Consider the following 57,671-nt stretch of genomic DNA (forward strand, 5'->3'; position numbering starts at 1 on the left):
ATCAGGAACTTGTTCGCACCTTCCCTAGGAGTGATCCACCCCCACATGCCACCCGGACAATCTCTGGAAGGTTTCGAGCGAACAACAATAAACCATCCCATTGAATCCACTTCCGTCGCTGTACACAGTTTTCTGACCTGTCGGTGGGCATCACACCAGAATATATTCCCACTCTTATTATTCACTGCCGCAGGCAGGAACCCGCTATAAGGACGTGCTGCAAGAGCATTACCTGCGATAAGTAAGGGGAACAACATGACTGGTAGTAAAGACAATAAGTTCAATTTTTTCATTGCATTAACCTTACATTTAATTATGGAGACCATCTCTAATCACTTTGTCCGGATTGCCCCCGACTTTCTGATGGAGAAAATGAATTCAGCGACTGTTGAATAAAACGGAAATGAGGTAAGGCTAAGATAAAATGTTTGTCCTCCGACAGCTGATGGAGAAGCTCACTGCGAATAAATGTTTCCCGGGATGGCCTTACCAGATGAATCTCATCCAGCCGGAAGACACGTAATTGCCTGTTATGTTCAGCGACCAGATACCAGTAACCATCCAGGGCGATTAGCCGGTAAGGTGCAACGGCCTCATGACGCTCCTCTTCAGTCAGAATGGTGATGCGCTGACATCCCGAAATAGCTCTGACCAGCCTGTAGAAGCAGAGCTTTCCTGCCGGGGGATGAGGTCTGTCCTGATGCCATACCAGACAAGGTCGCTCATCACAGTCCAGCAGGCTGCTGACCAGTCGCCGGTCAAAGCCCGGGAAAACCCCGGCCAACCCCGTGCGGTGAGCAAAGGTCAGAATATCTATTTCCTGCCGCGTACTGTGAATATCTGAGCGCAGACTGCACTGCCCCTGGTAATAATCCAGGTCGAGATACATCAGACGTTCCCGAAAGTCACGACGTAACGTGCGCTCTGACACCCCGAATTCAGTTGCCAGTTTGCGAATAAACAGAGTTTCACCGGATACCAGACGGCTGATAATCAACGACAACCTGACGGCAAGCCGGTCATGTCGCCGCTCCTGAAGCGTCATGAAAGATTTCTCCTGAGAAGTTAACTCTATGAATTAATAATGATTACTTTAAAGGAAGGAGTGGACAGGGTATGGACAACATCGGAACTATTTTTTATGAGCAGTCCAGCCTTGTGGGCGCTCGTCTGACAGATAATGATGCTTCGCCTGATTTAATTGATGATAAAACGCAGTGGAAAGGACGTGTCCACAATCAACACATCATTAACAACCAGTTCATCATTCGCAGAGAAAATTGCGATATCAGAAGAATATCCAGTACCAGACGGCCCGTGCGACCGACACCACCGCATCACGCACGGTACGAATCACCGTTTTCAATGGCGCAGGCAGCAATGACGATGACTCAGCCGTATCGAAAACACGGCCCACAGCGTCACCGAAACTGTCACGGGCCTGCGACTTTACCGGCTCTGTGCAGAGTCTCCCGTGCAGTTGTGTTACCACCGGGCTGGTGGCGCGGTCAGGCAGACAGCGCATCATGGTTGCCACCATATCCTCAATGCCCCATCCAGTGCAGGCGGACACCGCACAGACTGGATGATGCGGTTTAAACATCGCCATAATCGCAGCCTGCTTCGCTTTAAGATTTCCCTGTTGGTGTGTTGAAGGTTTGCTGGTGAGGGTATCCCATTCATAACAGGGTTCGATTTTGTCGGCCTGGTTAATCACAAACAGTACCTTTTGCCTGTAAGGTTGCATCACACCGAGCCAGAACTGCTCGTCCACGGTCAGTGCCCGATCATCGGCCTTAATGACCCACAGCACCAGGTCCAGCTCCGGCAGCATTCGACGGTACAGGGCCCGGTACTCATGATCCCGTCGCCCGTTTTCACCTACACCCGGTAAATCGACAATCACCAGACTGTGACGACCGCTGCGCAACCGGAAGCGCAGTACGTCGCGAGTACAGGCGTTCACATCACTCACCGGGGACACCTCGCCCTGGAAAAGTTCGTTGCAGAGAGAGGATTTACCTGTACCACTTTTGCCCATGATCCCAATCACCGGCTCGTAATGGGTCAGGTTCTGGATACGTTCAAGAAAAAGCTGGCGAAGTGTGCACGGAAGCGACGCAAGCGGTTGTTCAAAGGCCTGAAGGCCGTCAGGTTTATTCATACAGTAGTCTCAGCGTGAAAAATTAAAAAAACCCGCGATCCAGTCAGGAAAGCGGGGATTCACGTAGATAATATCTGTCTGAAATTATTTGGAACGTACTTTACTTACTATTCTTACTATTATATAACCTAAGGATAGCACTCTCTATAATTGCGTTATTTGACATCGAGTCTTTCATAGACATATCTCTTAGCATATCATGAGCTTGCTGAGAGATACTTACACTCATTGTCACAAGTTTTTTCTCTTCTTTATTTTTATTCCTATTCTTCTGTGTAGACCAGGCGCTCTTAAACTTTCTAATGAACAACTCGACAGAATCTGGAGAATGCAGGTTGTTTTTTCTCCAGATAAAGTAACTTGCATAGCACCACGACATTATTTCCTCGGAAGAATTACCACAAATACGTTTCAGACCTATTGATGTATTCCCCCTTAAGTAATCTCTTAGCCAAGAACAGACATCGACCTTAATGGATCTAACACTTCTGAATAAATCATGTTGATCAAGTAACTCAGCCCACTCAATACTTTTATCCTTAATGAATTCAGCCGGTGTTGTAAAATACATAGGCCATTCATCCATACAATGACGTATCGCTTCAATTCTCACGTTATGATCAGGTTGTAATGCTTCTGGAGATAGAAAATCAATATTGTACTTAGGAGTTTCTTCCTTTAATTTCTCATATAACTCACAAGACAACCATAAGCTTGCTCTTGGATCATTACGATACCAATCAAGTTCACTCTCGGATGGAAAACCTCTTGTATAGCTATTATCCACCTCAGCAAAGAAAGAATTAATGTTCTGCTCAGAAACATTCTGTGAAACAAGGTAATTGAAAACCCTTAACTGATATGCCCGGTAATCTTTATCAATCCCACCAGAATAGAAGTGATAACCATTCTCAATTAATTTATTTTCAAGATATTTAATCTTACTACTGTCATTCCCCACTAGCTTAACCATACCGGCACCTTCCTTGATATCACTAGGTGATTTACAGTGAATTAATGACTTTTAGCATAACTCCATACTGTATATCAATAACATTCATGTATAAGAACTAAGGGAAAAATGGCAGTTATGTGATGTAGTTTACATAGGTAAATGAGAATGATGATCACCTTTCTCTCTTCAGCGCTATATAGAAATTATTACCATTCTAGTTAATACACACTCTTCTTACATTTTTTGATTAATAGTGGCAACCGCTTCCAATATAGACAGCAACTAGTTGCCATACAATTTCCCATCTAAGGAAGGTGCGAATAAGTCACCAAACGCAAAAAAACGCCTATGTAAGTGATTGAATTTAATTGACTAAAAGTTTCATTTTCGTTGCGGAGGGTACTTATTCGCACCCTCCTTTTACCAGGATCATACCGCTAAGTATTTCCTGCAGGATCACCAGCAGCTCGAATGGGATATCCGAAAGCTGATGAACCGTATGATGCAACTCGAAGCGGTGGTCGGTTTCTTCTGGGTTATCGAATGGACTGAGGATCACCACTACCACGCTCACGTTGTCTTCTGGCTGGATGGCAGTAAAACCCAGAACACATATCCCTGGGCTCAACAAGCAGGTTTGCACTGGAGTGATATCACTGAGCGGGAAGGCTGGTATCACCGATGTGAGTTTAAAGAGCATTACACGGCCAATATCAATATTCCGGTGCGTTACAGCGATCCGGGCAGTATCGCCAATATCCGGCAGGTGCTGGCGTATATGGCCAAAGTTCAACAAAAGCAGGGGCTGCTGTTGTTTGGTTGCAACGAAGTTCCACCTCATCCACCGACAGGTCGTCCACGACGCTGTCTATGAGAGTTTTTTACGTCACAACGCCTTAGTGTGACAACCACCGGACAGTAACGACTGCTAACGCAGACTTACTCCCCTTCTGATACTTCTTAACTGACCCGCCATTCACATCCTGACCATGCTGCCCGTACCGGGACAACTGACGCCTGTGTGTTGTCTGGCGGTAAGGAACAATACATTGTACGCAAAATCCTTTATCGCTCTCGATGGTAATGGTCGTCTGACCGGTGCCCGTACTGCACAGACCATCTCTTACGACCACTATACCTGTTACCTGTGTGGAAGCATCCTGCAATATCATCCCGAATACGGCACTAAACGTCCGTGGTTTGGACATTTGACTAACTTGCTAACGAAGAACGGTCAGCGGCACTGCCCGTGTGTAAATCTTGAGACAAAGGAAATAAGACAAATTCGTAAGTTGCGCCGTTACGTGGCAGATGCTCAACCCGTGGTATTCAGAGGGGACTGGCACTGTAGAGCCTGCAACAACGATTACCATGGAGAGCGCTATTGCCTGACATGCAGTACTGGCAACTTTAGCCATATGCTGGATGGGGTAACACTGTGAGAAGACGACTTATCGATGGGACCACAACACCAGTAATTATCTTCTTGATTAGTGGATATCGCTCATAGCCCCATTCAACCTGCCGGTGATTATCAACAAGCACAAACTCGTCAACATCCTCCTAACTTTACAGCGATGACCTAACAGATAAACCCATCGCTATGCCCGCGCAGGGCAGCTGGGGCATACGTCTGGCGATGGCTCGTGAGTGGCGTGACGTGACGTGGTGAACAAGCATGGCTAGGATGTGATACTGCCTGATGTGAGAATCAAAGTTAAGCCAGTAGCCTCAAATACAAGTAGTTGGCGGAGCAGCTCGGCGTATGCAGCGGCCAGCCCGTGACTGTGTCGGCTTCTCATCACTGAATGATTAATGCTGTCTGGCGGGAAAGCACTTTCACCAAAAAGTTTGAACACAGGGCCGGTAAACTCCGCTCTTTCTAAATGGCTCATTTGCTCCAACGCTTAGTGTAATGTAAAAATCTCCTTCGAAAACAATCATCCTCTCAGAGTAGAGGCCGATAAATCGCTATGGACATAGGTAAACAGCGGTCAGAAATATGCCAGCTCCGGCGTGTGGATAAATATACTTGCGGAGCCGCGCTAAATACTGAGGAGAGGAAGCAGGAAGTGAAACTTTATGAGAACGTGGTTATTGGTAATTTCCTGTACGGACTGGGCATCTCTGTAGGGGCCCAGCTTCGCGGGCATGTATTGCCAGCATCTGTCAATCTGCTCCAGCAGACGCCTGAGGACAAGGCGCTGGCTGATGTCCTGCTTTCCTTTCCCGGCACCCTACGGCTGATTGAGTTCAAATCTGCGGATAACCGCTCTGGTAAAGAGGCAGCCCGCTTCAGAAAGCTCTCTCACGCGCTAGAAAGTGATATGAGGCTGAGGCCGCTTTCTCACCGAATCCACTGGTATGTTGAAAGCACGCCTGACGTTCAGGTGGGTGTGAAAACCTACTTTTCGAGCTATCTCATCGCCCTCTCTCAGTCCACCCGTAAGGCTGAGCCTCTGAACCTTGAGAACTTTATTGCACAGACAACCCGTAGCATCTTTTCGACTCAGGTTAATGCCGAAGATCCGGTTGCCGTCAGTGACTACCTGAAACTGGTCAGGTGGTGCCAGGGCGTGGACGCAGAGAGCAACGCGGGTGCGCTTATCGTCGTTTGTGACGGCAACGGTAATCTGAGGTATGTAGAGCTGAAGAATATGATGGAGCTTTCGATGACACATGAGAAATGGCTCCTCTACAGGCATGAAGTAGATCGCCAGACAGAGCTGAAGAAAGAGCAATCATTAGACCACGACAGAGGGATTGAGCAGAGCCTATGAAAAACACAAATTCCGTCAGTGAACACGACATACGCCTCTTTTTTGAGGCCGCAGACAGGCTCCTTCAGGCCGCACAGCAGCAGGGAAAAACAGCAGACAGAGCAACGTCAGCACTGATTCATTCCGCCACATCTCATGAAAAACAGATGAGAGAAGTCAGAGATGATGTTATCAGTGCCGTTACAGCAATGGCCGACTCAACGGCGCAGAGGTCTGCACGACTTCTGGCGGACCATTTCCGCGAAGCCGATCGAGCCGCAGACGGGGCAACTAACCGCTATGAACGAGCCTGCAGGTCTCTTGGTTGGCGAAGCTGGCTCTGGTTTCTGGCTGCACAGGGAGTTCTGTGCAGTGTGGTCATTGTGCTTATCCTGACGCTTGTTCCCTCACTGGATGAGATACACGAGCGACGCTCAACGCTGAGGCAGCTACATAAGGAGACTGAGGGCTTCCCGTTATACTGGGGAAATTGCAACGTTGACGGCAAAGTCACCCGGTGTTTCCGGACGGATGATAAAGCAGGAAATTTTACGTCTGAAGATGGCAGCACCTGGCACGTTCCATGGCAGAAGCCTTAGGCTAGGCAGGGCTAGGGATAAACGCGTCAGTACCCTGCCTGCAAAAGGCGCCAGGCCCGACAAAATTTTTCAGCGCCTTCGCCTGAATTTTCGAAGATGGGAATGCGACGTCAAAAAAAGAGAAAAAGCCCCCACAGGTTTCCCTATGGGGGCTTCACTCAGGTGCGGCTGCTGTGAGCGAGGAGCGGACATAACAAGCTCAACTTTTCAACTTAACTGCATCATCCAACGATGAATATGAATCAATTGATTAAACTTATTTCGGATTGCATCATCAATATTATCGTTAATTATTAATGGAGACCATATTGTTAAATGAGGAGAAACTGGCATGGTACGAACAAGAACACTACCATTTTTGTTTACCATCGTAATATCCTGCATATTTCTCCCTTTATAATCACGTTCTTTATCCAAGCAATTTAAAGCTTCATTTAAAATACGTTCCCATTCCCCATGAGTCAGCTCATTGAGGTTAAATTCCTTGCCGCCTATATATTTCTCTCTAATTTCAGGTCTAGAAACCACCTGCCAGGCATCCCGATAAAAAGTCATGTTAATTTCGTCTTCAGAATCTAATTTTTGTATTACACTTAGCAACCCAGGGACTGCCAACTCTGATTTAATAAGCTTAGCTATAGGCCAATCTTTGTATTTTATACCTTCAAGATTAACACCCATACGGATATTATTACTTTGCGTACAGACAGAAATATTCCATTGGACGCCTTCATTTCCATCGCTCATACCAAAAAATGGTTTATTGAGCTGGCCAAAAGCCCTTCCTTTCACACCCAGAACTTCGCAAAAAGACTGTAATATCTCTGCATACTCATCAGAACCATGTTTGGAGAGATATCTGTTATTCTTTTTAACTTTATGGTCCGGGTTAATTATTGATATGGATTTCGACTCCAACTCAATCATCATTTTTATCTCATCCTGAGATTCAAAAATTGACATTACTGCTTTGTATGCATCATCTGCGCGTAAATTAAAAAACTCTCTTCTTTTTTGCCGCAAGGGACTTAACTTATCGTGAATTAATCGTTCTAGTTTTTTACAATCACTAACAAAAATAGAGTGAGAAACAGCCCAAATAAAATCACCTGTTGAGCTCTTATTTATCTCATCACATCGGGAGGTTGGATCTCTGGTCGTCATTCCAATTTTACATACAGGTAAGTCAATATCAGAAACCTCTAAGGAAGGTGCGAATAAGTCACCAAACGCAAAAAAACGCCTATGTAAGTGATTGAATTTAATTGACTAAAAGTTTCATTTTCGTTGCGGAGGGTACTTATTCGCACCCTCCTTAGAGAAATCTAATTATGAAGCACTCCTGAGAGCAACCCTTCCAACTTTATCAATATAATCCGCATACCACTGCATCATCTCTCTCCTGCCTTCCAAATACAGCGCATGGTTGTACGTCCCGCGAATCGCATTCTTATCGACATGCGCAAGCTGGGTTTCAATCCATGCGGTATTGAACCCTTCCTCATGCAAAATCGTACTCATCGTGTGACGGAAACCATGCCCCGTTACCTTCCCCGTGTATCCAATCCGCTTGAACACCTGATTTATACTCGCTTCGCTCATCGTCTTGCGGGGCTCATTACGCCCTGGGAACACCAGTGGATATTGCCCAGACATCACTTTGAGTTGCTGTACGATTTCCAGCGCTTGGGTAGAGAGGGGCACCAGATGAGGCCGTTTCATCTTCATACGCTCTGCAGGTATTTCCCACACCCCTTTTTCAAGATCAAACTCACTCCAGAAAGCACCTCGAAGCTCGCCGGTGCGAACTCCCGTAAGGATCAGCAGCCGAGCGGCAAGAACAACTAGCGGGCTTCCTGTATAGCTGGATAGGGCTTTAAAGAAGTCTGGTAACTCCTCAACAGTAAGAAAGGGATAATGCTTCGATTCATGCCCTGACATCGCGCTGGTTAGATCCGCTGCAGGATTGTATTCCGCACGACCGGTAACTATGGCGTAGCGAAAGACTTCACTGCAGCGCTGGCGAACCTTCTTAGCCTTCTCTGTCGCGCCACGGCTTTCCATACGACGCAGCACATTCAGCAGAACCAGTGGTTTGATTTCATTCACCGGCAGTTGGCCGATATAGGGGAAAATATCTTTATTGAAGGCTTCGATGATGTCGGAGGCATAGCCTTCTGACCATCTGCTCACCTTCGTACCGTGCCACTCAAGCGCCACAGACTGGAACGTGTTATTGAGCTGCACATCGCGAACCAGCTTTTCTTCTTTCTTGGCAAACGATGGATCGATACACTCAGCCAGTTTTTTCTTGGCTTCATCACGCAGTGCTCTCGCTTGTGCAAGGGACACTGCCGGATAGACCCCAAAAGCCATACGCTTCTCTTTTCCATTGAAGCGATATTTCATCCGCCAGTATCGGGAACCTGAGGGAACGATTTCAAGATACAAGCCAGCACCATCTGCCAGCTTGTAGGCCTTCTCTCTGGGTTTAGCGGCGTCTACCTGCCGTGCATTTAGCTTCATTGGGGGCATCTCCCTGGACCGAACACAGAATGCCCCCACTTATGCCCCCAACTGTAACTTGATTCCGGTTGAGTCCAGTTGATAACAGGAGATAAGATACGGGCTAGAAACCGCAGTATACGGGCTTTAAGTTGATTTCGGTAGACTTGAGAAGAGTTTGAAATGGTGCCGATAATAGGAGTCGAACCTACGACCTTCGCATTACGAATGCGAAGTTTTTATATTTTAACTGCTTGAACAACCATCAGAAATCACAAATTTATCATTTTAAATCATAATATTAAAACAAAAAACCTGTTGATGTAAATTGATGAGTGTTGATGTTTATCCTTTCAATTTACTTACACCAGCCGTTACATTACTGTAAACCGTAATCCCCAACAGGAACCCTAAAAATGGCGCTTTCAAGACAAAAACTAACCTTCGAACGAATTCGAAGATTTACTTTACCTGAAGGGAAAAACCAAGTTTTCCTTTGGGATACGGACGTAACAAGCTTGGCATGTCGAGCAACTCGTGGAGCAAAAGCCTTTGTATTCCAAAGCCTGTATGCGGGAAAAACCCTTCGCATGACCATTGGCAACATTAACGATTGGAGGATTGATGATGCGAGGGCCGAAGCCAGGCGACTGCAAACATTAATCGATACTGGGATAGATCCGCGTATAGCTAAGGCGGAAAAAATTGCTGAAGCGGAATCACAGCAGGCTGAATCTCGTAAAACGAAGGCAACCTTTTCAAGCGCTTGGGAAGATTATCTTGATGAATTGAGAACCGGAATCAGCGCAAAAACTAAACGCCCCTACTCTGCACGCTACATTGCCGATCACGTTAACTTGTCCAGTCGTGGAGGCGAAAGTAAAAAAAGAGGCCGGGGCCCAACCTCACCTGGGCCACTGGCTAGCCTGCTCGACCGACCATTATCAGAACTAACACCAGAGAACATTGCCGAATGGCTAAGTACAGAGAGACAAAATCGGCCTACCGTCACTGCTCATGCCTACCGTCTGTTGCGTGCATTCATCAAATGGGCTAATTACCAGAAAAAATATCAGGGAATAATCGATGGCGATCTTGCACAAGATCATAACGTGAGAAAAATGGTTCCAATATCAGCGAGCAAAGCGGGAGATTGCTTACAAAAAGAACAGCTCAAAAGCTGGTTCAGTGCCGTGCGTAGCCTCAATAATCCCATTGCATCAGCCTATCTCCAAGTGCTTTTGCTCACCGGTGCACGGCGTGAAGAAATTTCCTCACTTCGCTGGTCTGACATAGATTTCAAATGGTCAAGCATGAGAATTAAAGACAAGATCGAAGGCGAGCGAATTATCCCCCTCACTCCCTATGTTTCTGACTTGTTACGCTCACTGATGGAGATCCCCAATCGTGGTACAAACGAGGAGAATTGGGTTTTCAGAAGTAACAGCAAAAGTGGCAAAATTATTGAACCGCGTTCAGCACATAATAGAGCATTAACTCGCGCGGAGTTACCACATATCAGCTTGCACGGATTGCGCCGTAGTTTTGGGACCCTCGCTGAATGGGTCGAAGTACCAACAGGTATTGTTGCGCAGATTATGGGCCATAAGCCTAGCGCTCTTGCTGAAAAGCACTATCGCCGCCGTCCATTAGGGAAGGTGCGAATAAGTCACCAAACGCAAAAAAACGCCTATGTAAGTGATTGAATTTAATTGACTAAAAGTTTCATTTTCGTTGCGGAGGGTACTTATTCGCACCCTCCTTAGATTTGCTAAGAAAATGGCATGAAAAAGTTGAATTATGGATCTTAGAAGAAGCAAAAATAAAAAACAACGTTGATAAGCGTTGATTTTATCAAATATCAACAACTTACATAAAATCACATGTGTTGACAGAAATTTTTTTTCAGTTATCTTTTATTACTGCTAACTACATTCACTCACTAAGCAGGAGATTAACTACAGTGACTAACCCAATAACTGTATCAAGAGAAGACCGAAGTGCGGAAATCAGAGCGAGATGGGGTTTACATCCGACTAAAAACAAAAGTTCTAATTTTTGGGAAACAACAATTCAGCGTTTTAATAATAGTAGTACTGACCGAATACTACCTCTTTGGCACCGTGTTTCAAAACTTTTAGTTGCTATTAGGAATGTAGTCAATACTATAACATGCCCTTTTCCACCAAAGGGGAATACTTCCCGCTCACGCCGAAGTTCAACAACGTCATCAAAAAACTCATCATCATCTTCATCGGATGGTAGTAGTAGCGACCCCGATCCCGATAGAGACCCCATATTCACCCCTTTTCATTTCATTCTTTCATCTCTGTTAAAAACAATGATCGTCTTATTTGCCCACATATCAAATGTTGGGGTGATGAAATGAGCGATATCAAACATCAAAAACCCTCTCAGTCACAACTAATTTCTACCCGCGAGTTAGCTAATATTATTGGCTATGAAGTACAAACTATTCGAGCTTGGCTTTGCAAAGACAAACTGCCTAATGGTTTACCGCGACCGAAGAAAATTAAAAACCGACACTATTGGTCACGTAAAGACATTGATAGATACCTATTAACCTTCTCAGTATATAGTAACTAATAGAGGCCTCCCCCGGCTATTCTAAAGAATAGCCGGGTTAGTTAATACAAACCTTCCATTAACAATGGGGGGAGATTAATACTATTTATCACATCTCACATTAACAAAATTCAAGGTCACATATGAAAAAACGCATCACTTTCAGCGTAAACAATAGTTCTACTATTGATGCAATTGACGACTATAGCAATGCAAAAGGATACTCCAGGTCAGAGGTGATATCATTTTTATTAAACGCCACAGTCCCAGCATTGAATAAAATAACATCGCAATATCATATAGCTCAAACTTTGGAGTCAACATTAGGCTGTATTTTTGAAGAGAAGGCCCCGTCAATAGCACGGGGGGAGCCAAAATTAACTTACGAAGAGTTTTTTCATTCCGTCTGGAACACTCACATTCGACACCGGAACGAGGTTATCGACCAGAATTTTTATGCACACAAAATATCTCATGATAAGATGGGGAAGAGTGAAAAAAAATTAATTCATGAAAAGCTCACATACATTATAAAAAGCTTCAATGTAAAAAAAGCAATTTTTATTTACACAGATCGGCGCGTGAACCACAAACATCTAATTGCAGGAGGGTTGTCAAATATCATACTGATAAAGGAAACAGTTTACGATGGTTGTTTTTTTGATTTGAGCAGCATTGTGATTATGCCAATCTTTGAACTTATTACATTTGGAATTGAAGAGGTATTGAAAAGAAATAAAATCCACCATAAACAATCATGCTATTGCTGGATACCAATTTATTACACAAATGATCTAGCGGTAATGGTCCCGGTGATTGCCGAAGGCGATACACCTCAAAAGGCGATGAAAGGAGGAGATGCCATCATTATTAACCCCTTTAACGGTGAAGTAAACCATACTTTCTGATACCAATGTTAAGCATAACCACTTAGTTGCATACATCTCGACAGTATGGAGTTAGTACCTAATAGCTTGATGAGGGTAAAAGATGCCTACTAACAAAGCAAAATCAAAGAAAATTCTAGGAAGGCCTGAAGGAAGTAAATATTACCATTTAATTCAGAGTGAGAAGGCTAAGCATTACTCTCAATCCAAGGTGGCAAAGATCTTAGGAATAAGTATTTCCACGGTAAAAAGACACTGGGATAATGGCATCTTTGGGTGATTATAATTGCAGAGTTGCTTTTTAAGTATTTTACTGCATGGGTAATGGGTTGATAACAAGTTTTATTGTTGGAAAGGTATTATACAACAGTCATTACTATTAATAGTTAATTAATATAACTAACCACAGACATTCAGCTATGTCTGATCATTTTACTGTATACGGCTATCATAAGCCGTAGGGCTAACAACAGGATCGAAGCATGGAATTATATCATGGTTCCCATGGTGAGCATGTGCTCGCCTATAAAAAACATATTGAACGAGTCGTCAATGATGCTATCAGTGAATTCCCCAGAACAATGGCGTTACGTGTTGATGTTCATTATCCACCCATTTTAGACAGAGGTGACACTGTTTGCTGTTTTCCTAATCTAGAGCCTGGTGCTATATCCCGTTTCCGTAATGCGTTAAATGCAATGCTGGAGGCCAATGAGAAAGCCAGAGCAGCTAACGGTAAACGAATTTATCCAAATCGTGTTCGTCATGTTTGGGTAAGGGAGTTTTCCGAAGAGGGGAAATGTCATTTTCATATTGGTCTTTTTTTTAACAAAGATGCTTATTACCATTTAGGTGATTATGAGGCCGAAAGCAATTTAAGGATGATGATTGTAAGAGCATGGTATAGCGCACTGGGATTGGAACTGGATGATTATCCGGGATTGGTTCACTACCCTGAAAATTGTCGTTATATATTAGACGTCAATGATTTTAACTTTGAAGGAGAATACAATAAATTACTGAATCGTCTTGACTACCTGGCTAAACTTGATACAAAAGTATACGGAGATGGCGACCGTAGCTTCGGCTGCAGTCGCGGGTAATTTATTTTTTTACAGAAATGGCCTTTCTTATGGATGGAAAGGCCAAACCCATCAGTTAAAGATGGTTGTTTTACTATAATCCAACGACCTCATCCCCGATATTAGTCAAAATCATTAATTCTTTAATCTCTCGTTGTGCCAACTGTAATTCAAACTGCTCTTGAATTAACATCCACTTCGACCAACTTCCACCGACTACATGCGATAACCGGAGTGCCATAGCTTTCGTCAGTGAAACTGAACCGTTCAACAATTCAACTATCTCTTGCTCGCGACATCCCATGTAAACCGAAAATTTATTCAGTCCTATATTTGATACCGCTAGTATTTCGGCCAGTTTAATGCCGGGATGATCAGGAAGTAAGGTCATGCCGTATTCATCCTGATAAATTCCATAAATAGAACAGCCAGTTTCTCTCAGTTCTCGTAAATTCTTCCCTGCAAACTTCAGCTCGTGTGAAAGCCCGAGAAACTCACCAGTAAATTCATATTCTGCTTCAGGCCTATGGTGGCATTTGATCAATGCAAATGCCGCCCCTACTTTTTCAACTGTTACAGTAACCGACATTGAACCACCTCCGTCAAGATAATCGATGAACGTTTTAGACTGTCCAGCTGTTCGACACCACTTCTGCCTGCTTCAAAATCAGTTCCACGGCGCCCGGCGTTTTGTCCGGCGGATACTTATACTTACGCAGCGTCTGGCGCACCAGAATACGCAATCGGGCACGCACGCTTTCACGCACCTGCCAGTCCACGGTGGTGGACTGCCGCAATTTCAATGTCACTTCGATGGCCAGCTTTCTCAGCGTATCATCGCCCAGTTCACGCACTGCACTTTCATTTTCAGCCAGCGCATCATAGAAGGCGATTTCATCCGGGGTCAGCCCTAACGCATCATCACGCGCCATCGCCTCCTGGAACGCTTTCGCCATCTGGATCAGCTCTTCAATCACCTGCGCGGTCTCAATGGCGCGGTTATTGTATTTGAGCAGCACCGCTTTCAGTCGGTCGGAGTATTTCTTCTGCTGCACCACGTTATTGCCCGAACGGGCATGAATGCCGTCATTGAGCAGTTTTTCCAGCAGTTCCACTGCCAGATTACGCTGCGGCATTTCCCGCACTTCTTCCAAAAACTCATCGGACAGCAAACCTATGTTCGGTTTATCCAGCCCGGCGAGTGCGAAGACATCCTCAACCCCGGTCGCGACAACCGCGTTATCGAGGATCTTGCTCAGAAGAGAGTTTTTTTCTGACTGGCTAAACTTTGCCTTCGGATCGAGCTTGATAAGCCCCACCCTGACCGCCGAAAGAAACGCGAACTCCTCCTGTAAGGGTTTCGCCTCATCCAGCGTATTACACAGTGACCAGGCTTTACTCATCGCCAGCGAAACATCGAGGTAGCGTTTTTTACCGTCATCCAGTCCCAGAATGTAGTTCACGGCATCACGCAAGAAGGCCAGCGGATCGCGGGAGAAGCCCGTGTAATCAAATCCCGGCTTACCCGCCGAACGGGCAAACATCCCATGAATGACATCCATTTTTTCCAGCAGAATCGCAAAGGCTTCCCTGGCATCGACCGTTGTCTGTCCTTTGCCTTTTGAATCGGTATAGGTTTTCAGCGCCTGCTTCAGCTCGTTGGCAATGCCGATATAATCCACCACCAGCCCGCCGGGTTTATCCCGGAACACACGGTTAACGCGGGCAATCGCCTGCATCAAATTATGGCCGCGCATCGGTTTGTCGATATACATGGTGTGACAGCATGGGGCATCAAACCCGGTCAGCCACATATCCCGCACAATCACCAGTTTCAGCGGATCGTTCAGATCTTTAAAGCGGGCTTCCAGGCGTTTTTTGGTCTGTTTGTTGTAAATATGCGATTGCAGGTGATCTTTATCTGACGCCGATCCGGTCATGATGACTTTGATCGCCCCTTGTTCAACGTCTTCACTGTGCCATTCAGGGCGTATCGCCACGATGGCATCGTACAGTTTCACGCAGATCTCGCGGCTCATGGCGACAACCATCGCCTTGCCGTTCATGGCAGTGTTACGTGTTTCAAAATGCTGAACCAGATCGGCGGCGACCTGCTGAATACGTGGCTCTGAACCGACCAGCTTTTCCAGACGGCTCCAGTCACCTTTGGTTTTTTCTTGCTGGCCCGTTTCTTCGTCTTCTACCAGTTCATCGACCTGATCAGAGAGCGTTTCCAGCTCGTCATGGTTCAGATCGAGTTTTGCCAGCCGGGATTCGTAGTAAATCGGCACCGTCGCGCCATCATCAACCGCATCCTGAATATCGTAGATAGAGACATAATCACCGAACACGGCACGGGTATCTTTATCTTCCGAGGCAATCGGCGTACCAGTGAAGCCCATAAACGACGCATTCGGTAGCGCATCGCGCATATGCTTGGCGTAGCCGTATTTATAGGCCCCGGTTTGCCGGTCCAGCGTGGCGCTCAGGCCATATTGGCTGCGGTGCGCTTCATCGGAAATCACCACGATGTTGCTGCGGACGTTAAGTGCCGGATGGCTCTGTTCACTGTCCAGCGGCGCAAACTTCTGCACGGTGGTAAAGATAATGCCGCCGGATTCACGGGCGTTGAGCAGCTCGCGCAGTTCGTCGCGGTCGTTGGCCTGTAACGGCGTTTGCTTGAGTAAATCATGCGCCTGGCAAAACGTGGCGTAGAGCTGCCCGTCAAGATCGTTACGGTCGGTCACCACGACGATGGTCGGATTATTCATCTCTGTTTGTTGCAGCAGCTTTCCGGCGTAACAGCACATGGAGATACTTTTGCCGGAGCCCTGGGTATGCCACACCACGCCCGCTTTTTTACTGCCGGGGGTAATGTTGCTGCGCAGCGGAAGATGTTTACCGGTAGAGGCCACAATCGTTGCCGCAACCGCTTCACGCACCGCGTGGAACTGATGGTAAGCGGCAATCTTTTTGATAAGCCGTTTGCCATCGTTTTCAAACAGCACAAAGAAACGAATGTAATCGAGCAGCAGTTCGCTATTAAAGAAGCCCTGCACTACCGTTTTAAGCTGCCAGTGAAACTGCGGTTTATCATCTTCGTTCGCCACCGTTTTCCACGGCAGAAAACGCTCTTCATCAGCGGTCAGAGAGCCGATACGCGCATTTTGCCCGTCGCTCACTACCAGCGCTTCGTTACAGATAAACAGGTCGCTGAGTTCGTTTTTATAGGTCTGCAGCTGGTTAAACGCAGCCCAGATATCGGCATTGGCATCAATCGGGCTTTTCAGCTCAATCACCGCCACCGGCAGGCCGTTGATATAGCAGATAATATCCGGACGACGAACCTGTTTTATCCCCTGAATAGCCACCTGATTTACGACCATAAAGCGGTTATTGCCGGGATGGTTGAAATCCATCAGCAGGGCTTTATCGTGAACCGTTTTGTCTTCACGCTTGTACTCAACGGGTACGCCGTCGAGCAACAGGTGATGGAATGCTTTGTTGCTGACGACCAGATCCGGGCTTTCGGGGCGGGTAATACGGAGTATCACCTCTTCCAGCACGGAAACAGGGAGATGGGGGTTGATGGTTTGCAGCTGCTCCAGCATCACCGGGCGCAGAAACACATCATGAAATGAAGCACGCAGCGGGTTGTCGCCATCCGGCGCGATATCTGGCCCGTGCAGCACTTCCCAGTCCTGTTCAGCAAACCATTTCAGGCATTGCTGCTCTAAATCGTCTTCGCTCAGCATTACTCTTCCTCTCCCTCGGTGATCATACCGGTCTGTTTCAGCTCAATCGCCAGTTCCAGCAGGCTCGGGCGGATCGCTTTTTCCAGACGGTTCATGCTATCCATCATCCAGTCGATAATGACAGGCCAGATCTCTTTATTGCCGCCGTCAAACGTCTTTGAACAGACGATCTGGCAGCTTTTTCGCTCTGGCAGCAACCGCCAGTCGAGCGGCTCGCCAAACAGCGATTCAATGTGCGTTTTACGTTCCTGAAGGCGTTCAAATAACCAGGTGTTTTCCAGCGCATCTCCGCGCGAAATATTGAGCTGCACGCGAGCGTCTTTCTGGGAAAAGATAAGCTCAAACGGCACGCCGCTAACGCCCGACCCGGCAGCCAGCCAGTGATCGGTTGAGGGAGCGCGGTTGTTAAACAGTGAACAGGGGCTGGTGCGGAATTTTTCCAGCGCCATCGTCCAGAACTCGCGGCGCAGATAGTGACGCTGCTGCAGTTCGCTACTGCTGGAGGTGGACTGCTCTTCCGCCTCTTTTTGCGCCATGCCAATCATGTACGACTCCGCTTCCGGGGTTGGGATAACCTGGCGGATATCGACAAACACGTCTTCACCAAAACGGTAGGGGGTCACTTTGAAGCACTGGGCGCGGATACCAAACTGCATCAACCACAGCGCGGTATTGGTGACCTCTTTGCGGAAATTGGCCGCAACCATGATGACGCGCTGGGTGCCTTTGCGGTTGAGCACCCCTTCTTTCAGGCTTTCCCAGCCCATAAATTCGGCGATGACCTCTGCCGCCTGGCGGTTCTCGTTGGGCTCATACTGATCCAGATAAAGCTGGAAGATCTCCACCACGCTCTCCTGACGCAGGTTGGCGCAGTAGCCGGCATATTTCAGCGCCTGCCAGACGACGTCGCGCCCGGAATCATCAAGCTTATTTTCGATGATGACCAGGTTGCCTTTTTTATCGAGCGCCAGCAGATCGAGACGTTCTTTGGTGTCGTCAAAACCGGCGAACTCTTTCTGGATAATCAGCAACTCATCGTCGTTGTCGCGGGTTAACGCCTGGGGATTCTTTGCCAGCCACTCCTGCAGGTGATCGCGCTCGCGAAAGCCGAGGCTGCTGAACGACACCTCTTGCAGAGAATGCAGACTATTGGTCGGCGTATCGACTTTATACATTTTCCGCCTCACTTACCGCCTGCTCGGCTTCCGGTAGGGTGATTTCACCCGAGAGGAGTTTGGGGAGAAGGGTGTCGCGGAGTAATGCCAAAGATTGAGAGTGTTTTAAATTTACATGTGCACGCTGATGCAAAAGCAAGGCTGATGATTCAAACAAATTTACTAATGCCATAGGGGGGAGTGGATAGCTCAAACTATGTATATGATTACGGTTCAAAGAAGGAACAGCTGAACCTGCATTAAACGCTTTCATATCTAATAGTCGCAGCAACTCATAAGCGTAACAGGGTGTTGCACGTTTGAATTCCTTTACCCAAAGGGTTGTATTCAATGGCCAATAATCTTCAAGCGTTAAATAAACTTTACCAAGCACACCAGAACGACCAGTTATAACGCCCGGAGCTTTAGCCATTGCCACATTATGAGTACCGTTGGGGCCACTGGCGGCAATCAGAGGAAACTCACCATCTTTTCGTGCCGATGAAGGGAGATCAAAACCTCTCTGTAATACCAACAAATCTTGAAGCTTCCCTAACTCCCATGTCACAGGGATATTTCCCAACTCACTATCCTGCATCGCAGACGGAAACAGTTCTGCCGTGGCTTTTAGCTCGGCATACTGCTCAGGGTGTTCACGCTCAAAAACCTCCAGCGCATCAGTATCTTTCCCGGAAATAACCGTCATGGCGGCGAGCGTCGCGTCTTCCTGCGAACCACCCGCTTCCAGCACTGCCATTTTGGCTTTTACCGGTTCAAAATCGACAAACCAGCTTTTGAACAGGGCTTGCGCCATTTGTTCGAGAGTATGGTTGATTTCGGTATTTACTTCTATTTTTGTATCCAAGGAGTCAAGTATTAAAGCGATTTTATTTTGCACGGGTTTAACGGGTAATGAAACCTTAAATTGGCTAAAGTGCCCCTTATTCAAAATTGGGGTTGCACTTCCTCCAGCAATTGCTTTGAAATCATCCTGCAGAGTTGAAAGATAATAATAGACATACTTGTAATCAAAATGTTCTGAATCTACAACGATGGCATTTATCTGCTGATTAGTAATGCTTTCACCGGGTAATAAAACCGTTTTCCCCATATCTGAACCAATACAAGATACCGCAATACTATTTTGAGGCAGTAAGCAATTCCGCACCGCTTCGACACCCTGGGAAGACAAATACCTTTCGGTTTTATCTATAAGTCTACGACCGTCCATATCTTTTGGCGTTACAAAAGGAATACCTTGTGCGCTAAAAGCATCACTAATTTTGGAAGGCGGTGTTTTACCAGTGATAACTTTACCTAGATCCTCAATTTTGTATTCATATAACTCAAAACTCATAACCCAATCCCCCCAGATTCGCCTTAATCTGCTTCTCCAGCTCAGCGCTCTCTTCCAGTTGCTCTTTCAACTGCTCGGTCAGTCGCGCCATCTTCTCGGCAAAGGGTTCATCGTCTTCTTCCTGCTCGACAGCACCGACATAACGGCCTGGGGTTAGCACAAAGTCGTTTTTCTGGATATCTTCCAGCGTTGCGGAGAAGCAGAACCCGGCTTCGTCTTCGTAGTTTTTATCCGCCTGCCAGTTCTGGAAGGTGTCGGCAATTTTGGCGATATCCTCACGGGTAAAATCGCGCAATACGCGGTCTTTCATATAGCCAATCTGGCGGGCGTCGATAAACAGCACCTGGCCTTTGCGGTGGACTTTACCGTTGCCGCCGGATTTGTCTTTGGTCAGGAACCAGATGCAGGCCGGGATTTGGGTGTTGGTAAACAGCTGTCCCGGCAGCGCCACCATACACTCCACCAGATCGGCTTCGATCAGATTGCGGCGGATCTCGCCTTCGTTGTTGGTGTTGGAACTCATCGAGCCGTTGGCCAGCAGCAGCGCCATCGAGCCTTTCGGCGCCAGGTGGTGGATCATGTGCTGCATCCATGCGAAGTTGGCGTTGCCCTGCGGCGGCGTGCCGTATTTCCAACGCACGTCGTTTTCCAGCTTCGCGCTCCACCACTCTTTCATGTTGAACGGTGGGTTAGCCATAACGAAGTCGGCGCGCAGATCCGGATGCTGGTCGTCCAGCAGGGTATCGGCATTTTTCGTACCAAAATTAAAGTCGATGCCACGGATTGCCATGTTCATCGCCGCCAGCTTCCAGGTGGTCGGGTTGGATTCCTGACCGTAAACGGAGATTTTCTGCTTCTGCTCAGCGGCGTTGTACTGCTTCTCGCCCGCGTGCTCTTCAATAAAACGGTCACTGGACACGAAGAACCCGCCGGAACCCATCGCCGGGTCATACACACGGCCGTTATACGGCTGTAGGCATTCAACAATCAGGGTCACGATGCTTTTTGGCGTGTAATACTGGCCGCCCTGCTTACCTTCCGCCAGCGCGAACTGGCCGAGGAAATATTCGTACACGTGACCGAGAATATCTTTGCTCTTTAAGTTGAGCTTCTTGCCGTTATATTCCGGGTTGCTGAAGTTGGCGTCAGAGAAAGTATTAATCAGCCCGGTCAACACTTCGTTGCCCAATTGATACTGGCTGATACGGTTCAGAATACCTTTCAGCTTCGGGTTGGTTTTTTCGATTTCATCGAGCGCGTTATCCACCAGCCAGGACACAGAGCGCAGCGTCACATCCTTGCCGGTGGTTTCATCCACCCACAGCACGGTGCCGGTCGGCAACATGGCTTTGTTTTTCAGCGTGTCCCAGCGCGCGGCTTTCGGCACCCAGAAGATGTTCTTTTCGGTGTAGTAATCTTCCACCTCCAGTTCATCCACAATCGCCTGTGCGTACTCTTCATCAGAGTCGTAACCGTCGCGCGACATGGCATAGATGTTGTCCGGGTTGCCGACATCGCGGAACAAGGTGATTAGCTCCTGCTGACGCGCCTCGAAGGCATCGGACACATACTTGAGGAAGATAAGCCCCAGCACCACGTGCTTGTAGTTGGCGGCATCCATGTTGGCGCGTAGCTTGTCGGCGGCTTTCCAGAATTTGTTATCCAGCTCGTTCAGGAACTGTTGTTCGGCGTTGTTCATGAAAATCCTCAGGGGCGATCGCAGCGATAGTGCAAACATGCCTATCTTAAATTTGGTTTTGGAATGCTAATCGCAAAATGATACCCGGAATGACTAGGTTCATAAACGAGATAGCGCAAAGAAGTGGAAGATGGGCTATGGCTAAGTTGACATTAAGTTCCGGGTAATGGTGCCAACTTACTGATTTAGTGTATGATGGTGTTTTTGAGGTGCTCCCGTGGCTTCCATCTCCATCAGTTGTCCCTCCTGCTCAGCTACTGAAGGCGTGGTGCGTAACGGTAAAAGTACTGCCGGACATCAGCGCTATCTCTGCTCTCACTGCCGTAAAACATGGCAACTGCAGTTCACTTACACCGCTTCTCAACCCGGTACGCACCAGAAAATCATTGATATGGCCATGAATGGCGTTGGATGCCGGGCAACCGCCCGCATTATGGGCGTTGGCCTCAACACGATTTTACGTCACTTAAAAAACTCAGGCCGCAGTCGGTAACCTCGCGCATACAGCCGGGCAGTGATGTGATTGTCTGCGCTGAAATGGACGAACAGTGGGGCTACGTCGGTGCTAAATCACGTCAGCGCTGGCTGTTTTACGCGTATGACAGGATACGGAGGACGGTTGTGGCGCACGTCTTCGGTGAACGCACTCTGGCCACACTGGAGCGTCTTCTGAGCCTGCTGTCGGCCTTTGAGGTCGTGGTATGGATGACGGATGGCTGGCCGCTGTATGAATCCCGCCTGAAGGGAAAGCTGCACGTAATCAGCAAGCGTTACACTCAGCGCATTGAGCGACATAACCTGAATCTGAGACAACATCTGGCAAGGCTGGGACGGAAGTCACTGTCGTTCTCAAAATCGGTGGAGCTGCATGACAAAGTCATCGGGCATTATCTGAACATAAAACGCCATCAGTAAGTTGGAGTCATTACCTAAATACTACTAATATTGAGAGGCCAAGCAGATTTTGCTCTTTTTTTTGCGCAATTTATAAAAATCATAATTCACTAATGCGGTAACGGTAATTAATAAAATAATAACCTGAATTTTTCATAAAGTTAGTATTTAATTCTAATGCGCCGAACTTTTGCTTTACCTTTTCGGTTTTCAGCGTTGCTTAATTGTTACTAAAAGCGAGTTGTTTTAAAAGTATTCAAATGCTAAGTTAATGAAATTAATTATAAAATTTTGCTTACGGTTAAGCCTTTCGTCGTATTGGTTTTTTCAGGGCTGGCGGGGCGCTGTCTTGTTTGTCCTTTAAGATTTAGTTATTCTTCGCGCGCTAAGCGTCCATTCGATAATTTCGATGAATATATCCCCTGCTTGCCCTCCTCTGGCCTGGCGACATGGTGTACGCTCCTGGCAACGCTGAACTCAGAATATTTATCCAGTCACTCTATTTTTTAAGAGCAGTAAACCTATGACTACAATAAAGAACCGTCGTTTACGTCCGCGTGCGCATCGCTTTGCTCTTGAGTCTCGCCAGCTTTTTGATGGAGCCGCTCTGGCTGAAACCGCCATCCATGAGGCATCGGCAAGCGATCTGGTGCACCATGAAAGCGCCACCGAACCCGCGAAGGCGCTGGATATTCCCCACGCCGCCACAGCCGACGCCGCAAGCGAAAAACCGGGCAGCGCCGCCAGCGAAGTCTATGTAATAGACCAGCATATCTCCGGCTGGCAGTCGCTGGTGGACCAGGTGCCGCAGGGCAGCCAGGTGGTGATTATCGATGAAAACAGCTCGGGTCTGAGCCAGCTTGCCGACGCGCTGAAAGGCGAAACCAATATTTCCGCCATTCATATTCTGAGCCACGGCGCGTCCGACACCATTACGCTTGGCACCGATGTGCTGACGGCGGACAACCTCTCGGCGTGGTCTTCACAGCTCAGCGCTATCGGCGCAAGCCTTAGCGACAGCGGCGACATCCTGCTTTACGGCTGCGACGTCTCCGCCCAGGATAACGCCTTTATCACCCGCTTCGCCGAAGTGACTCAGGCGGACGTGGCGGCCTCCAGCGACATGACCGGCAGCGCGGCGCTTTCCGGCGACTGGGTGCTGGAAAACCATACCGGCAGCATTGAAGCGAAAACCTTCGCCTTTGATTACGACGGTCTGCTGGCCGGGCCGGAAGTCACCGCGCCGGAAAAAGGCATCACCGTCGCCGAGCCGAGCAGCCTTAACGCCGCAGGCGCCGATACCGCCACGCTCAGCGGCTGGCAGGTCAGCACCACGGACGCCAGCGAAACCGTCACCGTCACGGTGAGCCTGAGCAACAGCGCCATCGGCAAACTCAGCGACAGCCAGACCAGCAACGCTTCGCTGACCATGACCGGCACTGCCAGCGAAGCGCAGGCCTGGCTTAACAGCATCACCTTTACCTCCGCTGACGTCGAGCTTGGCAACACCGCCGCCAGCGGCAAGCTGGACGTCACGGTGCGCGACAGCGCGGGCGTCAGCACCAGCAAATCCATCGATGTGACCGTGACCCCGTCGAACGACCCGGTAAGCGTGGCCGACGCCACCCAGAACGTGCCGGAGATCGAATCGGGCGGCAGCGTCATCACCACCGTGACCCTTAACGCCATCGATGCGGAAGTAACGGCGGGCACCCAGCAGCCCGTGCAGATTGTCTATGGTCTGACCGACCTGCCGCAGTATGGCTATCTGACGCTGAACGGCGACCGGATGGGCGTCGGCTCTATCTTTACCCAGCAGGATTTGATCGACGGCAAGGTGAAGTATGTCCACACCGCCACGGGCGCAGACCAGAACGCCGCCGACGGCTTTACGGCGGTCATCAACGACGGCGCGACGCCGAAGGCGCAGTCCGATACCGTCCACGTCACGCTGAACATTACCCCGCAGAACCAGGCGCCGACCCTTAGCGGCAGCGGCGTGGTCTTTGAAGGCCAGCCCAACAATGCGGTCAACACCGGCAACGTCGGCCAGTATATAGAGGCGGACGGCGGCGGCGATCCGGGCGACACAACGCTGACTCTCACCATTACCGCCCTGCCGACCCACGGCACGCTCTGGTTTAACGGCGTCGCCGTCACCGTCGGCCAGACCTTTGACTATGCCGATCGCAATCTGCTGACCTATGCTAACGACGGCAGTGAAAACCAGGGCACCGACAGCTTTGGCGTACGCGTCACCGACCAGGGCGGCGGCACCGGCGTGCCGGCCAGCACCGACGGCACCATTACCCTGACCGTGCGCCCGGTGGATGACGACCCGACTCTGGACAACGTAACGCTGCACGCGCAGGTGGACGATCTGGCGAATGCCGTCACCCTTACGTCTGCGATGATCGGCGCAAGCGACGTGGATTCCACCGATAACCACCTCAGCTTTATCGTTGACGACAGCAAGCTCACCCACGGTTACCTGACGCTGGACGGCTACCGCCTGCAAAACGGCGGCACCTTCACCATGCAGGATATCGTCGACGGCAAAGTGCAGTACGTGCAGTACGCCAGCGCCAGCGCGTCGGGTGACACCGACAGCTTCAACTTTGTGGTGGTGGACAACACCGCTGCGCTGCGCTGGAACGCCGACGGCACGACCTACAGCCGCATCGGCGGGGTGTACACGCCGGGCACCGAAACGCTGACCAGCTTTACCTTTACCATCGGCCTTGCGGTGGTCACGGGCGGCGGTCCCGGCACGATCCCGGATCGCGTCACCACCATCACCAACCGCGACTCCACCTGGGCGGGCGTGGACTTCACCTCCGGCAACGCCCGCGGCGAAGTAGAAGAAGGCGGCACCCTCGTGCTGAACGGCACCAGCGGCGACTTCTCAAGCGTGCCGGGCCTGAGCTACACCGCCACGGGCGTGGACGCCTCGCAGGTGGTCTATACCTTCCTCGGTTTCTCGAACGGCGCAAGAGGCGGCGAGCTGCAAAAAAATGTCGGCGGCAGCTGGGTGACGCTCGGCGAATATGCCACCTTTACGCAGGCCGACCTCGACAGCGGCAATATTCGCTTCCAGCACGACGGCGGAGAGACCTTTGTCTACGCCGCGGCGTTCTCTGTCTCGGCGGGTCTGACCACGCTCGATGCCAACGGCAACCCGGTGACCGATATCTGGACGCCGACGCTGAACATCTACGTCACGCCAGTGAACGATCTGCCGGTGGTGACCGGCTCCTCCTCCTCCGTCATCGCCGAAGGCGAAACCGCTTACCTGACCACCGGCCAGATAGCGATAAGCGACCCGGACGACGCCAACAGCGGCAACGGGCTGGAAGAGAGCGCGACGATCAAAGACGGCAGCGCCAGCGCCAACAATTACGCCTATAACAACGACGCGACCGGCGCCAACGCCCTGACGTTCACCATCAAAACGCTGCCGGACGGCTGCACGCTGCAATACTACAACGGCTCGCAGTGGGTTGACGTTACCGTCGGCCAGACGCTCAACGCCTCGCTGCTTACCGCCAGCGCCTCGACCACCGGGCTGCGCTTCGTCAGCGACGGCTCGGAAGTGCGCTCCACCACCTTTACCGTATCGGCCACCGACCGCTGGGGCGCCACCTCCGCCAGCGACGCGACGGTGAAAATCCAGATAACTAACGTCAACGACGCGCCGCAGATCGCCAAAGACCCGACCCAGGCCGACCCGACGGTGACCGCAGGCTCGCCGAACCTGATTGGCGGCACGCCAGTCAACAACCCGCTGTACGTCACCGAAGGAAGCTATGGCCAGATAACCAGCGCCATGCTGCAAGCCTACGATTCCGACAGCAGCTCAATGCAGCTGCAGTACACCATCACCGGCGCGCCGACCCACGGCACCCTGGCCTATTCCAAAGATGGTGTGAACTTCAGCCCCATCGGCAAAGGCTCCTCCTTCACCCAGCAGGATGTGGCGAACGGGTACATTTACTACCTGAACGACGGCACCGAAGGCAGCGGCAACAGCGAACCCGCCACCCCGGACGATAAGTTCACCTTCACGATTTCTGACGGCGACAAAGAGCAGACCGGCAACGCGTTCTGGATCTACACCCGCCCGACCGACGACGCGCCGGAAGTGACCGCGCCGTCGGGCATCAAGAACATCGCCAGCGCCACGGCGACGAGCAACGCCCTGCCGGGCTTCTCGGTCAAAGATGGGGATCTGACAGACGGCGTGACCGATGGCGAGAGCGATTATTTGCAGGTGACCGTGCGTCTGCTGCATGCGGACGGCAGCGCCTTCGTGGCCAGCGAATACAGCGACGTGACCCTGGGTTACGCGACCGGCAGCGGCGCGACGATCTCTACCGCCCACGGCGGCCAGCACGACTATCTGGTCTTGAGCGGCACCCGCGCCCAGGTGAACGCGGCGCTGGCGGGCCTGACGGTGACCTTCAGAACCGACCGCAACGCCACCTATCAGGTGCAGACTATCGCCGATGACCGCCTGCGCGACGCAAGCGGCACGCTGACGGCAGGCGCTAACGGCGGCACGCTGAACCAGCCCGCGACGCCTGGCAGAGGCGCGGCGGCCACCGCCGTCGACGCCACCGAGTACAACTGGTACAGCGCCTCCGTACCGGAAAAAAGCGGCAACCTGAGCGCGGCGTCCGTCACCATTCGCGCCTCGGAAATCAACGATCCGGGCACGCTGACCGTGACCAACCTGGACCGTACCGTTTATGAAGATCAGGCAAGCTTTATCGGCGGCAATATCGTGGTGCAGGACACCGAATCCGCCGCCTTCGGCACGCCGGTGACCGTCACCATCACCGCGCCGTCCGGCACCCTCGGCATCGGCGGCGCGGACGTGAACACCAGCGCCACCGCCAGCGCCGCCGGCAGCCAGCCGGTTACGATTTCCGGCGACAACTCCGGCACGCTGACGCTGACCGGTCGCGCCAGCGACATTGAAGCGCTGCTGAACGACGCGGTGCTCGGCCTCACCTGGCAGAGCGGCGCCAACGTCAACCACGACCTGAACGGCGCAGCGGCGGGCGATGTCACCATCACCCTGCATCTGGACGACGGCGACTCGCATATCGGCGACACCGTGCAGGCCGACCCGGCCGACCAGACGCTGAACCTCACCATTGTGCCGGTGAACGACGCGCCGGTTGTCTCTGCAACGGGCGGTACGGTTTACCTCAACAGCGATCCGGCGGTAGTCGACGGCACCAAAGTCGGCGGCTTTGTGATTTCCGACCCGGATTACACCGACGGCGGCAATATCGCCGACGGCGAAACCGATTTTATGCAGGTGACGGTGCGCATCACCGACGCCAGCGGCGTGCCGCTGACCGCCGCGCAGTACAGTAACGCCGGCGTATCCGACATCACCATTAGCTCCGGCAACACAACGTCCGGCGTGACGATTGACAGCGTCTATAACGGCAGCGAGTCCGCACTGGTGATCCGCGGCACGCTGAGCCAGGTGAACGCGTACCTGGCGGCGCTGACCGTCTCCATGACCGGCTCCGCCCTGTCGAACGCTGATAACGCCTGGCGTGTGGAAGTGATTGCCGACGATCGCCTGCGCGACGCCTCTGGCAACCTGACAAGCGCCAACAGCGCCAACGGCGGCCAGAACGATGCCGTCACCGGCGTCGCGGCGGTGCCGACCACGGCTATCGACCCTTACGGCGCGCTGCCTTCCGGCCTGAGCCAGAACGTCAGTACCGCATGGCGCAGCGTCTTCCCAAGCGACGTCAACGATCCGGCGACCATCACGGTGACGGACAAGTCAGTCAACGAAGGCTCAACGACCGTCGCCCTGCCCGCCATTACCGTGGCGGACCCGGACGCCGACAGCGCCAGCCTGACAGTGACGGTCACTCTGCCGGGCGGCTTTACCTTTAAAACGATTGGCGGGACGGGCGGCACCGTTGATGCGGGCGGCGTCAACACCACCAGCTTCACACTTACCGGCACGCTTTCGCAGATCAACAGCCGCCTCGCTAACCTGACGGTGAACCTGCCGACCAACGCGGGCGTCACCGCCGCCGACTGGAACGGCACCTTTAACGTCACCGTAGTGGTGAACGATAACGCCAACCACGGCAGCCGCCCGACCACGCTTACCGGCGACAGCAATAACCCGAACGCGAACCCGGGCGACATCAGCTACGCCGATGACACCTCCGCCGCGCTGGTCACCACCCGTACCTTTAGCGTGACCGTGAAACCGTCGAACGATGCCCCGGTCGTGCTGGACGGCGCTACCCAGACGCTGGCCCCGGTGAGCGAAGACACCAGCGCCGCAGCGATTACCGGCGACACCATTGCCAACCTGTTTGCCGGTAACTTCTCGGACCCGAACGATCAGGTCAACAATGCGTCCATTACGGCAACCGGCGGCACCAGCGCTGACAGTTTCTGGGGCGTGGCTATCACTAACCTGTCAGTCAACAGCGCGCAGGGCGAATGGCAATACTCCACCGATGGCGGCACGACCTGGGCTGCCATTGGCAGCCGCACCGACGCCAACGCCCTGCTGCTGGATGCAACGGCCAAAGTCCGCTTTGTACCTGCCGCTGACTTCTTCGGGACGCCTGCTGCCTTGAAAGTACGTCTGGTGGAAACCAACAACAACGGCGACACCACCGCAACGACAGGGTCGCTGACCAGCGGCCAGACTGTATCAACGGCAACCAACGGCAGTAGTTCACGCTATAGCGCAGCGATGGTCACCCTCTCAACCAGCGTCACTAACGTCAACGACCGTCCGACGATTAGCGCGACGCCGCTGACCATGCAGGAAGATACGCCAGTTGGCAAAACGCTGACCTCTATTCTTGGCAGCTACAGCGACGCCGCCGACAACCAGACGGGAATTGCTGGCGGCGGCAACGCCAGCGGCGCTATCGGCTATGTGGCGATCGTCGGCAACACCACCGACGCAAGCCTCGGCCACTGGGAGTACTCTACCAACGGCACGACCTGGACTGCGCTTGGCACAAGCTACAGCGAAACCAACGCGCTGGTGCTGCTCGCCTCGACCCAGCTGCGCTTTGTGCCGCTGGCCGACTACAACGGCGCGGTGCCGGGCGGCCTGACGGTGCGCGTCTCCGACAGCACCAGTTCCGCCGATACCGGCGTCAGCGCCGCGGGCAGCACGCAGGATCTGCAAAGCGCCTTCAACAGCGGCCAGACCAGCCACTGGAGCACGGCGCAGAGCATCAGCATGAGCATTACAGCGGTGGCGGACGCGGTGAGCGACACCGCCGCCACCCATTCAGGCGAGGCGAAAACCATCGACGTGCTGGGCAACGACAGCTTCAGCAACAGCGATAAAGCGATCACGGCGGTCACCCAGGGCGTTTATGGTTCCGTGGTTATCGACAACGGCAAGGTGATTTATACCCCTAACACCACGAGCTACGTCGGCAGCGATACGTTCACCTATACCGTCACCAGCGGCGGCGTGACCGAAACCGCGACGGTCACGATTCAGATGAATAACGCCGCCCCGGTCACCCAGGGTGAAAACGTCAGCACGCCGGAAGATACGACGCTGACCAGCTCCGCCGCGCAAAACCTGCTGCTGAACGATTCCGACCCTGATGGCGATACGCTGAGCATTCTTAACTACTCCGTCAGCGGCGTCGGCACGGTGTTTACCGCAGGCCAGACCGCCGACCTCACCGGGTATGGCAAACTGACCATCAACGCCGACGGCAGCTATACTTTTGTCCCGGTCGCCGACTGGAACGGTACGGTGCCGACGGTGACCTACCGGGTGGTTGATGGCCGCACCAACGGCGCGACCACGGCGCAGTTGAAGATAACCGTCACGCCGGTAAAAGACGCCTTTGACGACAGCCTGACGACCCACGCGGGTACGCCGGTGACCATCGACGTTTTCGCCAACGATAAATTCAGCAACGGCGATAAAGCGATTACCGGCAAGACCAACGGCGCTTACGGTACGGTTAGCATCAGCAACGGCCAGGTGATTTACACGCCGACCAGCGGCTATGTCGGCACCGATACCTTCACCTATACCGTCACCAGCGGCGGCAAAACCGAAACCGCGACGGTCACCCTCACTCTGGTCAACGACGCGCCGCAGGTCGGCCTGGCTAAAACCGGCAGCACGGCGGAAGACACAACGCTTACCAACGGCGAAAATCTGCTGACGGGCGCCAGCGACCTGAACGGCGACGCGCTGACGGTGAAATCGTTTACGGTGGGCAATACCACCTGGGCCGCCGGCCAGACCGCCACGCTTGCGGGCTACGGCGCGCTGACCCTCAACGCCGACGGCAGCTATACCTTTGTTCCGGTCGCCGACTGGAACGGCAACGTGCCGCAGGTGACCTACACCATCACCGACGGTCGCACCAACGGCGACGTCACCTCGAGGCTCGATATCTCCGTTACGCCGGTGCAGGATGCGTTTAACGACAGCCAGACCGGCCACGGGCGCGACCCGCTGGTGATTGATGTCTTTAATAACGACAGCTTCGCCAACAGCGACAAAGCCATTACCGCCACCACCAACGGCGCGCACGGTACGGTGACCGTCAGCAACGGCAAGGTGGTTTACACCCTGAACGACGGCTATGTCGGCACCGATAGTTTCACTTATACCGTTACCAGCGGCGGCAAAACCGAAACCGCGAACGTCACCGTAACGTTAACGAACGGTGCGCCGACCGGGGTTGTCGGCAAAACCGCCAGCACAGCGGAAGACCAGACGCTGACCAGCACGGCTTTGCAGAATCTGCTGAACGGCGCCAGCGACCCGGACGGCGATACGCTGAAAGTCAGCGCATTTACGGTGGGCGCAACGACGTGGGCCGCAGGCCAGACCGCGACGCTTGCGGGCTATGGCGCGCTGACCATCAACGCCGACGGCAGCTATACCTTTGTTCCGGTCGCCGACTGGAACGGCAGCGTGCCGCAGGTCACTTATGAGGTCACCGACGGGCGCGACAACGGCGTGCAAACCGCCGCCCTCGATATTACCGTCACGCCGGTGCAGGACGCCCATGACGACAGCCGGACAGCCCATGCGGGCGCCCCGGTCACGGTCGATGTCCTGACCAACGACGGCTTCACCAACGGCGACAAAGCGATTACCGGCGTCACCGACGGCGCGCACGGTACGGTTAGCATCAGCAACGGCCAGGTGGTTTACACCCCGACCAGCGGCTACGTCGGCAACGACAGCTTCACCTATACCGTCACCAGCGGCGGTATCGAGGAGACCGCCACGGTTTATCTGACGTTGACCAACAGCGCGCCGACGCTGCCCCACTGGACAGTGATTAACCGTGAAGACTCGCCGATCGGTATCCCTGGCCTTTTATTAGATACCAGCAGCGACGCCGACGGCGACACCCTGACGGTGACCGATTTTACCGTCAACGGTACCACCTGGCAGTCAGGCGAGACGGCCAATCTGGCGGGGTACGGAAGCCTGACTATTACTTCTGACGGCGGCGTGACGTTTATTCCGGTGGCTGACTGGAACGGCAACGTACCGGTGGTGACCTACACGGCAACGGACGGCCGGGATAACGGCAGCGTCACATCGACGCTCACCATTCAGTACGATGCGATCCCTGACGCCGTTGACGACAACGCCACCACCCACGCGGGCGTGGCGAAAGTCATCGACGTGCTGGCGAACGACAGATTCAGCAACAGCGACAAAGCCGTTACCGCCGTCACCCAGGGCAATAACGGCTCGGTGGCGATTGAAAACGGCAAGGTGCGCTATACCCCGAACGCGGGCTTTAACGGCACTGACAGCTTTACCTATACCGTCACCAGCGGCGGCGTAACGGAAACCGCGACCGTTAATGTCACCATCGCCAACATTGCGCCGGTGGCGCACGATGATTTTACGTGGACTGCGGAAGACACTACCCTGACGCGCAGCGCCGCCACCGGGTTGCTGGCTAACGACAGCGATGATGACAATGATGCTCTTGCCATCACGCAGTTCAGTACCGGTACGCAGATTTACGCGGCGGGCCAGACCGCGACGCTTGCAGGCATGGGCGACCTGACCATTAACGCCGACGGCAGCTATACCTTTGTGCCAGTCGCCGACTGGAACGGCGCCGTGCAGCCGATCCTTTACCAGGTAAGCGACGGCAACGGCGGATTTAGCGTGGCGACGCTCTTACTTACCGTCAACCCGATCGCGGATGCGGTCAACGACAGCGTCAGCACCCATGCCGATGTGCCGGTGGTGATCGACGCGCTCGACAACGACAGCTTCAGCAACAGCGACCAGACGATTACCGGCGTCACCGCTGCCGCCCACGGCACGGTGACGATTGAGAACAACACGCTCGTCTACCGCCCGAACGCGGGCTATGTCGGCAGCGACACCTTCGACTACACCGTCACCAGCGGCGGCAAAACCGAAACCGCGACCGTTACCGTGGACGTCACCAACGTGGCGCCGCGTCTGACCAGCGTACCGACGATTTCCACGCCGGAAGACACCACGCTTAACAGCACTGCGGCGCAGAACCTGCTGACTAACGCCCACGATGACGATGGCGACGCCCTCGCCGTGACGGAGTTTACCGTCGGCGGCACCCGCTACCTCGCGGGCGACACCGCGACGCTGGCAGGCTATGGCGATTTGACGATCCGCGCCGACGGCAGCTTCACCTTTGTGCCAGTGGCCGACTGGAACGGCGTGCCGCCTGCCGCGACCTACACCATCAGCGACGGCAAAGACGGCGGCGTCTCCACCGCCACGCTCGCCTTTAGCGTAACGCCGGTGGCGGACGCGAAGGACGATACGGCCAGCACCCATGCGGGTGTTGCGGTCACTATCGATGCGCTGCATAACGACAGTTTCAGCAATGCCGACAAAGCGATTATCGATGTGGATCAGGGCCAGCACGGCTCGGTGACCATTGAAAACGGCCAGCTGGTTTATCGTCCTGTGGCAGGCTATGTCGGCCAGGATACCTTCACCTACACCGTGGAGAGCGGCGGCGTTCGCGAAACCGCCAACGTCACCGTCACCCTGACCAACAGCGTGCCGGTCGCAACGGGCGAGACAGTGGCTTCGCCGGAAGATTACGAGGCGCGCGGCGACCTGCTGCTCAACGACCGTGACGCGGACGGCGATCCGCTGTTTATCGCGGGCTTCACCGTCGGCGGCCAGACTGCTCAGCCGGGCGACACCGTCCAGCTGGCGGGCGTCGGTGCGCTGACCGTTAACCGCGACGGCAGCTACCGCTTCACGCCAGTCGCCGACTGGAACGGCACGGCGCCAGTAGTAACCTACACGGTCAGCGACGGCAACGACGGCGGCACCGCTACCGCGACGCTCGCCATCACCGTCACCCCGGTAGCGGACGTGAAAGATGACAGCGCCACCACCCACGCAGGCGTGCCGGTGACGATTGATGCGATCGGCAACGACCGCTTCGTTAACCCGGACCAGGCCATTACCGGCGTGACCCAGGGCGCGCACGGCTCCGTCGCTATTGAAAACGGGCAGCTGGTTTATACGCCAAACGCGGGCTACGTCGGCCAGGACACCTTCACCTATACCGTCACCAGCGGCGGCGTCACCGAAACCGCCGCCGTGAGCGTCGTGATGACCAATACCGTGCCGGTGGCCGACGGTGAAATCGTCACCACGCCGGAAGACACCGCTATTGGCGGCGAACTGCTGACCAACGACCGCGACCCGGACGGCGACCCGCTGCACATTGCGGGCTTTACCGTCGGCGGCCAGACTGCTCAGCCGGGCGACACCGTCCAGCTGGCGGGCGTCGGCGCGCTGACCGTTAACCGCGACGGCAGCTACCGCTTCACGCCAGTCGCCGACTGGAACGGCACGGCGCCGGTGGTGACCTATACGGTCAGCGACGGCAACGACGGCGGCACCGCTACCGCGTTGCTCGTTATCACCGTTACGCCGGTCGTGGATGTGAAAGATGACCGCGCCACCACCCATGCAGGCGACCCGGTCACCGTTGACGCGCTCGGCAACGACAGCTTCAGTAACGCCGACCGCGCTATTACCGGCGTCACCAACGGCGCGCACGGCACGGTGACCATTGAAAACGGCAAGGTGGTCTACCAGCCGAATACGGGTTATGTCGGCCAGGATACCTTCACCTATACCGTCACCAGCGGCGGTGTCACCGAAACCGCCCAGGTCACGCTTGAGGTCACCAACACCCCGCCGGTCGCGGTGGCGGATAAAGCGAGCACCCTGCCGGAAACGCCGGTCAGCGGCAATCTGCTGACCAACGACCGCGACGCGGACAGCGACCCGCTGCACGTGGCGGAGATCACCGTCGGCGGCGCGACCTACGCGCCGGGGGACATCATTACGATCCCGGGCCAGGGCACGCTGGTGGTTAACCGCGACGGCAGCTATCTGTTTACCCCGGCAAGCGGCTGGTCCGGCTTTACGCCAGTGTTGAACTACACCCTGAGCGACGGCAACGACGGCGGCACCGCCACGGGCGAACTGCGCCTGCTGGTGAACCCCGTAGCCGAGGCGTGGGTGAAAGAGGCAGGTCTGGTCGATACGGCCAGCGGCGCGCAAACCACCACGGGCGCGATAGCCGTACTGTCGCTGGAGCCGGTGGAAAGCCTGACCATTGGCGGCCAGACCCTGACGCTTGCGCAGCTCCAGGCGCTGAGCGCCCAGGCGCCAGTGGATATCGCAACACCGGACGGCGTGCTGTCGCTCACCGGTTTCCAGGTGGACAGCGAAGGCCGCGCGACGCTGCAATACCGCTTCACGCTGACCCAGGCGGTTAACCAGCCGTGCGAATCCACCACCCGCGAAGAGATTCGGTTCTCCGTCAACGGCCAGCAGACCCGCGCGCCGGGCCTGCTGCGCGTCAATATTCTCAACGACGCGCCGGTCGCGGCAGCGGACGACAACAGCATCGACCAGGATCGCGGCCAGCAGGCGGCGTCGGGCAACGTCTTTAGCAACGACGCTATCGGCGCAGACGGCGCCGCGGCGGGCGGCCCGGTGAGCGCGATTTCCTCCGTGAACCTCAACCGCGCGGGCGCGGTCGGCGGCGTAAGCCTGGGCGAGTTCGGCGCCCTGACGCTCGACGCCCGCGGCAACTACAGCTATGTGCTGAACCGCAGCAACAGCCGCGTGGCGTCGCTGGACGCCAACGCCACCCTGAGCGAGGTGTTCACTTACACCATTACCGACGCCGACGGCAATACCAGCCAGGCGCAGCTGACCATCGTTATTCACGGCGTGACGCCGCCGCAGTCGGTACGCACAGGCGATCAGCACTTCCCGAGCTACTACACCAACTACGAGCTGTCGCTCGATCAGCCGTATTCGCCGGGTCTGTTTATCCTGCCCGCCATCTACGGCGTGTACAGCGACCAGTTCTCTCGCAAGGTGGAGCTGAACCGCAAAATTACCGAGCTGGGCCGCGGCATGAATGACAACGGCACGCCGGTGCTGGAAGACGGCATTCTCTTTACCCGCTGGGTAAACACCACGCTGCAACGCAGCGTGGTGAACACCTTCGCCGCCACCGGTATCGGTTCGCAGCTGCTGGGCGATCACTTCAGCCACTTCTCGCTGAATAAATCCGTACAGCCTGCGCCCGTGCTGGAAAACGCGCCGGAACGTCCGCCGCTTAACGAGCGCATCAACGAAAGAACCACCGTGCAGCAGGAGCGCGGCGAGAAAACCCCTGATGCGAAGCAGGCTCACGCCGCCGCGCCGGGCGTGGTGATCGTGCCGCAAGCCGCCGCCCGACCAGGCGCGCCGTCACTGGCGGCGCAGGTCGACGCGCTGGCCCGTAACCGCGTCGCCGCGCCGGAACCGGTCACCGTGGGAGGCGCCACACCGCATCGTTAATCGCGCAACTCCAAAAACCTTTTACACCGGCGGCGCCGCGCCGCCGGATTGTTAACTCAACACTTTAAGCATAACAATGATGACGACTTTAACTGCCGTAACCCCGACTGCCGTACGTTCCGCGCCTCTGCTCGCCCCTGTCGCCGCACTGGTTTCCGCGCTGCTGTTAAGCGGTTGCGGCACCATTAAACCTGAACCGCTGACCCAGGATGAAATCGGCGCGCGCGTCAGCGCCGACCGCGCCGCCATGTACCGCGACCAGCAGCCGGTCTCTGGTCCGCTGACCCTGTCAGACGCCATGGCCCGCGCGCTGAAATACAACCTCGACTACCGCCTGAAGATGATGGAAACCGCCCTGTCGCGCGGCATCCTGGATATCTCCCAGCAGGATATGCTGCCGAAGTTGATGACCGATGCCGGCTACCGCTGGCGCGACAACGATTCCGGCGGCACCAGCGTCGGTATCGAAGACCGGGTCGTCAGCCTGCGTCCGTCCACCTCTGAAGAGCGCGAGCACCTGCTGGCCGACGCCACCTTCTCCTGGGACGTGCTCGATTTCGGCATGAGCTACTACCGCGCGAAGCAGCAGGCGGATAACGTCAACATCGCCGAAGAGCGTCGCCGCAAGGTATTGCAGAATATTGTCCAGGAGGTGCGCGACGCGTACTGGCGCGCGCTGGGCGCACAGCGTCTGCTGAGCGAAGCGCAGCCGCTGGCCGAAGAGATCCAGACCGCGCTTGAGAAAACCCGCGAAGCGGAGCGCGCAGGCATTCTGCCGCCGGTCGAGGGCCTGGAGTACCAGCGCGCCCTGCTCGACGCGGTGGCGCTGCTGAACCAGAAGCGCCAGGAGATGCAGATGGCGAAAAGCGAGCTGGCCGCCCTGCTGAACCTGCCGTCCACCACCGACTTCACCTTACAGGACGTCGCCAATCCGGCGCTTTCCGGCGTGCCAAGCCAGCTTGATACGCTTGAGCAGATGGCGCTGGAACGCCGCCCAGAGCTGCGTGAAGAAGATTACAAAACCCGCATCGACGTGCTGGAAACTAAACGCCAGATCGCCTCGCTGTTCCCGAACCTGAATCTGTTCGGCGGCATCAGCTACGACTCCAACAGCTACCTCTACAACAACAGCTGGGTGCAGGGCGGCGTGGGCGTTTCCATGAACCTGTTCAAGCTGCTGAGCGCGCCGGCCATCAGCCGCACCAACGACGCGCGCCTGGCCACCGACAATGCCCGCCGTATGGCGCTGAGCATGGCGGTGCTGACTCAGGTGCGCGTCTCGGTTGAGCGCTACAAGCTCGCGGTGTACGACTACCAGATAGCCCAGGAGTCCGCCCGCGTCGACCAGCGTCTGGCGAGCATCTCCCGCGCCGGTTCCGACAACTCGCTCTCAAGCGACCTGGAATCCCTGCGCACCCAGGCGCGCTCCATCGTCTCCCGCTTCCAGGAAGCCGCCTCCTACGCGCAGGCGCAGTCCGCCTATGGCCGCGTGCTGAACTCGGTAGGCATCGACCTGCTGCCGGAAAAGGTGACCAGCAGCGATCTGCCGACCCTGTCGCGTGAAATCAACCAGAGCCTGGTGGCGGGCGAGAAGCAGGTCTTCACCCAGAGCGCCGACGCGGTAGTTTCCCGCCATCCGGTCAGCGTCACCCTGGGCCGCCTGCCAGCGGGCGTCAACAAGAGCGCGATTTATCAGTCGGTCACCCATGTGCTGGCCGCCAACCAGCTGGTGCAGGGCAACGGCGCCGACAGCGTGAAACTGCAAATGAACCTCAACCTTGAACGCGCGTCAGGCTCGCAGCGCGGCGTGTGGGAAATGGCGGTCTATAACGCCCAGGGCGCGCAGGTCGCCTACCAGAAATACACCAGCTATCTGCCGAATGACGTCAACACCCGTTCGGTCAGCGCGCTGGCAGAAGCCGCCGCGCTCTCCGTGGTGTCCGACCTGCATAAAGCGGCAGGCGACACCGGCGTGATGACGGCAAGTAACCCTTAATAACAGGAACAGGTATGAACAACGTGAACGAAGGCTGGCGCAGCGTCCGCGCGCTCATGCCGCTGACGGGCCTGGCGCTGTGCGCCAGCGCCTTCGCCGCCGACCCAACCCCCGCTGCCGCGGGGGCAGTCGCAACGCCGGATGCGGCCGTTGCCGCAGCGCCTGAGAGCGCGCCTGACGCCACCGCCGACAACGGCGCCGCGCCGGTGCGTTTTCTGGTGATGGCCAACCAGGAAAGCCCGCTATCAAGCGTGGTGGCCGGGCGCGTGTCGCAGGTCAACGTTGAGCTGGGCGATACGGTCAAGGCAGGCAAACTGCTGGTGACGCTGGACTGTAGCGAGCTGAAAGCCCGTCGCGACGCGGCAGACGCCGAGTACAGCGCCGCGCAGATCAAATATGAAGCGAAGGCGAAATTGCAGGGTCTGCATTCCGCAGGCGCGCTGGAGGTTGGCCTTGCCGCCGCCGACGTGAACCGCACCCGCAGCCAGATCAAAATCTTTGAAGCGCAGCTGGCGCAGTGCCGCTTTACCGCGCCGTTCGACGGCCGCGTGGCGCGTATTTACGTCAAAGAGGGCCAGGGCGTCGGCGCAGGCGCGCAGGTTATCGATCTTGTAAGCAACGGCACCCGCAAGGCGCGCCTCAACGTGCCGTCAGGCTGGACCACCTGGCTTGCGCCCGGCGCGCAGCTTGACGCGGTGGTGGGTGAAACCGGCAAGCATTACCCGATGACCGTCACCCACATCAGCGGCCGCGTGGACGCCGTGAGCCAGACGATTGAGATTGAAGCGGAATTTGGCAGCGACGCCCAGGACGTACTGCCCGGCATGAGCGGCCGCGCGACGCCAGTCTGCCCGAAAGCGGCGGCGCAGTGCCAGAGCGGGACGACCAACTCGTGAGCATCGCCCTGTTCTATTCTCTCGCGGCGCGCGTGAAAGCGGCGCGCAGCCCCGAAGAGCTGGGTTTTGTGATGTGTAACGATACCCGCTCGCTGGTGGAGTATCGCCAGGCGGCGCTGCTCGCCGTTTCCGCCACCGGGCGCGCCCAGCTTGCGGCGCACTCCGGCCTGAGCGACACCGACCGCAATACCCCCTACGCGCTGTGGCTTGCCGCCGTTGCCTGCGACATCGCGCCGCGCTGCGCCGCGCTGCCGGAAACCGCCCGCGTGATGCCGCTGTCGCCGGAAATGCTGAGCGAGTCGCTGGCGCGCGAGTGGGACGAATGGCTGCCGGGCCACGTCTGGGTGCTGGCGCTGACCGGCCCGGACGGCAAGCTGCACGCCCTGCTGCTGCTGGCCCGCGATACCCCGTGGCCGACGCAGCTTGGCGTCGAAAGCCCCGAATACGCCCTGCTCCAGCTGGCGAACCTGTACGGCTACGCCTGGTGGGCGCTGGTGGCGCGGCCTTCTCGCCTGCAACGGCTGCTGCCCGCCACGGTGCGCCGACGCGCGGGTCTCGTGTTGCTGCTTCTGCTGCTGGTTATGCTGATCCCGATTCGGGAATACACGCTGGTGCCCGCCGAGGTAATTTCGCTTAACAGCGAAGTGATCGCCGCGCCGAGCGACGGGGTGATTCACCAGATGAAGGTGCCGCCGAACACGCCGGTCGTGGCCGGACAGGTGCTGGCGGAGCTGGATGATACGACTCTAAAAAACCGTCTCGCCATTGCTCAGGCGGAGCTGGCGACCGCCACCGTCAATATGCATCAGGCGTCTCAGCAGGCGATTGAAGACCCGAACGCCCGTGCGGAACTGGCTCTGACCGAAGGCAAATGGCGCGAGCAAAAGGTGCAGGTTGCCTCGTTGCAGCGCGAGCTGGAGAAGCTGTCGATCCGCGCCCGCAGCAGCGGCGTGTTTGTCTACACCGACCCGGACGACTGGGCGGGCCGTCCGGTACAGACCGGCGAGCGCATCGGCCTGCTGGCGGACCCGACGAAGCTCGGCGTGCGCGCCTGGGCGCCTGCGGCGGAATCCACCAACCTGAACCCGCACGCGGCGATGACCGTATTTCTTAAGGTCGCCCCGCTGCACCCGCTGACCGCGCGGCTGGATTACGCCGGTTACGAGACGGTGGAAGCGCCGAACGGCGTCGCGAGCTACCTGCTGCGCGGCACCGTAACCGACCCGTCCAGCGCCGCCCGTATCGGCTTGCAGGGCACGGCCCGCGTCTCCGGCGACTGGAGCCTGCTCGGTTATCTGATTTTCCGTCGTCCGCTGGCGACGCTGCGCGCCTGGTGTGGATTCTGATATGCAAACAGCCGCGACGCTCCCGCCTGCGGGCGGGACAGCTCTTGCGCAGCCGCAGCCGCTGCCGCCGCTGCGCGACGAGCTAAAAATTCACCCGGCGGGCAACAACCGCGACGGCTCGCCCGCCTGGCATCTGGCCGACCCGGTGCGCAACCTCTATTTCCGCCTGGGCTGGCTGGAGCTGGAGATGCTGCGCCGCTGGCCGCTCGGCGCGCCACAGGCGATTGCCGACAGCATCAGCCAGGAGACCACCATGACGGTGGACGAACAGGATGTGTTGCAGTTCCTGGGCTTTTTACAGCAGCAACAGCTGCTGCGCCGCGGCGCGTTCAAAGCGCGCGGCTCGCTCTGGCGGCGTATTCTGCACGGCTACCTGTTTATCCGCCTGCCGCTGGTGCGCCCGGAGAAAGCCCTGCGCCGCATGCTGCCGTGGGTGGAGTGGCTTTTCAGCGCGCCGTTTCTACTGCTGACCGCCGTCGCCGCGCTGGCAGGCGTCGTTCTGGCCGCGCGCCAGTGGGATAACGTCGAGGCCGCGCTGCACGGCGCCCTGAGCTGGAACGGGGCGCTGGCCTTCGCGGTGGCGCTGATCCTCTCCAAATGCTGGCACGAACTGGGGCACGCCTTTATGGCGACCCGCTACGGCGTACGCGTCGGCCATATGGGGGTGGCGCTGCTGGTGATGTGGCCGATGGCCTACACCGATACCGGAGAGAGCTGGAAGCTGTCGCAGTCCCGCCACCGGCTCTCCATCGCCAGCGCGGGCATTATGGCCGAGCTGATGCTGGCGGCCTGGGCGACGCTGTTCTGGAGCTTCGCGCCGGAAGGCAACGTTAAAGGCGCGCTGTTCTTTCTCGCCACCACCGCCTGGGTGCTGACGGTGGCGGTGAACGCCAGCCCGTTTATGCGCTTTGACGGCTACTTTATTCTCAGCGATACGCTGGACTACCCTGGCCTGCACGAACGGGCGGGCAACTGGGCGAAGCGCTGGCTGCGCTGGCACCTGCTGGGGCTTGAGGATCCGATCCCGGATAACGTCTCGCCCGCCTTTGCCCGCTTCCTCACCCTTTTCGCCTTCGCCACCTGGGTTTACCGGCTACTGCTGTTCGTCGGCATCGCGCTGGTGGTCTACAACGCCTTTTTTAAGGCGCTCGGGCTGGTGCTGTTTTTTATTGAGATAGTCACTTTTGTGGTGCAACCGATGTTTCGCGAACTCAAAATCTGGCGCGCGCGCCGCCGGGAAATAGCTCCGGCGCGCCTGCTGCGCCTTGTCGCCGTCGCACTCGCGCTGGGGCTTTCGGTCTTTCTGCCCTGGTCCGGGCAGGTCTCCCTGCACGGCGTGATGGAGGCGGGCGTGGCGCAGCCGGTTTACACGCCCTATGCCGCCCAGCTTGACAAGGTGCTGGTGCAGGAAGGCCAGCAGGTCAAGGCGGGCCAGAAGCTGTTTGAACTGGTGGCCCCCGTCCCGGCGGACGAGCAGGATAAGGCGCTGGCGCTAAGCCAGGCGTGGCAGACCAGCGCCCGCGGCGCGATGGCGCTCGATAAAAACGGCGCGGCGAAGCAGGTGGTCGCCGACCAGATGGCGCGCCAGTACGCCATTCAACAGCGGGCCAGCGCCGTTGAGCTTCAGCGGCTCCAGCTGGTGGCGCTGGAGGATGGCGTGGTGCATGACGTTGAGCAGACCCTGCGCCCCGGCAGTTGGGTCTCGCCTGGCACCCGCATCGCAAGCGTGATCGACACCCACCGCTGGCGCGTGAAGGCGCTGGTCAGCGAAACCGACCTGGCCCGCCTGCGCGACGGCGCGACGGCGCGGGTTTATCAGCAGGGCCGCTGGCAGCCGCTCGCAGGCGCGGTAGTGACCATCGACCACGACGCCATCCGCCGTCTGCCTAATCTGATGCTGGCGCAGAGTCACGGCGGCCCGGTGGCGCTGAACCCGGTTGCGCCCGCCAACGAACTCCGTCCCGCCGCCGTCTGGTACCGGGTAGTGATCGAAGGCATCTCCGCCGCGCCGGTCAGCAAAGAGCAACTGGTACGTGTTGACGTGGCGAGTGACCGCCAGAGCCTGGCTCACGGCTGGGTCAACAGCGTTATGCTGATGCTTATCCAGCAAACTGGCTTTGGTAAAGAGGGTTAGCGTGCGATTTTCGCGCCAGGCCGCCTGGCCTGGCGCAGGTTTTCTCCCCACCGCGGTTTTAGGTTAAACCCCGTTTCGCCAGAGCAAACTGGCACCTACGTTTTGTTAGTCTGTTCGGTGTTCTGCAACTGGACCCGGAGGTTATATTACTTGCAGGCGTGCAGCTGATGCTCGCAAGACTCGTTGGTTTCTGTTTCCGGAGGTGTAGTTATGCAAAAAATTGTCTGCAAAACGCCACGATTGTCATCACTGGCATGTCGAGTTGTTTCGGCCACGAGGCCGCCCTGCGGCTGGCGGAGATAGGTGCCAACGCCATGCTGGCAGCCAGACGGAACTGGAGGCGCTCGCCGCCGATATTGTCACGGCGGGCGGCAATGCGAAAGTGATCTGAAAATTACCGAACATTACACCGATACAGCGGGCTTCACTGAGCATGTTTTCACCCTGATGCATCTGCTGGGATTCTCTTTTTCGCCAAGGATCCGGGATATTCATGAGAAGCGGCTGGTTATTCATCAAAAGGCCGAGCGTTATTCCGGGAAACAGTCCGTCATATCAACAACCAGCCTGAATCTCAAAGACATTGAGGCGCGCAGGGATAAAATATTGTACCTGGCAGCCTCAATTAAACAGGGGATTGTCACCGCATCGCTGATAATGAAAATGTTAGGGAAGGTGCGAATAAGCAGGTCATTTCTTCCCAAGCTGACTCGCTGATTAAAATTTCGCGGATCTGGGACGATTTTTTTCCCGCAAACACATCGAATCAGCCTATTTAGGCTATTTTTTCCACCATTTCTGGCGTTATTTCAGGTTTTTACTGAGATCTCTCCCACTGACGTATCATTTGGTCCGCCCGAAACAGGTTGGCCAGCGTGAATAACATCGCCAGTTGGTTATCGTTTTTCAGCAACCCCTTGTATCTGGCTTTCACGAAGCCGAACTGTCGCTTGATGATGCGAAATGGGTGCTCCACCCTGGCCCGGATGCTGGCTTTCATGTATTCGATGTTGATGGCCGTTTTGTTCTTGCGTGGATGCTGTTTCAAGGTTCTTACCTTGCCGGGGCGCTCGGCGATCAGCCAGTCCACATCCACCTCGGCCAGCTCCTCGCGCTGTGGCGACCCTTGGTAGCCGGCATCGGCTGAGACAAATTGCTCCTCTCCATGAAGCAGATTACCCAGCTGATTGAGGTCATGCTCGTTGGCCGCGGTGGTGACTAGGCTGTGGGTCAGGCCACTCTTGGCATCGACACCAATGTGGGCCTTCATGCCAAAGTGCCACTGATTGCCTTTCTTGGTCTGATGCATCTCCGGATCGCGTTGCTGCTCTTTGTTCTTGGTCGAGCTGGGTGCCTCAATGATGGTGGCATCGACCAAGGTGCCTTGAGTCATCATGACGCCTGCTTCGGCCAGCCAGCGATTGATGGTCTTGAACAATTGGCGGGCCAGTTGATGCTGCTCCAGCAGGTGGCGGAAATTCATGATGGTGGTGCGGTCCGGCAAGGCGCTATCCAGGGATAATCGGGCAAACAGGCGCATGGAGGCGATTTCGTACAGGGCATCTTCCATGGCACCGTCGCTCAGGTTGTACCAATGCTGCATGCAGTGAATACGCAGCATGCTCTCCAGCGGATAGGGCCGTCGGCCATTGCCCGTCTTGGGATAAAACGGCTTGATGACAGCGGTCATATTCTGCCATGGCAGAATCTGCTCCATGCGGGAGAGGAAAATCTCTTTTCGGGTCTGACGGCGCTTAGTGCTGAATTCACTATCGGCGAAGGTGAGTTTATGGCTCATGATGTCCCTCTGGGATGCGCTCCGGATGAATATGATGATCTCATATCAGGAACTTGTTCGCACCTTCCTTAGAGTTAATGCCGTTTTCAAGCGCCAGTTTTGATATTGATATCCCAAGTTCGCATGAGGTCGCAATGAGTTGCTGATTAAACTCAGGAGAATAAATGGTGCAGCCCTTCCGTCCGCCGGGAATCACATTTTTCTGCATATTTGATACTTTGGTTCCCACAAATTATTTGGTGGACACCACGTTGCCGAATACACCAGATTATGACCAGATGGGCCTCACTGGACGCTTACTGTTTCAAGCAGGCTGGAATAATAACAGGTTAATTTCTTGATTTATAAATACGATAATATAACCACTCTTCCAAATCGCTTTTTAGCCAACGGGAAGCTCTGCCCAGCTTAATAGGTTTAGGGAGGGTGCGAATAAGTACCCTCCGCAACGAAAATGAAACTTTTAGTCAATTAAATTCAATCACTTACATAGGCGTTTTTTTGCGTTTGGTGACTTATTCGCACCTTCCTTAGGGAATGCCCCATCCTGTATCAGCTTATAGAACCATTTATCACTCAGGCCAGTAAGCTGGGTAATGAATTTCATATCAATGAATTGATCTTCAAGTAGTGCAGGTTTTGTATACATGATGATGTGTTCCGGTTAAAGATGAATAACCGGAGCCGTTAGTAAACTGATGGTTACCGCCAGCTCCTCCACATCAATGGCTTCTGTTGTAAAAAAACTTCTGCTCAATGCTCACCTACCGCTATTCTTTCCTGGGCCTGCCTCTACGGCTGCGGGGAGGTATAGCGTTCATACCTGCAATAACCCCTCGTGACTTCTGCTCAGATTTGGCTAAATAACTGATTACGTAACGTAGTTCATCTACTGCTTGCCTATTACGGTGATCCACTATCGTTCCGGAACTCGCAACGAAATGCTTTTTCCTGGAACACAGATGAAAGAGACCTTCTTCGTCAGTCAATCTGCGCCATTCTTCCCCTATTGCACGCGAGGTCGGATAGAATTTCCGATGCTTCTGCCCATCAAGATAAAGCATGGCATGCACATGCAACCCCTTACGCTGTCTGTATTCAATTACCCAGTAGTACCCAATAACCATTTTTTGGCCAAATATAACATCCATCAGATGCTGTATCTCGCCCTCCATCTCATCCATGAGATTACGCTGTGAGCGTTCACTTCCTTGTTTCCAGCCAAAATCCATACGAAAAGCCAGTATACGGGAATAACGCTCAAACATTTCATCCAGGTGGTGGTTTATATCTTCGAGAAGAAAACGATGCATAGGGTAATTAGGGTTGGCATTGTAGGGTTCTTTCATGATCTATCCTCAAACTAAACGGGGTTCAATAGATAGATGTGTGATGTATTTTTTATACAGGGATGAGTATTGATTACCGGAGAGGAACGGTTAACTCCGGGTGATAATACTAATTAACCTTAATTCAGTAAGAACTGATGGTTTCAAGGATTCTATCGTAGGTTCACATGGTGGCCTTACACAGGAAGAAATGTGTACGCGAAATCTGAAGTATTGCAGTGCGATCTGGCGCTTTACTGGCCTCTGTGATAGGTTGTTATGCACAATCAACAAAGTGCATAACAGTTATGGTAAAGAGAATTACATTTAACACCGATGATGATTTAACGATTAATTCAATCGACAGGTATGCCGAATCCAATGGCATGTCACGTTCTAAGGTAATATGTGAGTTATTACGGTCCACTGCACCTATTCTTGATTTTGTGACATATCAAAATAGAATTACTCAGGAGGTTGAAAGCAGGCTTTTTAGCATGTTTTATCATGAGGTTCGTCACTTCGAAACGCAGCAGCATAAAGATGACTCTACTTTTAAATATCTTCACTCTCTGTCTGAAAAGCTTATATTCAATGTTCACCCAAATCCTGTTGAAAGCTTTTTCCTTCCGGCAATATCTGAATGGGACTCTTGCAATAGTGGGTTTATGGAGAGAATTGAGAATAAAATTAAATCCTATATGCCCGAGGGTGATTGTATATCACGCTATGTTTATTTGTGCGTAAATAAAAAATCTGGTGAGAAGTTTGGCTATGACCTGATTCAAATAGAAATTCCATTATTTGTTGTTGAGTCTTATTTATTTGACATTCAGTCACTTTGCCATGTTCGAACTGTTGATTTTTGCAATGCAGGAATTGATGAATATATGCGCAGAAAAAAAAGACATCTTAATTCCGCTTATCTTTCATGGATTCCAGTGCTTCCCTTTCAGGAAGGGTTTATTTTTATCGCTGCTTTGCACATCGATAAAGCCTTACCTAATCAGCTATACCCTCCTAAAGCCACCATTAACCTTCCTTACGAGTACTGGAAGTATTTAGGATGATTCAATAGAAAATCATCATTCAAACTATATTCAGATATATATCATTTTCATGAACATACCAGCATAACGGCAGAACTTCGCGGTACTGCCGTTTTTAGTTTTATTTATTGCAGGAGTTGTCATGATTAATCAGCAAGGTTTGCAGCCATTAAACCATTCGCTTTCCGGCCTGCCGCAGTGGGTGTCTGAACGTATATTGCAGCAGATAAATCAGTTAACCCACTACGAACCAGTGATTGGCATTATGGGTAAAACTGGGGCGGGAAAGAGTAGCCTTTGCAATGCTCTGTTTGCCGGTGAGGTGTCGCCGGTCAGCGATGTGGCGGCCTGTACCCGTGAACCTTTGCGATTTCGCCTGCAGGTTGGCGAGCGCTATATGACGTTGGTGGATCTGCCCGGCGTGGGGGAGAGTGGTGCACGCGATACTGAGTATGCGGGGCTGTACCGTGAACAGCTTCCCCGGCTCGACTTGGTGCTGTGGCTGATTAAGGCTGATGATCGGGCACTGGCGGTGGATGAGCATTTTTACCGCCAGGTGATTGGTGAAGCTTACCGGCATAAAGTGCTGTTTGTTATCAGCCAGTCTGATAAGACTGAGCCCACCAGCGGTGGAGAGCGATTGTCCACAGAGCAGAAGCAGAATATCAGCCGCAAAATCTGCCTGCTGCATGAGATTTTTCAGCCAGTGCATCCTGTATGTGCCGTGTCAGTCCGTCTGCAGTGGGGACTACGGGTGATGGCAGAGCGCATGATCCGTTGCCTGCCGCGTGAGGCCAGCAGCCCGGTGGTGTCGCAACTGCAGCATCCCTTTCGCACGATGGTAGTCCGGGAGCAAGCTCGTAGCGATTTTGGTGAAACCGTAGGTGCCGTACTCGATAGCATCAGTGCCTTTCCCCTGATACCAGCCCCGGTGCGGGCCGTCATTCAGGCCGTGCGCACCACCGTGGTGTCCGTGGCCTGTGCCGTCTGGGATTTCTTCTTCTGAGAGTTTAATTCCAACCTGTTAATCCCTGAGTCCTGTCGCCTGTGCGACAGGGCTTTCTTTTATTGTTTCCCCTATGAGGAGTCTCCTTATGACCCGTCTGGCTTCGCGCTTTGGCGCAGCAAATCTTATTCGTCGTGACCGCCCGTTAACCCGCGAGGAGCTGTTTCGCGTGGTACCCAGCGTATTCAGCGAGGACAAACACGAGTCCCGCAGTGAACGTTATACCTATATTCCGACCATTTCCCTGCTCGACAGTCTGCAGCGGGAGGGCTTCCAGCCGTTCTTTGCCTGTCAGACCCGGGTACGTGACCCGGGTCGTCGTGAACATACGAAACACATGCTGCGCCTTCGTCGGGAGGGGCAGATTACCGGTAAGCAGGTGCCGGAAATCATTTTGCTGAATTCACATGATGGCACCAGTTCGTACCAGATGTTGCCGGGACTATTTCGCGCAGTTTGTCAGAACGGGCTCGTCTGTGGTGAGTCGTTTGGCGAGGTGCGGGTGCCGCACAAGGGGGACGTGGTGAGTCAGGTAATTGAAGGCGCGTATGAGGTACTGGGCATTTTTGACCGTGTGGAGGAGAAGCGGGATGCCATGCAATCGCTTTTGTTACCGCCACCAGCACAGCAGGCACTGGCCAAAGCGGCGCTCACGTACCGCTTTGGCGAAGACCACCAGCCGGTGACGGAATCACAGATACTTTCCCCACGCCGCTGGCAGGATGAGAGTAACGACCTGTGGACCACCTACCAGCGCATTCAGGAGAATCTGATTAAGGGCGGTCTGCCGGGCAGAACGACCAAAGGCAAGCGAGCTCATACCCGTGCGGTAAAGGGGATTGACGGGGACGTGAAGCTCAACCGGGCGCTCTGGGTCATGGCGGAGAATATGCTGCACCTAGCGTCCTGACACGCTGACTATCCGGAGTCACCATGACTGAATCGTTAACCCTGCCTCCCGGTTCGTTCTCACGTCAGCAGGCCGAAACCCTTATCCGTCTGTACCGTAATATCACCATTGAAGACGACCAGGGCAGTCACTTCCGCCTGGTGGTTCGCGACACCGAAGGCCGGACGGTCTGGCGGGCATGGAACTTTGAACCGGATGCCGGTGAAGGTCTTAACGGCTACATCCGGCAGTATGGCATCCACAAAGACACCGTTACCCGCTGACCCCGAAGCATTTACCCGCGACATCTCACCTTCCCGAACACGCTTTGTTAACCCCATACGCCAGCCCTCGCCGCTGGCGTTTTTTATTGACGGAGACATATCCATGACAACGCAGACGCAGTACGACCTCGCACCCGCTAACCAACCCGAATTTGAACTGACCGTCACGCCAGTCCCCGATGAACAGCGTATCGATTTCTGGCCACAGTACTTTGGCGCTATCCCGCAGTGGCTACTCCTGGAGCCGCATATCTTCGCCTGGATGGACCGCTTCTGTGAGGGCTACAGCGGTGGTATCTGGTCGTTCTACACCCTCAGCAATGGCGGCGCATTTATGTCCCCCGAGCCTGACAACGATGAGACATGGCGTCTGTTTAACTGCCTGAACGGTAACGATGCCCAAATGAGTGCAGAAGCAGCAGGTATTGCTGTCTGCCTGATTGCGTATAGCCACCATGCCTGCCGTACAGAATGTGACGCGATGACCGCACACTATTACCGCCTGCGGGAGTATGCCATGCAACATCCAGAGGCTCACGCCATTCTGCGTATTATCGACTGACCGAAGGAGCAACAGATGAAACAGCTTTCCTTTTTACCCGGCGAGATGACGCCACAGGACCGGCGTCTCATTCAGCGGGCGCTCAGGGCTCTGGACCGCCACCTGCATGAGCCCGGCGTAGCCTTCACCTCTACCCACGCCGTACGTGAATGGCTGCGACTGCATATGGCCGCGCTTGAGCGGGAAGAGTTCCGGGTGTTGTATCTGGACAACCAGAATCAGTTGATTGCCCATGAAACGCTCTTCACCGGCACGATTAACCGCACCGAGGTGCATCCCCGGGAGGTGGTCAAACGTGCTCTGCACTTCAACGCGGCGGCGGTGATACTCGCGCATAACCATCCTTCCGGCGAGACGACACCTAGCCAGGCCGACAAAACCCTCACGCAGCGACTGGTGCAGGTGCTTCAGCTGGTGGATATCCGCGTCCCTGACCACCTGATTGTTGGCGGCAGGCAAATCTATTCGTTCGCAGAACACGGTCTGCTTTGAGGTATTACATGAAAATTATCAGTAAACGCAGGGCAATGACGATATACCGCCAGCATCCTGAGTCCCGAATCTTTCGCTACTGCACCGGCAAATACCAGTGGCACGGTAGCGTCTGTCATTACACCGGCAGGGACGTTCCGGATATCGCCGGAGTCCTCGCGGTATACGCCGAACGCCGCCAGGACCGCAACGGGCCTTATGCCTGCCTGATGAGTATTACCCTGAACTGACAATAAAGGAGGTTATAAATGAGCAACATTACATGGGGGCTGCAGCGGGATATCACGCCACGCCTGGGAGCCCGTCTGGTGCAGGAGGGGAACCGGCTGCATTATCTGGCTGACCGGGCCAGCATCACCGGTAAATTCAGTGACGTCGAATGCCGGAAGCTGGATGAAACATGCCCGCACTTTATCCGCCATATGGAGTCGATGCTAACCACCGGTGAACTCAGTCCCCAACACGCCCACTGCGTCACCCTGTACCACAACGGTTTCACCTGCGAAGCCGATACTCTTGGCAGTTGCGGCTACGTATACATCGCCATTTACCCCACTCAGAGTTAATTACCTTCACGAGAGTAAACATGAAAACTTTACCTGCAACAACTCAGCGGGCGGCGAAGCCCTGCCTAGCACCCGTGGCTGTCTGGCAAATGCTACTGACCCGCCTGCTGAAACAGCACTATGGTCTCACCCTCAACGAGACACCGTTCAGTGAGGAACGTGTTATACAGGAACATATCGATGCCGGAATCACGCTGGCTGATGCCGTGAATTTTCTGGTGGAAAAATACGAACTGGTGCGTATCGACAGGAAGGGATTTAACTGGCAGGAACAATCCCCTTATCTCCGGGCTGTAGACATTCTGCGAGCACGGCAGGCAACTGGCTTGTTGCGGCAAAGCCGTAACAACGTAGTACGATGAACATTGCGTACAACCTTCCCGATTTACATTTCTGAACTTCCTCCCTTGTTTACCTATTGCGTAATGCGCCTGCTACTACCCGGCAGGCGCGTTATCTTTTTACGGACAAACAATCATGCAACCAGAAGTTGAAGTATTAACCGATCATAATGAGCTAATTTGTTCGAGCTTTATTGAACACATTGCCAACACATTAAATTTAGGAGTAGTGTACAACTAAACCTGCAGCCAAGGATGTATAGTGAGCGAAGCCCTATCAGGCCTTTTTGGTCAGTAGATAAGATTGATCTTCGTTGATAGAATTTACTTACACCAGCTGTTACATTAAGATAATTTTTTGGTGGGAGAATGATAAGATCTTACGTAACAATTTGATTTTAATGGTGCCGATAATAGGAGTCGAACCTACGACCTTCGCATTACGAATGCGCTGCTCTACCAACTGAGCTATATCGGCCCTGAGAGGCCGGTTACGAGTGTAACCACGGGGCAAAAGGTTAGATCTAACCGGGTGATGCGTCAATGCCCTTTTAAATCAAACGGCTATTTTTGCATCACCCGTGATTATTTACGCACGAATTGTATCGTCACCGAAGCCGATCCACTTGTACGTGGTCAGAGCTTCGAGGCCCATCGGACCGCGCGCGTGCAGTTTCTGCGTGCTGACCGCCACTTCTGCGCCAAGTCCAAACTGGCCACCGTCGGTGAAGCGCGTTGAGGCGTTGACATACACCGCAGAGGAGTCCACTTCGTTCACGAAGCGATCGGCATTGCGCAGCGTACGCGTCAGGATCGCGTCAGAATGCTGGGTACCATGCTCACGGATGTGGGCAATCGCGTCATCGAGATCGCTAACAATCTTCACGTTCAGATCCAGCGACAGGAACTCGTCATCGTACTGCTCCGCTTTGACTGGCACTACCTTAGCCGGGCCATCCTGGAGCAGTGTGAGCGCATTGGCATCCGCGTGCAGCGTTACGCCGCTCTCCGCCATCTGTTTGCTCAGCGCCGGGAGGAAGGTATTTGCAATACCCTGATGCACCAGCAGCGTTTCCACGGTGTTACAGGTACTTGGACGCTGAGTTTTGGCGTTAACGATAATCTTCAGCGCCGGGGCAATCTCTGCGCTGTCATCGACAACGATATGGCATACGCCGATACCGCCTGTAATGACCGGAATAGTGGACTGTTCACGGCACAGCTTGTGCAGACCTGCGCCACCGCGTGGGATTAACATGTCGATGTATTTATCCATGCGCAGCATTTCGTTGACCAGCGCACGGTCTGGGCTCTCGATCGCCTGCACGGCTCCCGCCGGTAAGCCACACTCTTCCAGCGCCTGCTGAATGACGTTTACCGTCGCGGCGTTGGTGCGCCAGGTCTCTTTTCCGCCGCGCAGAATGGCAGCGTTACCGGTTTTCAGGCACAGAGAGGCGACGTCAACCGTCACGTTTGGACGGGCTTCATAAATCACACCAATGACGCCGAGCGGCACGCGGCGACGCTCCAGACGCAAACCGCTGTCAAGCAGCCCACCGTCAATCACCTGCCCTACCGGGTCAGCCAGATTACAAACCTGACGGACATCATCAGCGATGCCTTTCAGGCGCGCCGGCGTCAGCGCCAGGCGGTCGAGCATCGCTTCGCTCAGGCCGTTTTCACGCGCCTCAGCTAAATCTTGTTCGTTGGCTCGCAGGATCTCAGCGGATTGCGATTCCAGATAATCAGCGATTTTTTCCAGCACGCGGTTTTTCTCACGGCTGGAAAGGAGCGCCAGTTTATAAGAGGCGGCCTTCGCGGCTGCGCCCATTTGTTCCAGCATGTTCTGGCTCCTTAACGAATAATCATGTCATCGCGGTGAACGGCAACCGGGCCATATTCATAGCCCAGAATGGCGTCGATCTGCTGCGAATGGTGGCCCGCAATGCGGCGCAGCGCGTCGCTGTTATAACGGCTTACGCCATGGGCTATATCGCGACCTTCAAGGTTACGGATGCGGATCACTTCACCACGGGAGAAGTTGCCTGTCACGCTTTTAATTCCTTTAGGAAGCAATGAACTCCCTCGTTCCAGAATCGCCGCCGTCGCGCCTTCATCAACGGTGAGCTCACCGGCAGGAGGCGCGCCAAATATCCAGCGCTTGCGGTTTTCCAGCGGGGATTCCTGCGCGTGGAAGCGTGTGCCGACAGAGATGCCTTCCATCACGTCACCAATCACGCCCGGGCGGCTGCCCGCCGCAATAATGGTGTCGATACCGGCACGGCACGCCACGTCAGCCGCCTGCAGCTTGGTTCCCATGCCACCGGTTCCCAGCCCTGAAACGCTGTCACCGGCGATGGCACGCAGCGCATCGTCGATGCCATGAACGTCGGTGATCAGTTCGGCTTCCGGGTTGGAACGCGGATCTGCGGTAAACAGCCCTTGCTGATCGGTCAGAAGCAGGAGTTTATCAGCTCCGGCCAGAATGGCGGCCAGCGCAGAGAGATTATCGTTATCCCCCACTTTGATTTCAGCGGTGGCAACGGCATCGTTTTCGTTGATGACGGGAACAATGTTGTTGTCCAGCAGCGCGCGCAGGGTATCGCGCGCGTTCAGGAAGCGCTCTCTGTCTTCCATATCCGCGCGCGTCAGCAGCATCTGCCCGACGTGAATACCGTAGATGGAGAACAGCTGTTCCCAGAGTTGAATGAGTCGGCTTTGTCCCACGGCGGCCAGCAGCTGTTTAGAGGCGATCGTCGCGGGGAGTTCGGGGTAACCCAGATGTTCACGCCCGGCGGCAATCGCCCCGGAAGTCACAATCACAATACGATGCCCTGCGGCATGCAGTTGAGCGCACTGACGTACAAGCTCAACAATGTGGGCGCGATTTAGGCGGCGCGATCCGCCTGTTAACACACTGGTACCGAGTTTTACCACCAGCGTCTGGCTGTCACTCATGATTCTCTGCCGTTCAACGATAAGGGAAAGTAATGTCGAACGAACGTTTTAACAGGAGTCAGCCCGGTTGCCAACTGCCTTAGTACATCACAAAGCACTTTGTTGCGCGGGATCAGGAAGCGTAGCGGCAAAATTTGACGGATTTATTACCGAAATAATAAATCACAGTTTTTTAAAATTATTCTTAGTTTGTCATAAAAGTTTCATTCCAGAACGATAAAACCCTTCCTGTTTTTTCACGGGACTTAAGCATGAGCTTATCGTCCAGCGAATTTTTTTAGCGCGTTTATAAGACAGGATCGAAAATGAAAAAGAGCACTCTGGCATTAGTGGTTATGGGCGTGGTGGCTTCTGCATCCGTTCACGCAGCTGAAGTTTATAATAAAAACGGTAATAAACTGGACGTGTACGGCAAAGTTAAAGCGATGCACTATATCAGCGATGATGACACCAAAGATGGTGACCAGACGTACGTTCGCTTCGGTTTTAAAGGTGAAACCCAGATTAACGATCAGCTGACGGGCTATGGCCGTTGGGAAGCCGAATTTGCCGGTAACAAAGCCGAAAGCGACTCTTCTCAGAAAACACGCCTGGCGTTTGCGGGTCTGAAACTGAAAGACTTTGGTTCCCTGGATTATGGTCGTAACCTGGGTGCGCTTTACGACGTCGAAGCGTGGACCGATATGTTCCCTGAGTTCGGCGGCGACTCTTCCGCACAGACCGACAATTTTATGACCAAGCGTGCCAGCGGTCTTGCAACCTACCGTAACACCGATTTCTTCGGTGCGATTGATGGTCTGGACATGACGCTGCAGTACCAGGGCAAAAACGAAAACCGTGACGCCAAAAAACAGAACGGTGACGGTTTCGGTACCTCTCTGACCTATGACTTCGGCGGCAGCGATTTCGCCGTCAGCGGCGCGTACACCAACTCTGACCGCACCAACGCGCAAAACCTGCTGGCGCGTGGTCAGGGCCAGAAAGCGGAAGCCTGGGCTACCGGTCTGAAATACGACGCGAACGATATTTATCTGGCAGCCATGTATTCCGAAACCCGCAATATGACGCCAATTTCCGGCGGCTTTGCTAATAAAGCGCAGAACTTTGAAGTTGTTGCACAATATCAGTTCGATTTCGGCCTGCGCCCGTCTCTGGGCTATGTCCAGTCTAAAGGCAAGGATATCGAAGGGATTGGTGACGAAGACCTGGTGAAATATATCGATGTCGGCGCGACCTATTACTTCAACAAAAATATGTCCGCATTTGTTGATTATAAAATCAACCAGATTGACGACGATAATAAACTGGGCGTAAGCAGCGATGATATTGTTGCGCTGGGTATGACGTACCAGTTCTAAGATTATCCGAATAAGAAAATCCCGGCAGATGTGCCGGGATTTTTTTTGCCCGAAATGAATGCGGTCTGATGCCCTCACCCCGGCCCTCTCCCACAGGGAGAGGGAGAAAAGCATTACGCGGTCAGCTTCACCGCTTCGCTGGAAAAGTTATCCGCGGGTTCGAACTTCAGCTCCAGAGAGGCCAGCAGTGCGCTCGCTTTGTCATGGAACTCTTTGAGGGTATATTCCAGGCGATCAATCACTTCCTGATCGTTGATGGTGGTGGCCTGCCAGTTGCCGTCTTTATTAAACAGGCCAAACTGGTAGCTATAGGTAAAACGTTTCTCCTCAGCTTCCATTTCCATCCACCAGCCCCAGAATTCACGTTTTTCGGGTGCAGGCTTCACGTTGACGCAAACAGCCAGGCAGTCGAAAAAAAAGCGATTCTCTTCACACTGCTCTTCTCGAATATACGGGCCGAGAGCCATAAATTTCTTAATCAGCCTACTTTTCGGGTGTCCACTCGGTAACGTCATTGCGATCTCCTTTTGTGAAGCCACTGTTTTACCAAACCAGCAAAATTTAGCAATCTATTAACACAATCTCTGAGCGATCCAGCGCGTAATCTCTTTCAGTGCTTTGTCGAAATTCTGATATACCGGGCTGAACGGCACCTCAAGCAATTTGCCATCCGCAGATGACGAAGTGATTAAGCGTGACTCTTCCTCCGGGCTGAACGGATCGTTTTTCCAAAAGCCGGACAACATCGGCGTCGGGCAACGGCGTCCCAGCAAACCTTGCGTTTTTAACGAGTAACGATTGAGCTCAACGCGCAGCGCTTCATCTGATGCATCATGCATGCCAAGGCGGCTGGCCAGCACGTCAAGGTACATTTCCGGCACACTGCCCTGACGGGCAGGATCGCTAAGCAGGGCGTGGACTACCGGGCCCAGGCACGCGACGGCCTTCAGGCGCGATGATTCAAGATAAGCCAGACGCACTGCGACGTTCGCCCCAAAGCGGAAGCCGAATGCCGCCACGCGGGTGTGGTCAACCCAAGGAATGTTTTCCAGCGCTTTTAGCGCATGCTGGTGCAGCAGACTGGAATCCTGAGTCAGCTTCCATTTGGATGAGAAACCAATTGAGGGCATATCAAGCGTCAACATCGCGATCCCTTTTGGTGCGAAGTAACGCTCATACAGGCTGTAATAGTCGATTTGCAGCGAATCCAGCCCGCCGCACATCAGGACGGTCGGGAACGGGCCGTCTCCTTCAGGCATATGAAGGAAGCCGGTGACGGGCGCACCGCCGGGAATGGTGAACTCCAGTTCGCGCATCTGGCCCGGAAGGCGCTGAGCCGCTTCTTCATAGGCTCGGTTCGCCAGCGCCTGAGCCTGCTCAGCCAGCTCATCACCTTTTAAATGCGGGTAGGCGGCAATGGCGTAGAGATTGGCCGCATGGAGCCAGTGCTTGCCGCTCCGCGTAGCATCTTCCTCCTGGCTGGCTTTTTGCTGCCAGAGCATCGCCTGTTTAGACCATTCATAGATCCAGTTGCCGCCGCGATAGCCGACCACCGTGTCGTAGAGTTCGCTGTCTGTGCGCTCCGACTCGCTCATGACGATACGCGCCTGCACATCCAGGATTTCACGCGGATCAATACCGCGCCAGATCCACATCAGGCGGTTAATCATGCGATACCAGTGGGGGACGTTTTTGCCGTCTAAGGCAGACTGGACGGCAGGCTGGATACCCGGATTGAACCGACGGACCAGCGTCGACGTTTCAGGGTGTTTGAAACGGGGTTTGAAGAGTGTCTCGGTGAGATTCGCCTGCGTCATTGCGTTGCCTCCATGGATACGTCATATAACGTCCATTGTAACGCGTGGCAGGATAAAAAGAACAACGCCCGACATAGCCGGGCGTGTAAAGTTACGTGCGGAAATTAACGGCCTGAAATAGGCGGTACAAAGACCACGCCCATATCCCATGGCTGTTCAATCCAGGTATCCTGAGGGATATCAATCACGTAATCGTCAACCAGTGGGCGACCCGCCGGTTTCGCGAAGATAGTGACGAAATGCGCTTTTGGATACATTTCGCGGATAGCCACCGCGGTACCACCGGTGTCCACCAGATCGTCGATGACGATAAAGCCTTCACCGTCGCCTTCAGCGCGTTTCAGCACTTTCAGCTCACGCTGGTTGTCGTGGTCATAGCTGGAGATGCAAACGGTATCGACATGACGAATACCCAGCTCACGTGCCAGCAGCGCCCCCGGTACCAGACCGCCACGGCTGACGGCAATAATGCCTTTCCACTGTTCGGAAGGCATCAGACGCGCAGCCAGTTTGCGGGCGTGAATCTGCAACATGTCCCAGGTGACGACGTAT

At 54.3% G+C, this 57,671-nt stretch carries 37 protein-coding genes, 1 tRNA gene and 5 pseudogenes (1 of these 43 running past the window's edge); 23 read left to right on the forward strand and 20 right to left on the reverse strand.

Annotated elements, in window-relative coordinates; genetic code table 11:
• The 4 genes and pseudogenes from ACOTXR_RS20000 to ACOTXR_RS20015 all read right to left on the reverse strand — a co-directional run.
• A pseudogene (locus tag ACOTXR_RS20000) lies at positions 1–293 on the reverse strand (hypothetical protein); the annotation flags it as partial.
• Between the two features lie 35 nt (positions 294–328).
• Positions 329–1,045, reverse strand: a complete 717-nt coding sequence (locus ACOTXR_RS20005) for a helix-turn-helix transcriptional regulator (RefSeq protein WP_025205066.1) — start codon at positions 1,043–1,045, stop codon at positions 329–331.
• A gap of 243 nt (positions 1,046–1,288) precedes the next feature.
• Positions 1,289–2,164 (reverse strand): GTPase family protein, encoded by an 876-nt coding sequence (locus tag ACOTXR_RS20010; protein ID WP_025205067.1) that lies wholly within the window; start codon positions 2,162–2,164, stop codon positions 1,289–1,291.
• Positions 2,165–2,264: 100 nt separating this feature from the next.
• Positions 2,265–3,137: a hypothetical protein gene (locus ACOTXR_RS20015; protein WP_078309967.1), complete on the reverse strand. Its 873-nt coding sequence runs from the start codon at positions 3,135–3,137 to the stop codon at positions 2,265–2,267.
• Between the two features lie 400 nt (positions 3,138–3,537).
• Between ACOTXR_RS20015 and ACOTXR_RS20020 the strand changes: the two are divergent.
• The 3 genes and pseudogenes from ACOTXR_RS20020 to ACOTXR_RS20030 all read left to right on the forward strand — a co-directional run.
• Positions 3,538–3,993, forward strand: a pseudogene (locus ACOTXR_RS20020) (hypothetical protein); the annotation flags it as partial.
• Positions 3,994–4,168: 175 nt separating this feature from the next.
• Positions 4,169–4,561 (forward strand): putative zinc ribbon protein, encoded by a 393-nt coding sequence (locus ACOTXR_RS20025; RefSeq protein WP_071842210.1) that lies wholly within the window; start codon positions 4,169–4,171, stop codon positions 4,559–4,561.
• Between the two features lie 630 nt (positions 4,562–5,191).
• A complete protein-coding gene (locus tag ACOTXR_RS20030; RefSeq protein ID WP_025205072.1) occupies positions 5,192–5,899 on the forward strand; it encodes a hypothetical protein in 708 nt (235 codons plus the stop codon).
• 785 nt (positions 5,900–6,684) lie between these two features.
• Here ACOTXR_RS20030 and ACOTXR_RS20035 read toward each other — a convergent pair.
• Both ACOTXR_RS20035 and ACOTXR_RS20040 read right to left on the reverse strand, forming a co-directional pair.
• Complete coding sequence (locus tag ACOTXR_RS20035; protein ID WP_421767071.1) at positions 6,685–7,743, reverse strand: GIY-YIG nuclease family protein; 1,059 nt, start codon at positions 7,741–7,743, stop codon at positions 6,685–6,687.
• 63 nt (positions 7,744–7,806) lie between these two features.
• On the reverse strand, positions 7,807–9,003 hold the full coding sequence (locus ACOTXR_RS20040; protein ID WP_058691125.1) for a tyrosine-type recombinase/integrase: 1,197 nt from the start codon (positions 9,001–9,003) through the stop codon (positions 7,807–7,809).
• A gap of 320 nt (positions 9,004–9,323) precedes the next feature.
• On the opposite strand from ACOTXR_RS20040, the pseudogene ACOTXR_RS20045 reads away from it, so the two are divergent.
• The 3 genes and pseudogenes from ACOTXR_RS20045 (at position 9,324) to ACOTXR_RS20055 (ending at position 13,558) form a co-directional block, all read left to right on the forward strand.
• Positions 9,324–10,688: pseudogene (locus tag ACOTXR_RS20045) on the forward strand (tyrosine-type recombinase/integrase).
• 1,023 nt (positions 10,689–11,711) lie between these two features.
• A complete protein-coding gene (locus tag ACOTXR_RS20050) occupies positions 11,712–12,476 on the forward strand; it encodes a hypothetical protein (RefSeq protein ID WP_016246899.1) in 765 nt (254 codons plus the stop codon).
• Between the two features lie 461 nt (positions 12,477–12,937).
• Positions 12,938–13,558 carry an inovirus Gp2 family protein gene (locus ACOTXR_RS20055; RefSeq protein WP_210761266.1) on the forward strand — a complete coding sequence of 207 codons (621 nt, stop codon included), beginning with the start codon at positions 12,938–12,940 and terminating at the stop codon, positions 13,556–13,558.
• A gap of 73 nt (positions 13,559–13,631) precedes the next feature.
• On the opposite strand, the gene ACOTXR_RS20060 is transcribed toward ACOTXR_RS20055, so the two are convergent.
• From ACOTXR_RS20060 to ACOTXR_RS20080, 5 genes are read right to left on the reverse strand one after another with little or no spacing between them, the layout of a single operon-like run.
• Entirely contained in the window at positions 13,632–14,126 is a 495-nt protein-coding gene (locus ACOTXR_RS20060) for a helix-turn-helix transcriptional regulator (protein WP_006809979.1), read from the reverse strand.
• Between the two features lie 34 nt (positions 14,127–14,160).
• Entirely contained in the window at positions 14,161–17,292 is a 3,132-nt protein-coding gene (locus ACOTXR_RS20065; protein WP_023305543.1) for a type I restriction endonuclease subunit R, read from the reverse strand.
• Entirely contained in the window at positions 17,292–18,467 is a 1,176-nt protein-coding gene (locus ACOTXR_RS20070; protein WP_001581473.1) for a DUF4268 domain-containing protein, read from the reverse strand. The genes ACOTXR_RS20065 and ACOTXR_RS20070 overlap by 1 nt, the downstream gene beginning before the upstream one ends.
• The gene (locus ACOTXR_RS20075) at positions 18,460–19,803 is read right to left on the reverse strand and encodes a restriction endonuclease subunit S (protein WP_113372773.1); all 1,344 of its coding nucleotides are present in this window, start codon (positions 19,801–19,803) and stop codon (positions 18,460–18,462) included. The genes ACOTXR_RS20070 and ACOTXR_RS20075 overlap by 8 nt, the downstream gene beginning before the upstream one ends.
• Positions 19,793–21,502: a type I restriction-modification system subunit M gene (locus ACOTXR_RS20080; RefSeq protein WP_113372772.1), complete on the reverse strand. Its 1,710-nt coding sequence runs from the start codon at positions 21,500–21,502 to the stop codon at positions 19,793–19,795. Before ACOTXR_RS20080 ends, ACOTXR_RS20075 begins: the two co-directional genes overlap by 11 nt.
• A gap of 217 nt (positions 21,503–21,719) precedes the next feature.
• Here ACOTXR_RS20080 and ACOTXR_RS20085 point away from each other — a divergent pair.
• The 7 genes and pseudogenes from ACOTXR_RS20085 to ACOTXR_RS20115 all read left to right on the forward strand — a co-directional run.
• Positions 21,720–22,417, forward strand: a protein-coding gene (locus ACOTXR_RS20085) for an IS1 family transposase (RefSeq protein WP_226856257.1) whose coding sequence is annotated in 2 segments (ribosomal slippage) — positions 21,720–21,969 and positions 21,969–22,417 — 699 coding nt in all. Because the reading frame shifts where the segments join, the coding sequence is not laid out codon by codon here.
• Positions 22,418–22,919: 502 nt separating this feature from the next.
• A complete protein-coding gene (locus ACOTXR_RS20090) occupies positions 22,920–36,299 on the forward strand; it encodes an Ig-like domain-containing protein (RefSeq protein ID WP_113372771.1) in 13,380 nt (4,459 codons plus the stop codon).
• A 76-nt stretch (positions 36,300–36,375) separates the two neighbouring features.
• Entirely contained in the window at positions 36,376–38,295 is a 1,920-nt protein-coding gene (locus ACOTXR_RS20095; RefSeq protein ID WP_000989158.1) for a TolC family protein, read from the forward strand.
• Positions 38,296–38,309: 14 nt separating this feature from the next.
• Positions 38,310–39,191, forward strand: coding sequence for an efflux RND transporter periplasmic adaptor subunit (locus tag ACOTXR_RS20100; RefSeq protein ID WP_001548177.1), 882 nt, complete (start codon positions 38,310–38,312; stop codon positions 39,189–39,191).
• On the forward strand, positions 39,188–40,537 hold the full coding sequence (locus ACOTXR_RS20105; protein WP_001548176.1) for an efflux RND transporter periplasmic adaptor subunit: 1,350 nt from the start codon (positions 39,188–39,190) through the stop codon (positions 40,535–40,537). Before ACOTXR_RS20100 ends, ACOTXR_RS20105 begins: the two co-directional genes overlap by 4 nt.
• 1 nt (position 40,538) lies before the next feature.
• Positions 40,539–42,671, forward strand: a complete 2,133-nt coding sequence (locus tag ACOTXR_RS20110; RefSeq protein ID WP_001548175.1) for an HlyD family efflux transporter periplasmic adaptor subunit — start codon at positions 40,539–40,541, stop codon at positions 42,669–42,671.
• A 378-nt stretch (positions 42,672–43,049) separates the two neighbouring features.
• A pseudogene (locus ACOTXR_RS20115) lies at positions 43,050–43,340 on the forward strand (Tn3 family transposase); the annotation flags it as partial.
• 148 nt (positions 43,341–43,488) lie between these two features.
• Here ACOTXR_RS20115 and ACOTXR_RS20120 read toward each other — a convergent pair.
• The 3 genes and pseudogenes from ACOTXR_RS20120 to ACOTXR_RS20130 form a co-directional block, all read right to left on the reverse strand.
• Positions 43,489–44,469, reverse strand: coding sequence for an IS5 family transposase (locus tag ACOTXR_RS20120; protein WP_421767069.1), 981 nt, complete (start codon positions 44,467–44,469; stop codon positions 43,489–43,491).
• Between the two features lie 529 nt (positions 44,470–44,998).
• A pseudogene (locus ACOTXR_RS20125) lies at positions 44,999–45,118 on the reverse strand (helix-turn-helix transcriptional regulator); the annotation flags it as partial.
• Between the two features lie 121 nt (positions 45,119–45,239).
• Positions 45,240–45,818 carry a YagK/YfjJ domain-containing protein gene (locus ACOTXR_RS20130; protein ID WP_113372765.1) on the reverse strand — a complete coding sequence of 193 codons (579 nt, stop codon included), beginning with the start codon at positions 45,816–45,818 and terminating at the stop codon, positions 45,240–45,242.
• 287 nt (positions 45,819–46,105) lie between these two features.
• Between ACOTXR_RS20130 and ACOTXR_RS20135 the strand changes: the two genes are divergently transcribed.
• The 9 genes from ACOTXR_RS20135 to ACOTXR_RS20175 all read left to right on the forward strand — a co-directional run bounded on the left by ACOTXR_RS20135 (position 46,106) and on the right by ACOTXR_RS20175 (position 51,007).
• Positions 46,106–46,867, forward strand: a complete 762-nt coding sequence (locus ACOTXR_RS20135) for a hypothetical protein (RefSeq protein ID WP_127790460.1) — start codon at positions 46,106–46,108, stop codon at positions 46,865–46,867.
• 121 nt (positions 46,868–46,988) lie between these two features.
• A complete protein-coding gene (locus tag ACOTXR_RS20140) occupies positions 46,989–47,852 on the forward strand; it encodes a GTPase family protein (RefSeq protein ID WP_113372766.1) in 864 nt (287 codons plus the stop codon).
• An 88-nt stretch (positions 47,853–47,940) separates the two neighbouring features.
• Positions 47,941–48,762 carry a DUF932 domain-containing protein gene (locus ACOTXR_RS20145; protein ID WP_113372767.1) on the forward strand — a complete coding sequence of 274 codons (822 nt, stop codon included), beginning with the start codon at positions 47,941–47,943 and terminating at the stop codon, positions 48,760–48,762.
• Between the two features lie 23 nt (positions 48,763–48,785).
• On the forward strand, positions 48,786–49,025 hold the full coding sequence (locus ACOTXR_RS20150) for a DUF905 domain-containing protein (protein WP_007869725.1): 240 nt from the start codon (positions 48,786–48,788) through the stop codon (positions 49,023–49,025).
• A 103-nt stretch (positions 49,026–49,128) separates the two neighbouring features.
• Positions 49,129–49,587 carry an antirestriction protein gene (locus ACOTXR_RS20155; protein WP_113372854.1) on the forward strand — a complete coding sequence of 153 codons (459 nt, stop codon included), beginning with the start codon at positions 49,129–49,131 and terminating at the stop codon, positions 49,585–49,587.
• A 15-nt stretch (positions 49,588–49,602) separates the two neighbouring features.
• Positions 49,603–50,079 carry a JAB domain-containing protein gene (locus tag ACOTXR_RS20160; protein WP_000811693.1) on the forward strand — a complete coding sequence of 159 codons (477 nt, stop codon included), beginning with the start codon at positions 49,603–49,605 and terminating at the stop codon, positions 50,077–50,079.
• Positions 50,080–50,087: 8 nt separating this feature from the next.
• Positions 50,088–50,309, forward strand: coding sequence for a DUF987 domain-containing protein (locus tag ACOTXR_RS20165; protein ID WP_063841895.1), 222 nt, complete (start codon positions 50,088–50,090; stop codon positions 50,307–50,309).
• 18 nt (positions 50,310–50,327) lie between these two features.
• Positions 50,328–50,645 carry a type IV toxin-antitoxin system YeeU family antitoxin gene (locus tag ACOTXR_RS20170; RefSeq protein ID WP_113372912.1) on the forward strand — a complete coding sequence of 106 codons (318 nt, stop codon included), beginning with the start codon at positions 50,328–50,330 and terminating at the stop codon, positions 50,643–50,645.
• Between the two features lie 20 nt (positions 50,646–50,665).
• Positions 50,666–51,007, forward strand: coding sequence for a TA system toxin CbtA family protein (locus tag ACOTXR_RS20175; RefSeq protein ID WP_421767070.1), 342 nt, complete (start codon positions 50,666–50,668; stop codon positions 51,005–51,007).
• 381 nt (positions 51,008–51,388) lie between these two features.
• Here the strand turns inward: ACOTXR_RS20175 and ACOTXR_RS20180 are convergent.
• From ACOTXR_RS20180 to proB, 3 genes are all read right to left on the reverse strand, one after another.
• A tRNA-Thr gene (locus ACOTXR_RS20180) sits at positions 51,389–51,464 on the reverse strand.
• A 111-nt stretch (positions 51,465–51,575) separates the two neighbouring features.
• A complete protein-coding gene (gene proA, locus ACOTXR_RS20185; RefSeq protein ID WP_045281951.1) occupies positions 51,576–52,829 on the reverse strand; it encodes a glutamate-5-semialdehyde dehydrogenase in 1,254 nt (417 codons plus the stop codon).
• 11 nt (positions 52,830–52,840) lie between these two features.
• A complete protein-coding gene (proB, locus tag ACOTXR_RS20190) occupies positions 52,841–53,944 on the reverse strand; it encodes a glutamate 5-kinase (protein WP_014882684.1) in 1,104 nt (367 codons plus the stop codon).
• Positions 53,945–54,249: 305 nt separating this feature from the next.
• On the opposite strand from proB, the gene phoE reads away from it, so the two are divergent.
• Entirely contained in the window at positions 54,250–55,302 is a 1,053-nt protein-coding gene (gene phoE / locus ACOTXR_RS20195) for a phosphoporin PhoE (RefSeq protein WP_014882683.1), read from the forward strand.
• Between the two features lie 113 nt (positions 55,303–55,415).
• Here phoE and crl read toward each other — a convergent pair whose 3' ends face one another.
• The 3 genes from crl to gpt all read right to left on the reverse strand — a co-directional run.
• The gene (crl, locus tag ACOTXR_RS20200) at positions 55,416–55,817 is read right to left on the reverse strand and encodes a sigma factor-binding protein Crl (protein WP_014882682.1); all 402 of its coding nucleotides are present in this window, start codon (positions 55,815–55,817) and stop codon (positions 55,416–55,418) included.
• Positions 55,818–55,874: 57 nt separating this feature from the next.
• A complete protein-coding gene (frsA, locus tag ACOTXR_RS20205; protein WP_014882681.1) occupies positions 55,875–57,119 on the reverse strand; it encodes an esterase FrsA in 1,245 nt (414 codons plus the stop codon).
• Between the two features lie 104 nt (positions 57,120–57,223).
• Positions 57,224–57,671, reverse strand: the 3' portion of a protein-coding gene (gene gpt, locus ACOTXR_RS20210; protein ID WP_003863205.1) for a xanthine phosphoribosyltransferase. It continues 11 nt past the right edge of the window; the window shows 448 of its 459 coding nt (coding positions 12–459); its start codon lies off the right edge, out of view; its stop codon occupies positions 57,224–57,226.

Source organism: Enterobacter cloacae complex sp. IR53030, from assembly GCF_049238365.1.
GTDB classification, from domain to species: Bacteria; Pseudomonadota; Gammaproteobacteria; order Enterobacterales; family Enterobacteriaceae; genus Enterobacter; species Enterobacter kobei.

Excerpts from the sequence above, each read along its gene's own strand:
- ACOTXR_RS20100 (WP_001548177.1), top strand. The coding sequence starts at position 38,310 with ATGAACAACGTGAACGAAGGCTGGCGCAGCGTCCGCGCGCTCATGCCG.
- crl (WP_014882682.1), bottom strand. The coding sequence starts at position 55,817 with ATGACGTTACCGAGTGGACACCCGAAAAGTAGGCTGATTAAGAAATTT.
- proA (WP_045281951.1), bottom strand. The coding sequence starts at position 52,829 with ATGCTGGAACAAATGGGCGCAGCCGCGAAGGCCGCCTCTTATAAACTG.
- ACOTXR_RS20050 (WP_016246899.1), top strand. The coding sequence starts at position 11,712 with ATGAAAAAACGCATCACTTTCAGCGTAAACAATAGTTCTACTATTGAT.
- ACOTXR_RS20150 (WP_007869725.1), top strand. The coding sequence starts at position 48,786 with ATGACTGAATCGTTAACCCTGCCTCCCGGTTCGTTCTCACGTCAGCAG.
- ACOTXR_RS20135 (WP_127790460.1), top strand. The coding sequence starts at position 46,106 with ATGGTAAAGAGAATTACATTTAACACCGATGATGATTTAACGATTAAT.
- ACOTXR_RS20060 (WP_006809979.1), bottom strand. The coding sequence starts at position 14,126 with ATGTCGGTTACTGTAACAGTTGAAAAAGTAGGGGCGGCATTTGCATTG.
- ACOTXR_RS20165 (WP_063841895.1), top strand. The coding sequence starts at position 50,088 with ATGAAAATTATCAGTAAACGCAGGGCAATGACGATATACCGCCAGCAT.
- ACOTXR_RS20005 (WP_025205066.1), bottom strand. The coding sequence starts at position 1,045 with ATGACGCTTCAGGAGCGGCGACATGACCGGCTTGCCGTCAGGTTGTCG.
- ACOTXR_RS20110 (WP_001548175.1), top strand. The coding sequence starts at position 40,539 with ATGCAAACAGCCGCGACGCTCCCGCCTGCGGGCGGGACAGCTCTTGCG.
- ACOTXR_RS20140 (WP_113372766.1), top strand. The coding sequence starts at position 46,989 with ATGATTAATCAGCAAGGTTTGCAGCCATTAAACCATTCGCTTTCCGGC.
- ACOTXR_RS20055 (WP_210761266.1), top strand. The coding sequence starts at position 12,938 with ATGGAATTATATCATGGTTCCCATGGTGAGCATGTGCTCGCCTATAAA.
- ACOTXR_RS20010 (WP_025205067.1), bottom strand. The coding sequence starts at position 2,164 with ATGAATAAACCTGACGGCCTTCAGGCCTTTGAACAACCGCTTGCGTCG.
- ACOTXR_RS20120 (WP_421767069.1), bottom strand. The coding sequence starts at position 44,469 with ATGAGCCATAAACTCACCTTCGCCGATAGTGAATTCAGCACTAAGCGC.
- frsA (WP_014882681.1), bottom strand. The coding sequence starts at position 57,119 with ATGACGCAGGCGAATCTCACCGAGACACTCTTCAAACCCCGTTTCAAA.
- ACOTXR_RS20130 (WP_113372765.1), bottom strand. The coding sequence starts at position 45,818 with ATGAAAGAACCCTACAATGCCAACCCTAATTACCCTATGCATCGTTTT.
- ACOTXR_RS20070 (WP_001581473.1), bottom strand. The coding sequence starts at position 18,467 with ATGTATAAAGTCGATACGCCGACCAATAGTCTGCATTCTCTGCAAGAG.
- phoE (WP_014882683.1), top strand. The coding sequence starts at position 54,250 with ATGAAAAAGAGCACTCTGGCATTAGTGGTTATGGGCGTGGTGGCTTCT.
- proB (WP_014882684.1), bottom strand. The coding sequence starts at position 53,944 with ATGAGTGACAGCCAGACGCTGGTGGTAAAACTCGGTACCAGTGTGTTA.
- ACOTXR_RS20175 (WP_421767070.1), top strand. The coding sequence starts at position 50,666 with ATGAAAACTTTACCTGCAACAACTCAGCGGGCGGCGAAGCCCTGCCTA.
- ACOTXR_RS20155 (WP_113372854.1), top strand. The coding sequence starts at position 49,129 with ATGACAACGCAGACGCAGTACGACCTCGCACCCGCTAACCAACCCGAA.
- ACOTXR_RS20065 (WP_023305543.1), bottom strand. The coding sequence starts at position 17,292 with ATGCTGAGCGAAGACGATTTAGAGCAGCAATGCCTGAAATGGTTTGCT.
- ACOTXR_RS20015 (WP_078309967.1), bottom strand. The coding sequence starts at position 3,137 with ATGGTTAAGCTAGTGGGGAATGACAGTAGTAAGATTAAATATCTTGAA.
- ACOTXR_RS20040 (WP_058691125.1), bottom strand. The coding sequence starts at position 9,003 with ATGAAGCTAAATGCACGGCAGGTAGACGCCGCTAAACCCAGAGAGAAG.
- ACOTXR_RS20080 (WP_113372772.1), bottom strand. The coding sequence starts at position 21,502 with ATGAACAACGCCGAACAACAGTTCCTGAACGAGCTGGATAACAAATTC.
- ACOTXR_RS20090 (WP_113372771.1), top strand. The coding sequence starts at position 22,920 with ATGACTACAATAAAGAACCGTCGTTTACGTCCGCGTGCGCATCGCTTT.
- ACOTXR_RS20095 (WP_000989158.1), top strand. The coding sequence starts at position 36,376 with ATGATGACGACTTTAACTGCCGTAACCCCGACTGCCGTACGTTCCGCG.
- ACOTXR_RS20160 (WP_000811693.1), top strand. The coding sequence starts at position 49,603 with ATGAAACAGCTTTCCTTTTTACCCGGCGAGATGACGCCACAGGACCGG.
- ACOTXR_RS20170 (WP_113372912.1), top strand. The coding sequence starts at position 50,328 with ATGAGCAACATTACATGGGGGCTGCAGCGGGATATCACGCCACGCCTG.
- ACOTXR_RS20075 (WP_113372773.1), bottom strand. The coding sequence starts at position 19,803 with ATGAGTTTTGAGTTATATGAATACAAAATTGAGGATCTAGGTAAAGTT.
- ACOTXR_RS20145 (WP_113372767.1), top strand. The coding sequence starts at position 47,941 with ATGACCCGTCTGGCTTCGCGCTTTGGCGCAGCAAATCTTATTCGTCGT.